Annotated in this window: 46 protein-coding genes and 2 pseudogenes (1 of these 48 running past the window's edge); 29 read left to right on the top strand and 19 right to left on the bottom strand. The window is 38.0% G+C overall.

Going from position 1 to position 57671, the window contains the following annotated elements:
• Nucleotides 1-166: 166 nt before the first annotated feature.
• Nucleotides 167-634, bottom strand: a complete 468-nt coding sequence (locus ND2E_RS08445) for a hypothetical protein (protein WP_033094376.1) — start codon at nt 632-634, stop codon at nt 167-169.
• A gap of 239 nt (nt 635-873) precedes the next feature.
• Here ND2E_RS08445 and ND2E_RS22190 point away from each other — a divergent pair.
• A pseudogene (locus ND2E_RS22190) lies at nt 874-1839 on the top strand (integron integrase).
• 94 nt (nt 1840-1933) lie between these two features.
• Here the strand turns inward: ND2E_RS22190 and ND2E_RS08440 are convergent.
• Entirely contained in the window at nt 1934-3787 is a 1854-nt protein-coding gene (locus ND2E_RS08440; protein WP_033094377.1) for a DUF885 domain-containing protein, read from the bottom strand.
• A gap of 179 nt (nt 3788-3966) precedes the next feature.
• Here ND2E_RS08440 and ND2E_RS08435 point away from each other — a divergent pair, with 179 nt between their 5' ends.
• Complete coding sequence (locus ND2E_RS08435) at nt 3967-4434, top strand: GNAT family N-acetyltransferase (protein ID WP_033094378.1); 468 nt, start codon at nt 3967-3969, stop codon at nt 4432-4434.
• A gap of 55 nt (nt 4435-4489) precedes the next feature.
• Here the strand turns inward: ND2E_RS08435 and ND2E_RS08430 are convergent, their stop codons facing one another.
• Nucleotides 4490-5965 (bottom strand): M28 family peptidase, encoded by a 1476-nt coding sequence (locus tag ND2E_RS08430; RefSeq protein ID WP_033094379.1) that lies wholly within the window; start codon nt 5963-5965, stop codon nt 4490-4492.
• Nucleotides 5966-5978: 13 nt separating this feature from the next.
• On the bottom strand, nt 5979-6566 hold the full coding sequence (locus tag ND2E_RS08425) for a YaeQ family protein (RefSeq protein WP_223303626.1): 588 nt from the start codon (nt 6564-6566) through the stop codon (nt 5979-5981).
• 175 nt (nt 6567-6741) lie between these two features.
• Here ND2E_RS08425 and ND2E_RS08420 point away from each other — a divergent pair, with 175 nt between their 5' ends.
• A complete protein-coding gene (locus ND2E_RS08420; protein WP_033094381.1) occupies nt 6742-7863 on the top strand; it encodes a pyridoxal-phosphate-dependent aminotransferase family protein in 1122 nt (373 codons plus the stop codon).
• Between the two features lie 185 nt (nt 7864-8048).
• Here the strand turns inward: ND2E_RS08420 and ND2E_RS08415 are convergent, their stop codons facing one another.
• Nucleotides 8049-8468 (bottom strand): VOC family protein, encoded by a 420-nt coding sequence (locus ND2E_RS08415; protein WP_033094382.1) that lies wholly within the window; start codon nt 8466-8468, stop codon nt 8049-8051.
• 341 nt (nt 8469-8809) lie between these two features.
• Between ND2E_RS08415 and ND2E_RS08410 the strand changes: the two genes are divergently transcribed.
• Nucleotides 8810-9241, top strand: a complete 432-nt coding sequence (locus ND2E_RS08410; RefSeq protein WP_033094383.1) for a hypothetical protein — start codon at nt 8810-8812, stop codon at nt 9239-9241.
• A 123-nt stretch (nt 9242-9364) separates the two neighbouring features.
• Here the strand turns inward: ND2E_RS08410 and nth are convergent, their stop codons facing one another.
• The 8 genes from nth to ND2E_RS08375 form a co-directional block, all read right to left on the bottom strand.
• Entirely contained in the window at nt 9365-10027 is a 663-nt protein-coding gene (gene nth, locus ND2E_RS08405; protein ID WP_033094384.1) for an endonuclease III, read from the bottom strand.
• A 140-nt stretch (nt 10028-10167) separates the two neighbouring features.
• On the bottom strand, nt 10168-10947 hold the full coding sequence (locus ND2E_RS08400; RefSeq protein WP_033094385.1) for an electron transport complex subunit E: 780 nt from the start codon (nt 10945-10947) through the stop codon (nt 10168-10170).
• Nucleotides 10937-11731: an electron transport complex subunit RsxG gene (gene rsxG, locus ND2E_RS0121615; protein ID WP_052056651.1), complete on the bottom strand. Its 795-nt coding sequence runs from the start codon at nt 11729-11731 to the stop codon at nt 10937-10939. Before rsxG ends, ND2E_RS08400 begins: the two co-directional genes overlap by 11 nt.
• Nucleotides 11731-12792 carry an electron transport complex subunit RsxD gene (gene rsxD / locus ND2E_RS08395; protein ID WP_033094386.1) on the bottom strand — a complete coding sequence of 354 codons (1062 nt, stop codon included), beginning with the start codon at nt 12790-12792 and terminating at the stop codon, nt 11731-11733. The genes rsxG and rsxD overlap by 1 nt, the downstream gene beginning before the upstream one ends.
• Before the next feature lie 70 nt (nt 12793-12862).
• Entirely contained in the window at nt 12863-15157 is a 2295-nt protein-coding gene (gene rsxC, locus ND2E_RS08390) for an electron transport complex subunit RsxC (protein WP_033094387.1), read from the bottom strand.
• 6 nt (nt 15158-15163) lie between these two features.
• Nucleotides 15164-15733 (bottom strand): electron transport complex subunit RsxB, encoded by a 570-nt coding sequence (rsxB, locus tag ND2E_RS08385; RefSeq protein WP_033094388.1) that lies wholly within the window; start codon nt 15731-15733, stop codon nt 15164-15166.
• A gap of 1 nt (nt 15734) precedes the next feature.
• On the bottom strand, nt 15735-16316 hold the full coding sequence (gene rsxA / locus ND2E_RS08380; protein WP_033094389.1) for an electron transport complex subunit RsxA: 582 nt from the start codon (nt 16314-16316) through the stop codon (nt 15735-15737).
• A gap of 201 nt (nt 16317-16517) precedes the next feature.
• Complete coding sequence (locus ND2E_RS08375) at nt 16518-18422, bottom strand: EAL domain-containing protein (protein WP_033094390.1); 1905 nt, start codon at nt 18420-18422, stop codon at nt 16518-16520.
• Nucleotides 18423-18986: 564 nt separating this feature from the next.
• Here ND2E_RS08375 and rimP point away from each other — a divergent pair.
• The 9 genes from rimP to ND2E_RS08330 all read left to right on the top strand — a co-directional run bounded on the left by rimP (nt 18987) and on the right by ND2E_RS08330 (nt 30885).
• Nucleotides 18987-19442 (top strand): ribosome maturation factor RimP, encoded by a 456-nt coding sequence (gene rimP / locus ND2E_RS08370; RefSeq protein WP_033094391.1) that lies wholly within the window; start codon nt 18987-18989, stop codon nt 19440-19442.
• Nucleotides 19443-19492: 50 nt separating this feature from the next.
• Nucleotides 19493-20986 carry a transcription termination factor NusA gene (nusA, locus tag ND2E_RS08365; protein ID WP_033094392.1) on the top strand — a complete coding sequence of 498 codons (1494 nt, stop codon included), beginning with the start codon at nt 19493-19495 and terminating at the stop codon, nt 20984-20986.
• 21 nt (nt 20987-21007) lie between these two features.
• Nucleotides 21008-23680: a translation initiation factor IF-2 gene (gene infB / locus ND2E_RS08360; protein WP_033094393.1), complete on the top strand. Its 2673-nt coding sequence runs from the start codon at nt 21008-21010 to the stop codon at nt 23678-23680.
• A 211-nt stretch (nt 23681-23891) separates the two neighbouring features.
• Nucleotides 23892-24320 (top strand): 30S ribosome-binding factor RbfA, encoded by a 429-nt coding sequence (gene rbfA / locus ND2E_RS08355; RefSeq protein ID WP_033094394.1) that lies wholly within the window; start codon nt 23892-23894, stop codon nt 24318-24320.
• Nucleotides 24321-24323: 3 nt separating this feature from the next.
• Nucleotides 24324-25271: a tRNA pseudouridine(55) synthase TruB gene (gene truB, locus ND2E_RS08350; RefSeq protein ID WP_033094395.1), complete on the top strand. Its 948-nt coding sequence runs from the start codon at nt 24324-24326 to the stop codon at nt 25269-25271.
• Between the two features lie 196 nt (nt 25272-25467).
• Nucleotides 25468-25737, top strand: coding sequence for a 30S ribosomal protein S15 (gene rpsO / locus ND2E_RS08345; RefSeq protein ID WP_033094396.1), 270 nt, complete (start codon nt 25468-25470; stop codon nt 25735-25737).
• A gap of 383 nt (nt 25738-26120) precedes the next feature.
• Entirely contained in the window at nt 26121-28238 is a 2118-nt protein-coding gene (pnp, locus tag ND2E_RS08340; protein WP_033094397.1) for a polyribonucleotide nucleotidyltransferase, read from the top strand.
• Nucleotides 28239-28353: 115 nt separating this feature from the next.
• Entirely contained in the window at nt 28354-29274 is a 921-nt protein-coding gene (gene nlpI / locus ND2E_RS08335) for a lipoprotein NlpI (RefSeq protein ID WP_081962055.1), read from the top strand.
• Between the two features lie 72 nt (nt 29275-29346).
• Complete coding sequence (locus ND2E_RS08330; RefSeq protein ID WP_223303627.1) at nt 29347-30885, top strand: tetratricopeptide repeat protein; 1539 nt, start codon at nt 29347-29349, stop codon at nt 30883-30885.
• A gap of 12 nt (nt 30886-30897) precedes the next feature.
• Here the strand turns inward: ND2E_RS08330 and ND2E_RS08325 are convergent, their stop codons facing one another.
• Entirely contained in the window at nt 30898-31266 is a 369-nt protein-coding gene (locus tag ND2E_RS08325; RefSeq protein WP_033094399.1) for a hypothetical protein, read from the bottom strand.
• Nucleotides 31267-31473: 207 nt separating this feature from the next.
• Here ND2E_RS08325 and ND2E_RS08320 point away from each other — a divergent pair, with 207 nt between their 5' ends.
• The gene (locus ND2E_RS08320; protein WP_033094400.1) at nt 31474-33183 is read left to right on the top strand and encodes a SufS family cysteine desulfurase; all 1710 of its coding nucleotides are present in this window, start codon (nt 31474-31476) and stop codon (nt 33181-33183) included.
• A 45-nt stretch (nt 33184-33228) separates the two neighbouring features.
• On the opposite strand, the gene tcdA is transcribed toward ND2E_RS08320, so the two are convergent.
• On the bottom strand, nt 33229-34047 hold the full coding sequence (gene tcdA, locus ND2E_RS08315) for a tRNA cyclic N6-threonylcarbamoyladenosine(37) synthase TcdA (RefSeq protein ID WP_033094401.1): 819 nt from the start codon (nt 34045-34047) through the stop codon (nt 33229-33231).
• Nucleotides 34048-34322: 275 nt separating this feature from the next.
• Nucleotides 34323-35609: a citrate synthase gene (locus ND2E_RS08310; protein ID WP_033094402.1), complete on the bottom strand. Its 1287-nt coding sequence runs from the start codon at nt 35607-35609 to the stop codon at nt 34323-34325.
• Nucleotides 35610-36239: 630 nt separating this feature from the next.
• Between ND2E_RS08310 and sdhC the strand changes: the two genes are divergently transcribed.
• From sdhC to ND2E_RS08255, 12 genes and pseudogenes are all read left to right on the top strand, one after another.
• Nucleotides 36240-36614, top strand: coding sequence for a succinate dehydrogenase, cytochrome b556 subunit (gene sdhC / locus ND2E_RS08305; protein WP_033094403.1), 375 nt, complete (start codon nt 36240-36242; stop codon nt 36612-36614).
• Nucleotides 36608-36955, top strand: coding sequence for a succinate dehydrogenase, hydrophobic membrane anchor protein (sdhD, locus tag ND2E_RS08300; RefSeq protein ID WP_011043035.1), 348 nt, complete (start codon nt 36608-36610; stop codon nt 36953-36955). Before sdhC ends, sdhD begins: the two co-directional genes overlap by 7 nt.
• A complete protein-coding gene (gene sdhA, locus ND2E_RS08295) occupies nt 36956-38722 on the top strand; it encodes a succinate dehydrogenase flavoprotein subunit (RefSeq protein ID WP_033094404.1) in 1767 nt (588 codons plus the stop codon).
• Between the two features lie 11 nt (nt 38723-38733).
• Nucleotides 38734-39441 (top strand): succinate dehydrogenase iron-sulfur subunit, encoded by a 708-nt coding sequence (locus ND2E_RS08290; RefSeq protein WP_033094405.1) that lies wholly within the window; start codon nt 38734-38736, stop codon nt 39439-39441.
• 328 nt (nt 39442-39769) lie between these two features.
• Nucleotides 39770-42574 carry a 2-oxoglutarate dehydrogenase E1 component gene (locus ND2E_RS08285; RefSeq protein ID WP_033094406.1) on the top strand — a complete coding sequence of 935 codons (2805 nt, stop codon included), beginning with the start codon at nt 39770-39772 and terminating at the stop codon, nt 42572-42574.
• Between the two features lie 58 nt (nt 42575-42632).
• Nucleotides 42633-44099 carry a 2-oxoglutarate dehydrogenase complex dihydrolipoyllysine-residue succinyltransferase gene (gene odhB, locus ND2E_RS08280; RefSeq protein WP_033094407.1) on the top strand — a complete coding sequence of 489 codons (1467 nt, stop codon included), beginning with the start codon at nt 42633-42635 and terminating at the stop codon, nt 44097-44099.
• A gap of 186 nt (nt 44100-44285) precedes the next feature.
• Nucleotides 44286-45452, top strand: a complete 1167-nt coding sequence (gene sucC, locus ND2E_RS08275; protein ID WP_033094408.1) for an ADP-forming succinate--CoA ligase subunit beta — start codon at nt 44286-44288, stop codon at nt 45450-45452.
• Complete coding sequence (sucD, locus tag ND2E_RS08270; RefSeq protein WP_033094409.1) at nt 45452-46324, top strand: succinate--CoA ligase subunit alpha; 873 nt, start codon at nt 45452-45454, stop codon at nt 46322-46324. The genes sucC and sucD overlap by 1 nt, the downstream gene beginning before the upstream one ends.
• Before the next feature lie 86 nt (nt 46325-46410).
• The gene (locus tag ND2E_RS08265) at nt 46411-48339 is read left to right on the top strand and encodes a hypothetical protein (protein ID WP_033094410.1); all 1929 of its coding nucleotides are present in this window, start codon (nt 46411-46413) and stop codon (nt 48337-48339) included.
• A 30-nt stretch (nt 48340-48369) separates the two neighbouring features.
• Nucleotides 48370-48456 (top strand): annotated as a pseudogene (locus ND2E_RS23340) (succinate--CoA ligase subunit alpha); the annotation flags it as partial.
• A gap of 132 nt (nt 48457-48588) precedes the next feature.
• A complete protein-coding gene (locus tag ND2E_RS08260) occupies nt 48589-49461 on the top strand; it encodes a hypothetical protein (RefSeq protein WP_033094411.1) in 873 nt (290 codons plus the stop codon).
• Nucleotides 49462-50412: 951 nt separating this feature from the next.
• Nucleotides 50413-51324: a CPBP family intramembrane glutamic endopeptidase gene (locus ND2E_RS08255; RefSeq protein ID WP_052056653.1), complete on the top strand. Its 912-nt coding sequence runs from the start codon at nt 50413-50415 to the stop codon at nt 51322-51324.
• Nucleotides 51325-51336: 12 nt separating this feature from the next.
• Here the strand turns inward: ND2E_RS08255 and ND2E_RS23115 are convergent, their stop codons facing one another.
• Entirely contained in the window at nt 51337-51504 is a 168-nt protein-coding gene (locus ND2E_RS23115) for a hypothetical protein (protein WP_190277837.1), read from the bottom strand.
• Nucleotides 51505-51662: 158 nt separating this feature from the next.
• Between ND2E_RS23115 and ND2E_RS08250 the strand changes: the two genes are divergently transcribed.
• A complete protein-coding gene (locus ND2E_RS08250) occupies nt 51663-52496 on the top strand; it encodes a substrate-binding periplasmic protein (protein ID WP_052056655.1) in 834 nt (277 codons plus the stop codon).
• An 85-nt stretch (nt 52497-52581) separates the two neighbouring features.
• Here ND2E_RS08250 and ND2E_RS22430 read toward each other — a convergent pair whose 3' ends face one another.
• On the bottom strand, nt 52582-53082 hold the full coding sequence (locus ND2E_RS22430) for a hypothetical protein (RefSeq protein ID WP_052056657.1): 501 nt from the start codon (nt 53080-53082) through the stop codon (nt 52582-52584).
• A gap of 426 nt (nt 53083-53508) precedes the next feature.
• On the opposite strand from ND2E_RS22430, the gene ND2E_RS08245 reads away from it, so the two are divergent.
• The gene (locus ND2E_RS08245) at nt 53509-55437 is read left to right on the top strand and encodes a hypothetical protein (protein ID WP_033094412.1); all 1929 of its coding nucleotides are present in this window, start codon (nt 53509-53511) and stop codon (nt 55435-55437) included.
• Nucleotides 55438-55525: 88 nt separating this feature from the next.
• Here the strand turns inward: ND2E_RS08245 and trxC are convergent, their stop codons facing one another.
• On the bottom strand, nt 55526-55960 hold the full coding sequence (gene trxC, locus ND2E_RS08240; protein WP_033094413.1) for a thioredoxin TrxC: 435 nt from the start codon (nt 55958-55960) through the stop codon (nt 55526-55528).
• Nucleotides 55961-56163: 203 nt separating this feature from the next.
• On the opposite strand from trxC, the gene ND2E_RS08235 reads away from it, so the two are divergent.
• Nucleotides 56164-57671: the 5' portion of a collagenase gene (locus tag ND2E_RS08235; RefSeq protein ID WP_033094414.1), read on the top strand. Its footprint extends 496 nt past the window's final position; only the first 1508 of its 2004 coding nucleotides appear in the window; it begins with the start codon at nt 56164-56166; the stop codon falls past the right edge of the window.

Here is a 57671-nt window from a genome sequence, read left to right on the forward strand (position 1 = left end):
TGACGCCGACAACAAAACTTAGTTGAACAGCATTGACTTTAAAGTCGTTTGAGTACTTCCAAGTTCGTCTTGGATTGTTGTACTTGGGCATAAGACACCTCATCTTTAGTTAGATTTTGGTGTCCGTTTTACCGAGGGAGGATCACAGTCCCGCTTGATTGCCTTGTTAGCTTGAAAACCCCATTGTATGCATACTTGCACACGTCATTACCTCTTTAGATAAGCACTGAACGATAACTGGTTTGATCTCAGAATATTCAGGTGTTTTAACGTTATTCTTACTTCTCATGCAACGACCGTAATAATAACCTTCTAGTAATTCTATATTTTCGTTGTCATTGGCCAACTCTTCGACATCCCTTACTACTGCCCAAGTTAAAAAACGGCCAGGATCAACCATTTTTTTTATAAACCCAGTTTTAACATCTCCATATGTCAGTTTAACGGCAGTCGCATGTTTGTAGCAGTATTTTCTAAACTCTGAATTATCAAAGAATTGACCTTTGGTAAGTCCTACGTATTCTATTTTTTGTGTTTTTTGTGTTTTTTGTGTTTTTTGTGTTTTTTGTGTTTTTTGTGTGGTAGCACAACCAATTAAAGATAAAAGTAAAACGCTTAAGATAATTGTTTTCACGAACACTCCTTGAAAGCTAACAGCTTATTATGAGGCAAAATTCCTTCTTTCTACAAGATGGGAAAATCGTCCATAATTATTATAATAAATTGAGATTACTTTATTGTTATCTATAGATCAATGAGTTAAAAATATTGAGCTAAGTGGTTGATGTGTGAAAGGAGGCAATTTGCTCGCTTTCTTGTAGAAAGGAGGAATTACGCTAAACTGTAATTATATACAGTTGTTTTGAGGGTTTTATGTCTTCACCTTTTCTAAAGCACATTACAGAACAAATGCGTTTAAAACGTTATGCAAAAAGAACGATAGAGAGCTATGTCTATTGGATAAAGGCCTTTATAAACTTTAATGAACAACGTCACCCAATAAAGTGTCATGATACTGAAGTAGAACGTTTTCTTTCTCACTTAACAAACCAACTTAATGTTGCACCTAAAACTCAGTGTGTGGCATTAAATGCCTTAGTCTTTTTGTAACGAGGGATTTTGTTAAAGCCATTAACACTTGAACTCAATTTTAATAAATCTAAACAAGTAGCCAAGTTGCCTGTTGTATTAACCCAAGCAGAAGTAACCACGCTATTATCGAAAGTATCAAATACTTATAGTTTGCCTTGTCAGTTAATGTACGGTTCTGGTTTACGTTTAATGGAAGTAGTCCGTTTAAGAGTGCAGGATATTGATTTTGACTTTCATGCTATTCAAGTCTGGCAAGGAAAAGGCGGTAAAAATAGGCGTGTTACCTTAGCAAAAGAATTGTGTGAATCATTAAAAGCTCAAATAGCGTTAGTGAAGTATTATTATCAACAAGATCAATGTAACGATAATTATAAAGGGGTGTGGTTACCTTATGCTTTAGCAAGAAAGCACCCCAATGCGAGTAAAGACATTCTATGGCATTATCTTTGCCCTTCTAGTCGATTAAGCATAGATCCTGAAACAGACTTTGTTTGTCGACATCATATAGATGAAACGACATTACGAAAGTCAGTGAAAAAGGCAGCATACCATGCTGGTATAGAAAAAAACGTGACGTGTCATACCTTACGACATTCATTTGCCACACACTTGCTACAACGCGGTGCTGATATTAGAACCGTGCAAGAGCAGTTGGGGCATTCTGATATTCGGACTACACAAATATATACCCATGTGATTGAACATGGCGCGAATGGTGTTAGGAGCCCACTATCAGATTTACTATAAAATAGGCGTATTGAAATTAAAAAATCCACACTTCAACTTGGTAATTGAAATGTGGATTGCTTATTTCTTTATTGGCGATTGACGCCTTTAGTCATTAGGCTTGCTTAGTTTTTATGTAATCATTGACTAAGTTAGCTAATACATTTAATGGCACAGGTCCATTTTTTAATACGACATCATGAAATTCACGAATATCGAATTTATCACCTAGTTGAACTTTGGCATGTTCACGTAATTCGATTATTTTGTTCATACCAATTTTGTAAGCTGTTGCTTGTGACGGCATAACGACGTGACGTTCTACCATTTTAACAGCATCAGATACCGCATTAGGTGTATTTTCAGTGTAGTACGCTATGCCTTGTTCACGTGTCCATTGTTTAGTATGAATTCCTGTATCAACCACTAAGCGGCAAGCACGCCATAATTCCATCGCTAAACGACCAAAATCTGAATAAGGGTCTTGGTATAAGCCAATTTCTTTAGGGATCATTTCACTGTAAAGGCCCCATCCTTCAGTATGAGCCGTATAACCGCCAAATTTACGGAACATTGGAATGCCTGTTAATTCTTGCTTGATCGCTAACTGCATATGATGACCCGGAATGCCTTCATGGTACGCTAATGCAGCCATCTGGTAAGTTGGCATAGCTTCCATGTCGTAAAGGTTAGCATAGTAAATTCCTGGGCGTGAGCCATCTGGAGCAGGGCGTTCATAAAAAGCTTTACCAGCAGATTTTTCTCTAAAGCCTTCAACGGCTTTAACTTTTAATGCTGCTTTGGGTTTGGTTAGAAATAAACTATCTAATCGATTTTCCATGTCATCAATTAGCGCTACCGCTTCTGATAGATAACGCTGTTTTCCATCGTCATTAGCTGGATAGTAAAACTGATTGTCGTTTCTCATAAAATCGAAAAATTCATTAAGGCTACCGTCAAAGCTAACTTGTTTCATGATGACACGCATTTCATTTTGTATACGTGAGACTTCACTTAGACCTAAGGTATGAATTTGTTCTGAGGTTAAATCTGTTGTGGTAGTACGTTTTAACGCGTTATTATAAAAGGCTTCACCATCAGGAAACTTCCAAGCGCCATCACGGGTATCTGCTTTTTTCTCAAGTGCAGTTAAGTAAGTGATCAATTGCTCGTAACCAGGTTTCAGGTTATCAATTAGCGCAACTTTCACGTCAGCGATTAAGGTATTCTTTTCATCTTCAGTAATAGTAAGTTTATTAATTTTTCGTGTGAAGTCAGCATAAATGGTGCTGTCAGGTGTGTTATCAAACGGGGCACCAACAAGAATGTTTTTCGAGTCTCGAATAACGTGAGGAAAAACAAATTTAGGGGCTATGATACCCTTGGCTTCGCGTAACTTAAGTTGTTCAACGAGTTGCTCTAGTAATTTTTGAGCACCGTGCACGCGAGCAATATAATCTTGTGCTTCTTTAACGTTACTAATGGAGTGTTGATTAATCAAGAACGCAGGTATTTGTGAGTGTGTGCCATACATTTGATTTACCGGGTATGTATGAAAACGCCATTTATAATCAGCGATTTGATTTTCTAAATTTTGAATAAATAAGTTAAGACTTATTTTAGTTTGTATATCAAGCTTGCTAGCGTCAATAGCTTGAACGCGCAAAAGATTCTCTTTAGCAATTGCTAATTCATTTGCGGCGTTTTCTTCTGAAAAGTCATACCATTTATCGTAATCTTTTTTAATACCTAAATAGGTTTGTCTGATCGGATCACGGTTAACACCTTCTTTAAATATGGTGTCAAATAGGGCGTTAGCTTGCTCTGATGCTGAAGTGTTTTCAACTCCAGTTATTTTAGTTGGAGCTGATGATTGTTCATTGCTTGAGGAAGAAACTTTTTCTTCTGAGCAAGCACTAAGTAAGGCGGTGGCGACAGCCATGACTAGTAGGGATTTTTTAAATGTCATTTAATTCTCATTTTATTTATATTGTATTCAATTTTGACAGTGTGCCTTAATGCCAGCTGCTAATTCAATGAAAGCTCGACAGATTGCTATAAAATTACGACCAATAGGTGTTTTGCGCACTGTAAAGCAGTAAACTTAAGACAAATGAGTAGCACAACTTGTACATGGAAAACCCATTAATGAAATTTACCGTTGGCTTTAGAAAAGTTAAACATGAAGATATAGATTTTTTGTTAGAATTACGAAGAAAAACAATGACCCAACATTTGCTATCAGCAGGTATTCGTATGAGCGACGAACAACATTTGGTACGCATAAAAGAACACTTTTATGAGAGTCATATTATTTTAGCCGACCGAAAACCTATTGGACTACTTAAAATGGGTGTATTGTCACTCAATAATACCGGTAAAAGTTTGCATATTAGACAGTTACAAATTATGCCTAAATATCAGGGGAAGGGTATTGGTAGTAAGGTACTTACGGTAGTGAAAAAACGTGCATTACAATTATGCTTACCGATCACATTAAATGTTTTGTTGAAAAATCCAGCTCGTGGTTTGTACTTGCGACATGGCTTTCAAGTAGAGAAGAAAAACCGCTTAGAATTTCAATTACGTTGTCCATTAGAAGTGATTGCCGCTTAACTTGTTAATGTAAGCTAAAAGCGGCAATCATTATCTTAAAATAGAATAACGTTATTTAGTAGATTAAGCCGCCACGTTTTACTTTATTCGGGTCGATACGTGATGGCGTAATAGAGCCATCAACCAATGGTGTTGTTGCTATTGCCAGCATTTTTATGACCTGTAGCATTGAAGGTAAGTTCAAGCTATGAATATCATCAGTGACTTGATGATAATGTTGGTCTTTATCAAGTTGTGTACTGCTAAAACTATGAGCCGGCACACCCAATCTAGCTAGAGTTGCATTGTCTGAACGATAGAATAAATTTTGCTTAGGGTAAGGATCTGCATACACCTTTAGATTTTGTGGCGCTAATGTTTGGTTTAGTTGCTCACCCAAGTTTGAACGATCCATTCCTGTCATCCAAACCGTACCTTCACCAAAAAGAGCCGGTTTTCCTATCATTTCTATGTTAATCATGGCTGTTATCGAGGCAGGCTCAACATGAGTCGAGAAATATTGTGAGCCAAAACCACCAATCTCTTCAGCGCTAAATGCGGCAAACATTAACGTTCTTTCGTTATTACCTTTTTTAGCAAAGTGATTTGCTATATTGATAATGGCAGAAACTCCAGAAGCATCGTCATCAGCACCATTAAAAATTTCATTATTTTGTTGGGCACTGTCGCTAGATGTCTCATCAATGCTCGGTTTCACGCCTAAGTGATCATAATGAGCGGAGTAAAGCACAATTTCGTTGGCTTTGCTTTTCCCTGGTAATACGCCTACCACGTTACTTAAGGTCGTAGTGCTGACGTTAGCAGAGCCAGTGACATTAAATTGTTTCACTTTGCTAATATCAGTTAACGCTATAACAATAACACCGCCTTGCTCTGTGGCGTTTTTATTCACGAGTTTAGTTAACCCTTGCGCAAAATAACTCTGATAACGTTTAAAGCTTTCTTCATGTTTTGGATGAAGTAAAACTAAATGCTGTCCACCTTGATGATTTAATTGGCGCAGTGATTTTCGCATATTGTCGCCTTCGCCAATCATAACTGTGTTGATTGGTTGATCTTTTACTGAAACAGTATTACTGCTCCAGTTGAATTCAGTTTCCGTGGTTGCCACTGATAATAAGTCGCTGGCAATTGTGCGGCCATTAATTTCAACCTTAAGGGTATCGGGCGTGATCCTTTGTACCAAATATTGTTGTTTAAAGTCTAACGCACTGGGCGCTGGAGAAAGGCCCACTTCGTTAAAACGCTTGGCAATAAAGTCAGCAGCTTTACGGATGTTAGGAGTAAAATTATGCCTTCCTTCAAGTTCATCACTGGCGAGGTAGGTAACATCTTGGGTAACTTGTTCTAATGTAATAGTTTCATCTAGGGTAACGGCTGGCGTTTCTTTAGCCGCTTCCCCAAACCCTAAATTAACTGTGTTACAACCAGTTAATGTTAAACTGGCAAGTGTCAGTAGTGTTAGCGATGCAGCTAAGGATGCTGACTTTATCTGCTTATTTGTCATTACGTTGGTTGTACTTTTTGTCATAAAGGGCAATCTCTTATTTGAGTTTTATTGTTTCAATCAATAGGGTTTCTTCGCCTGAAGTTAACCACAATTGACCATCTTGAATGCTGCATTGAAATTCCATATTACGGCTAAGAAGCTTTACTAATTCTTCGCAGGTACTTGGCTCAAATTGCTCTATGGTTAAACGCTCAAACTTGTTCATATTGAGTTCAACTTGTGACCACCAAGTATTTACACTACTGCCATAACAATAAAGCTTTACCGCTTTTGCTTGGTTGCAGGCTTTTTTCAGACGCTTTTCGTCTATTTGACCCAATTCAATCCATAGATTGATTTCATCACTGTAATTAATTTGCCATATAGCTGCTTCGTTTTCATCACTCACACCTTTACCAAACTGTAAATCTTCGTGAGCATTGAGGATAAAGGCCATAAGACGCACCATTAATCGTTGCGGTGTTTCTGAAGGGTGTTGAGCAAGGGTAAGTTGCAAACTGTCGTAATAATTACGATCCATATCTGCCAGTTCGATAGTCGCTTTATATATAGTTGCTTTAAGAGCCATGGGTACTTTGAGGTAATAAATAGTGGCGGTATCATAACAGTATGGTGTCAACATGCAAAAACTTGCCAGGATAAATTGATGTCACCAGTAGTTAACAGTGTAAAGCTCCAAGTATTTATCAAGTGAATAACTAGGATAATATTAATTGATTCTACTTATGATGAATTTTAAAGCATGATAAAGTCACAGAAATATTATATTTTTATCTTGTACTATTTAAGAGGCTCACATGACAATTCAATCTTTTTTTCCGCCACAGCGTACTCTGATGGGACCGGGTCCATCTGATGTTAGCCCACGTGTTTTATCTGCTTTAGCCAGACCTACTATAGGTCATCTTGATCCAAATTTTGTTGCTATGATGGATGAAGTAAAAGAATTATTACAATATGCACTGCAAACTAAAAACAAATTTACCATGGCTGTATCGGCGCCAGGCTCAGCAGGTATGGAAGCATGTTTTGTTAACTTAATTACCCCAGAAGATACCGTAGTTGTTTGTGTTAATGGTGTCTTTGGTATGCGTATGATTGAAAATGTAAACCGTATTGGTGCAAAGTTAGTGGTTGTTGAAGGGGAGTGGGGCAGAGCAGTAGATCCACAAGCATTAGAAGCATCACTTAAAGAAAACCCTCAAGCCAACTTTGTTGCGTTTGTGCATGCTGAAACATCAACAGGAGCATTATCTGATGCTAAAGCCTTGTGTGCCATTGCTAAGGAGCATGATTGTTTAACTATTGTTGATGCGGTAACGTCTTTAGGTGGTGTTGAACTGCGTGTTGATGAATGGCAAATTGATGCTGTGTATTCAGGCAGTCAAAAATGTCTATCGTGTGTACCCGGTTTATCGCCAGTAAGCTTTAGTGATAAAGCCGCTGAGGTTATTCAAAATCGTGGTATTGCCGTGCAAAGTTGGTTTCTTGACCAATCGCTTGTCATGGGATATTGGTCGGGTGAAGGAAAGCGCAGCTATCATCATACTGCTCCTGTTAATTCTTTATATGCACTACATGAATCGTTAGTGATGCTACAAAATGAAGGTCTGGAAAATAGCTGGGCTCGACATAAAACTATGCATGATAAGTTAAGCACCGGGTTAGCTAAGTTAGGATTAGAATTTATTGTTCCTGCCGATGAACGTTTACCTCAATTAAACGCTGTTTATATTCCACAGGGTATTGATGATGCTAAAGTAAGAGAATTCTTACTTAATGAATTTAACTTAGAGATTGGTGCAGGCTTAGGGGCTTTTGCTGGTAAGGCATGGCGTATAGGTCTAATGGGTTATGCTGCACGCAATGAAAATGTCACATTATGTTTAGCAGCACTTGAAGAAGCGTTAAAACAGTAGCGTTGTCAGTCGTATCGTGGAGTTTAAAATAAGCGATATGAGCCTTATGTAAATTGAGGCTCTTTTGGTAAAAAAAGCCCTGTACCGATGTTTATCAGTACAGGGCTTTTTGATTACTGGTTGTATATTGACTGTTGAGCCAAGTCTTAAAATCAGTGCATAAGTAATGCTTTGTTATCTAAAAATTACCAGCTACCACTATTTTCCATACTTAACCACGGCTCTTGAGGGGCTAACGAGCCATTTTTTTGTAATAACTCTATCGAGATACCATCAGGTGAGTTAACAAAGGCCATATGGCCACAGCGAGGTGGCCTGTTAATTGTAATACCGCCGTCTTGCAATTTTTGACAGGTTTGATAAATATCATCCACTTCAAAAGCTAAATGACCAAAACTTCGTCCCGTGCTGTACTCTTCAGTAGAGCCCCAATTATATGTCAGTTCTACTTCAGCGCTGCCAATTTCAGTTGCTAGATATACTAAAGTAAATTTTCCTGCAGGTACTTCAATTCTTCTGGTTTCGATTAAGCCAAGTTTATTAATATAAAAATCAAGCGACTGTTCTAAATCACGGACACGTACCATGGTATGTAAAAACTTCATAAGGCTCTCTTTCTTCTTCGATTATGGATAAGGGCTATAAAAATTAAATAACACTCTATTGTTGAAAATGGGTGATCATTTATCTATTTTTACTGAGTTTTTACAAAATAGATTAGTAAATTCAACAATGTCAGTGACACTCTTAGGTTTTAACAGACCTTAATCTTTTGAAGTGGGTACGTCAATACAGAGCTACTCGATAACATAGGGGGGAATTTATTTCATGAGCATTTTGCAGAAATGCTATATGTGTACAATAATTAGTCACTCAAGAAAGAAATTAAGTCTTGGGTAGTTTGTTTTCCTTGTTTTCTTTTGAAATTCAATAAGAGGAAATAAAAATGAAAAGTCTATTTTTAACCATGATTATTGTGATGATTAACTTTAACGTTTATGCAGAAGATAAACCTTATACTTTGGGTACCGTCTGGGAAGTGTCTTATATACAAGTTAATGACGGTAAACTTGAAGATTACTTGAAAAACCTAAATAGCGGCTATTACCCAATTTATGAAGAATTCAAGAAAAAAGGCTGGATAACATCATACAAAGCAATCAGTTTTAGTCGTAATAACCCCAATGATTGGAACTTAATGTTACTGACGGAGTATCCAAACTGGGCAACTTTTGATAGAAAAGAAGAAGAGTGGGAAGCTATTGTAGATAAAGTATTTAAAAATAAACAAGCTCAAGAAAGTAGTGATGAAGATAGAAAGAACATTCGCGTATTATGGGGTTCAAAAATAGGCAGAGAAATGATACCTGTTATCTAATTCTAAACACGAGTAAGGATGATTGATCTAACAGTATTTCGCGCCAATCTTGTTAAAGGGGTTGGCGCTTTCTGTTGAGTTAATCTGTGTTAGTCAATACAACAGTTGATATGGTGTAGGATGTTAGTCACTGACTTTATCTTTAAAGTCACATAAATCTTCAATGATACACGAGCCACATTTTGGCTTTTTAGCCGTGCAAACGTAACGTCCATGTAGGATGAACCAATGATGTAAGTTAAACATAAACTCTGTTTTTCTTGGCGTTAATTTTATTATATTGGCTTCAACCTGATCCACCGTTTTACCCGGAGCATATTTAGTTCTATTTGCGAGTCTGTATATATGGGTGTCCACAGCGAGAAAGTACTTGCCTTCATTATCTTTAAGCCAGCCGAAAGCGGTATTTAAAACAACATTAGCAGTCTTACGGCCAACACCGGGAAGTGCTTCAAGTGCGGCTCTATTTTCTGGCACTTCACCCCCATGCAAGTCCACCAACATTTGACATGTTTTAATTGTATTTTCTGCTTTGGTATTAAATAACCCAATAGTTTTGATATAGCTTTTTAAGCCCTCAAGACCGAGATCTAAAATGGCTTGTGGTGTATTTGCTACGGGGTAAAGTTTATCTGTGGCTTTATTAACACCAACATCCGTTGCTTGGGCAGAGAGTAGCACGGCAATAAGTAGTTCAAACGGGCTAGAAAAATTGAGCTCTGTAGTCGGCTCTGGATTCTCATCTCTAAGCCTAGTTAACATTTCTAACCGTGTTTCTTTATTCATGCCTTTACTCTTTTTCCACGCTTTGGGTATCATGTAAAGCGCTAATTTTATAGTGCTCTACAAGGGGTTGAATTAGCGATAATAATTATCGTCACTTCTTTATTTTTAGGTATTAAAATAAAGTAATCGTTACTGTTAAGTTAAGAGTCAAAGTTTACACGAACTCTTTCAATAACTTGTTCGGTATCAATAACTTCTTTAGACTTAATATAGCTATCGATAGCATTTTTAAGTGCAATTAAAATACCCATGGCGATGAAAGCACCGGGGGGTAAAATTGCTAATAAAAATTGACTATCGAGTTGCATCACTTCAATGCGAAGTACACTAGCCCAGTCGCCAAGTAATAAGTTTGCCCCATCAAAAAGCGTTCCTTGTCCAAGTATCTCTCTAATTACACCAAGTAAAATTAATATAATGGCAAAGCCAAGTCCCATCATGAGTCCATCAAAGGCTGATTGCTTGATAGGGTTTTTAGAGGCGTAAGCTTCAGCTCGTCCAATAATGGCGCAGTTAGTTACGATCAGCGGTAAGAAAATGCCTAATGATTGGTAAATACCGTAAGTAAAAGCATTCATTAACAATTGCACACAGGTAACAAAAGCAGCAATAATTAATACAAAGATTGGTATACGGATCTCTTTAGGCACCCAATGGCGAATTGCCGAGACGGTAACGTTAGAGCAAATAAGTACTAACATGGTGGCAAGGCCAAGACCTAAAGCATTGGTGACAGTGGATGTTACAGCGAGCAATGGACATAAACCAAGCAGTTGCACTAAACCTGGATTGTTTTTCCATAATCCCTGTACCGCTAATTCTTTATACTCAGCTTTAAGTGCGGCAGCATTTTCTTGTGCTTCTGTATCATCAGTAATATCTAGATCATCACTAGATTGTGGTGCTATTTCATTGCTCATTAGCAGCCCCGTTATTTGGTGTTGTGGTAGAGGAAATTGTAGCTTTCAACTCAGTGGCTGATAAGTGTTCCCCGCAAGCATTAGGGCGAGGTATTATACTGCCTCTATGCTGATTAAAATAATTGAGTGTACTCTTAACACCCTTTACCACTGCTCGTGGAGTAATAGTTGCCCCTGTAAATTGATCGAACATGCCATTATCTTTTCTAACAGCCCAGCGCCTATCGTCTTCTGAAAGTATTTGTTTACCGGTAAAGTTGGTGATCCAATCACTTTTTCTGATTTCTATTTTATCACCTAACCCCGGTGTTTCTTGATGTTTGAGCACTCTAACACCGCTGACTGAGCCGTCATTGTTGATTGCCATAATAAAATCAATATTACCATTATAGCCTTGTGGTGCTGTACTGGTGATAGCAACAGCAACAATTTCTCCCGCCTTTCGTGCAATATAAGCTGTTTTAACTTTATTAGAGCCCAGTTCTGGGGCACTCATCATAATACAATCGTTAGCGATGTCGTTATCATAGCGACTCGGTTCAATAATGCTGTGTAATGTTCTTAAAAGCTGTTGTTGCTCCTGAGCCTTTACCCTATCTTTAGTCAGTGCACTGACTAAACTAACAGCCAAGGTACAAGCAATAGCAAAGAGCGCGAGTATTTTGGTGTTTTGAGAGATCGCTATGGTGAGTGGCGACTTAGTTGCTTTTTCTGGGCCTGACTTGTTTAAACCAGAGCTTTCAGGGCTAGACTTATCTTGCGATGTATCAATGTTGTCTGACATCACTTATCTCCCTTGATGTGACCATAGGTACGTGGACGAGTATATTGATCTATTAACGGCGCAGACATATTACAAAGTAATACTGCAAAAGCGACGCCGTCAGGATAACCACCGGCTGTGCGTATTAAATAAACCAATAAACCAGCAAGTAAACCGACAATGATGCGGCCTTTGTTACTGGTTGCCCCGGTGACCGGATCGGTCAGAATAAAGAATGCACCCAGCATGGTTGCGCCAGAAAGCCAATGAAACATGGTTGAAGCACTGCTGTCTGGGCTGATGCTATAACCAATGAAAGAGCAGATAAATAAGCTTATTAAGAAGCTAACGGGTGTTTGCCAAGCAATTGCTTTTCGAGCAATGAGAAATATACCACCTAACAAAAATCCAGCGTTTACCCATTCCCAACCTAAGGCAAGGTTTTCACCAAAGACAGGATTTTTAATACTTTCTAATACCGTTAACCCTAAGCCCGTATTCGTTTTAAGCGTATCAAGTGGTGTTGCCATCGTGATACCGTCAATACTGGTGCGTACTTGTTCTACTGAATAACCTTCAACAGTAAATCCTGTTAAAATTGTAGTTAATGTATTGGTAAAATTAAGATCAACAGCCACTAAAGTGAGTGGTGGTTGCCAGAGTGTCATTTGCAAAGGAAAAGAGACCAATAACATGACGTATCCAGCCATGGCTGGGTTAAACGGATTATGGCCTAATCCGCCATATAACTGTTTAACGATGACAATCGCAAACATGGTACCAATAACAGTGACCCACCAAGGCGCTAATGCTGGTAGGCATATGCCTATCAACAAGGCGGTTAAGAATGCACTGCCATCAAATAATTCATGGGAAATTGGCTTTTTACGTAGCGACAGCACTGTAAATTCTGAAATAATCGCTGTTGTCATGGCTATGCCGATGTGAATTAAATTGCCCCAACCAAAAAAATACCACTGGGCTAAAACGCCTGGTAAGGTCGCGTATATCACCAAACGCATTAAATTAGGTGTTTTGGTGTGGTTATGGTTATGTGGTGAACTTGCTATCCAAAATGCCATTAATTATGTCGACTCATTGAGTTGTTGTAGTGATAGATTGTAATTGGAGCTTGTTTACTTTTATTCATGCCTATACACCATCTTGGTTATTTTCTTCAACAGCGTTAGTTTCTTTGAGCTTTTTTTTGGCTTTAGCTTTAGCGATAGCAGCAGCTATTTTAGCTTTTTTATCGGTCGCACCATCAGGTAAAACATCGCCGTTATTATCATTCTCACTCGCTTCAACTTTTTCTTCTGCTGCAGTTTTTGCATTAGCTTTTGATAACGCTTTACTTTTGGCCTTAGCAATTGCGGCTGCTACTTTTGCTTTTTTATCGTCTGCATTGACAGTATTTTGAATAGGAGCATCATCAGATTGCTTTTCTCCGTCTGAAATACTCGCAGTATTCTTGAGTTTCTTTGCTTTGGCTTTCGCAATCGCAGCCGCTATTTTTGCTTTTTTATCATCAGAGTTTACTGTTTTCTGAACAGATATTTCTTCAGTAATTTCTTCATTAGCAGAAGCCTTGTCAGTTGTCTCTGTTGATTTACTCAGCTTCTTCGCCTTAGCCCTTGCAACTGCGGCGGCTATTTTGGCTTTTTTATCCTCTGGAGACGTTTGCTGAGTCGACGTTGCTTCAACTTCTGCAACGCTATTTACCGTTTCACTGTTAGTTATAGGCTTATCTGAGCTGACTTCTTTTAGTTTTTTCTTTGCTTTAGCTCTGGCAATTGCCGCGGCAACTTGAGATTTTTGATCGTCAACGTTATCCGCAGACGAGTTACTTGGTGAGTCAGCTGTGCTTGTCTGCTCTTTTGAAGCTTTTTTAGCCTTCACACGAGCTAGCGCCGCGGCTACTGCAGATTTAGCGCCTTCAGCCTCAGGTGTTGCTTTATTCATGGCGGCTTTACGGGCTGCCGCTGCTTTTTTGTGTTTTTCTTGTCGAGCAATTTTTTCTTTTTCTAAGCGTAACTTACGTGCTTCAAAACGAATCTTCGCTTTTTCAGCTTTTAAATCTAGTTGCTGTTGCTGACGGATTTCTGCTTTAGCAATACGGTAATAGTGTACCAATGGGATTTGACTAGGGCAGACATAAGCGCAGGCACCACAATCGATACAATCACGTAAATTAAGTTTTTCTAATTGTGAGTAATCTTTTGCTTTAGCACTCCACTGCAGCTCTTGTGGGAGCAACTGGCTAGGGCATACATCGCTACATTGACCACATCGAATACATTCGACTTCTTTACTTTCTTTTTCAAAAGCACTCGGCATCTCTGTTTTACTGGGGACTAAAATACAGTTACTGGTTTTAACAATAGGAACGAGTTCACTAGAAACACTAAAGCCCATCATTGGACCGCCCATGATCACAGGCTGCTTTTCATTGTTAATATTTTCCACATCACATTGTTCAAGCAGAAAATTGACAGGCGTACCAAGTAATGCCCAAACATTTTGTGGCTTCTTTAATGCTTGTCCAGTGACAGTTACAACACGTCGAATAAGTGGGGTATCATGTCTAACCGCTTCATTGATAGCAAAACAAGTGGCAATATTTTGCATCACAATGCCGTCATGTATAGGTAGACGGCCTGATTTAACTTCTTGACCCGTTAAAATTTGAACGAGCTGCTTCTCACCACCCGTCGGGTATTTAGTTGGTACTACACAAACTTTGATTTTATCAATTGTTTTGGTAGCTTGTTGTAATGCTTGAATCGCTTTAGGTTTATTATCTTCAATTCCGATTAAAATAACGGTAGGAGTTAACAACCTATCAAGGATCTTTATGCCATCGACAATAGCATTACTTTGTTCCATCATTAACAAATCATCAGAAGTGATATAAGGCTCACATTCTGCGCCGTTTATGATCAGAAATTTAATGTCGGCTTTACTGTTTGCTTTGATATGAGTAGGGAAACCAGCACCACCCATTCCAGCAATGCCAGCATCAGCAATTTTCTCAATTATTTCATGATTCGAAAGTTGTGCTAAATCAGGACAAACCTCTCTTTTTCTCCATGTATCTTCACCGTCTACATCAAGGAACACACACAATTGACTTAAACCAGAAGGGTGGGCAATGACGGACATTTTTATCGCACTGATAACGCCACTGGTAGGCGCATGAATTGGCACCACCATTGGGTTTGTACTTAATGTTAGTGCTTGTCCTTTTAATACATGATCGCCAATGCTAACAAGTAAATCACCTTCTCGGCCAATATGTTGTTGCAACGGAATAATTAACTGTTTTGGTAAAGCAAGCTGTTTGATAGGCTTGTTTTTCGTTAGAAATTTTTGCTCAGGGGGATGAATACCGCCATGAAAATCCCAAAAGCGTCCGCGTGTGATGCGTTCTATTACTGATTCCACCATATTCTCCTAATCCAGTTGCTTTACTGGAATACTGGTTAAATCCCATTGCCAATTATGAATAGTATCTGGCAGTTCACGCATTTCGATACAATCTACCGGGCAGGGAGCAACACAAAGGTCACAACCTGTACACTCATCTATGATAATAGTATGCATTTGTTTTGCAGCACCGATAATCGCATCAACAGGGCAAGCCTGTATACATTTAGTACAACCGATGCAGTCTTCTTCAATGACAAAAGCAACTTTAGGGCGGTTACTTTTTGGCGTATCACCTGTGGCATGACTGTCATCAAGAGGCTGCACTTCTACGCCCATTAAATCAGCGATTTTCTTGATAGTATCTTCGCCGCCAGGAGCACACTTATTTATGGCTTCACCTTCGGATACTGCTTGTGCGTAGGGTTTACAGCCTGGGTAACCACATTGACCGCATTGAGTTTGAGGAAGTAGTGCATCGAGTTGGTCAACAATAGGATCTGCATCGACTTTAAAGCGAACAGATGCAAAACCAAGGAGAGCACCAAAAATGGCAGCAATACTGCCTAAAACAAGGATGGCAAGAAGGATGTTCATGTTAAATTTTCACCAGACCGGTAAAACCAAGGAAAGCTAATGACATTAAACCAGCAGTTATCATTGCTATTGCAGTACCTTTAAATGGGCCAGGTACATCAGCATTTGCTAATTTTTCACGCATAGCAGAAAACATAATAAGGACTAGGGAGAAACCTAATGCAGCACCAAAGCCATAGATAATTGATTCAAAAAAACCATGCTGTAATCTTAAGTTTAGCAAAGCAACACCCAATACCGCACAGTTGGTGGTGATTAACGGTAAGAAAATACCCAATAAACGATAAAGACTGGCACTGGTTTTATGGACAACCATTTCAGTAAATTGTACTACGACGGCAATCACTAAAATAAAGCTCATGGTCGTTAGATATTCTAGGTTGAGTGGTACAAGTAGATATGTCGTCACTAAATAACTTAGCAGAGACGCTAACGTCATTACGAATACAGTAGCGAATGACATACCTATAGCAGTTTCCGTACGTGAGGAAACCCCCATAAATGGGCATAGGCCAAGAAATTGTACTAAAACAAAGTTGTTTACGAGCACAGTGCCGACGAGTAGTAACAGATAATCAGTCATTTACTTTAAAGGTCATTAGGTTATTGATAATAATAATGCCGCTATTATCCGTGTTTTTAGTTTATTTAACAACACACCTTAAGTATGGGTATTATTCTTTTATTCATTTTCTTTGCTTTGAAATAACAAATGTTACTTCTGTAAAAAAGCCGAATGGTTATGATTCATTCGGCTTCATACTTTGTAAAGGGACTTGCTTGATTATAATTTAGCGGGTTTACCCACATAATAGCCCTGACAACCATCGATAAATAACTTTTCTAAGGTGTGCTTTTCTTCTTGGCTTTCGACGCTCTCAGCGAGTACGCTAATACCAAGTCTATGGGCTAAATCTACCATTAAACGTAAGAAATATTGGTTGTTTTTATCATCATCAATATCACGCGTATAAGAACTATCCATTTTGATATAATCTGGAGTTAAATCTCTGAAGAACTTAAAAGAGGTTAACCCAACACCAAATCGCTCAACGGTGACTCTGGAGCCAACCCTGTGTAGCATATCAACTAGACGCTTAGCGGTTTTAATGTTTTGCTGAAGACCTAATTCAGATATTTCAAAGACTAACCGAGAAGCGGCAGTAGGTTCGCGCAGTAATTTTCGTTCTAGCCAAATCATAAAATGCTGATTATTAATACTGCGTGGACTGATATTAATGCCATAGCTATTATCTAACATATTCTTACTGGTAATTTCTTTTATCGCAGTATCAATGATAAGTCGATCTACGTCAGTTATTTTGTCAAGTTTCTCGGCCATCGCAATAAAGGTAGAGGTAGGCAACATGTCGCTGTTAGCATTAAGAAAGCGGGCTAAAACTTCTCCATAGACACGATTATTACGACCAATGGGTTGGATTGGCTGTAATAATAAATTAATGCGGCCGTTGCTTAATACGTCATCAATTTCTTGTCGCCAGTTCTGATTACCAAAGTTTGCGGTAGCGTCAGTTAAAATATCAATATCTTTTTGTGAATACCATGAGTTTACTTTCTGTGTTTGGGCAACACTGACTCCAGTATCAGCAAGCGCTAATAATTCACCTAATGGTTTTGACTGGTCAAAATAAACTAAACCACTATAAGCGACAGAGTCCAATTCATTAACTTGCTGGTAGTCATTAAATTTAAGCATTAACTCATTAGCGTATTCTTCACCTGCCTTGAGTGTCGTATTAGGCAATACCGTGGCAAAGTCGGAGCTATTTAAGCGAAAGATTTTTCCTGTTGGTCTGGAAAATAACGCTTCTTTTATTATCTCAGCTACTTTTACGATGTAATTATCACCTGAGTTATAACCATGGACTTGATTAATCGTCTGTAACTCTGAACATCTCGTAATAATAAGAACACCAAAATTAACAGGGCTGTCGTTGATAATTTCATTTTCATAAAACTGGACAAACCGATTTCGATTTTCAATACCCGTCAAAGTGTCTACGTGCGCTTCTATTTCTAAATTTGCAGTGTTGTGAAATTGCTCGGTCATCATCGACTTGATTTCAGCAATACCTTCTTCTAAAGCGGGAATTTCTAACAATTGCTGATTATCTTGTTTTTTAGTAATAAAGTCTGAATTATTAATCTGAGCCAATTCATTACTAATTTGCTTGCTGATAATACTAAAGATAGTCAATTGTAATTTATAATTTAATCTTGCAGATATAAAAACAAATAAAATGGATAAAAGAATCACGCCTATGAATAGTTGTGTTAATAAATCAATGAGACTAATAAAGTTTAATTGATACTGAACTTGTAAATCAAGTTCAGTAATAGATACCGTTTTACGTTGTTCAATGAAAGAGTTGAGAGGGTGAATATAGTTATTCTGATAATCAAAAAGGATTAAAGAGTCACGTTTAATACTTAAGTTTTGGTAATCATTTTGTGCATTCAAAATTGTTGATAACTTTGTCACTAGTTCTTTTTCAGGTATATCATTGCCAATAAATTGTTGGCTTATTGTTTGAATCGTTTTTTGCTGAGCAAATGTTTGTTGATTTACATAATTGGAAAGCAAGAAAAATGCAATTGAGCCTAAAGCGATAATAAAAACTGAGGCAAAAAATATATTTTTGATAAATAACTTAGAAAACTTATACATAATAAAATTAAATGCTCCGTTAGAAATCTATCAAGGGGGATAGAAATACTGTATATATCAGTGCTATTTTTTAAGCTGGAATGGTGTGCCTATTTATAGCTACATTATAAGGGCAATACTAAGATATTGTAAAATAGATATTAATTTTAGCAAATATTTCTTGGTTATTATTAGCGCACCACACATTAAACTACTTTTCTAGGGGATAATTCGTAATGCCTCTTGCGCTTATAAGCGAGCCACTATATAATTTGCCGCAATAGAGCTTAATAAGATGCCACTGAGTAAACAAACATGTTTTATGTTGTTTATATTCTTATTAATATTATTAATAGTTTAGCTATTAGTATCCAGATTAAACATATTATTTGTTTAATTTAGGGGGAAAACAGTGAAATAAGCCCCTAATTTGGGGTTTTTTTGTTTTTTAAAGCGTATAAATTTCGCTAATAAGAGGCAAATACTGCAAGATTTCGCTGGGCTATATGCCCTTTTTTTATATCTAAAATTTATACTGTACTCTTTATGAATGCATCATAAGAGTAGGGTTACAGGAGAATACGCTTGGCTAAATTTGAGCAAAAACTAACTGACTTATTAAGACCAGCAGTTGAAGAAACTGGCAAAACTTTGCGAGGCATTGAATATATTAGTGCTGGCAATAATTCAGTTTTACGTTTGTTTATTGACCATGAAGATGGCATTAATGTTGATGATTGTGCGGAAGTGAGTCGTCAAGTTGGTGCTATTTTAGATGTAGAAGATCCCATTAGCAGTGAATACAACTTAGAAGTTTCATCACCGGGTGTTGATTGTCCTTTATTTGAATTAGCACATTTTCAAGAAGTCATTGGTGAAACTATAAATGTAAAACTTTCAATGCCTTTAAATGGTCGTCGAAAGTTTAAAGGGCCATTAGTTGCCATAGAAAACAATAACCTAATAGTAGAAGTTGATAGCATAGATTACGAACTTGCTATCGGCAACGTTGATAAAGCGAATCTTGTCGCAAAATTTTAAACCCTGAATATATTTAAAAAACAGATAACATAAATTAAAGGCTAAATAGCATGAGTAAGGAAATATTACTGGTTGTTGATGCGGTTTCTAATGAAAAAGCATTACCACGAGAAAGCATTTTTGAAGCAATGGAAACAGCTTTAGAAACTGCTACCAAGAAAAAATACGAAGGAGATATTCTTGTACGTGTCAGCATTGATCGTATCACAGGTGAGTTTGATACTTTCCGTCGTTGGTTAATCATCGAAGATGACGCAGAAATGGAAAACCCTTATGCTGAAATAGGGTTAGCTGCAGCACAGTTTGATTCACCTGAGTTAAATGTAGGCGATTATTCTGAAGATCAAATCGAGTCTGTAAAGTTTGACCGTGTAACAACGCAAACTGCTAAACAAGTTATTGTTCAAAAGATACGTGAAGCTGAACGTGCTTTAGTAACTGAAGCTTACCAAGAGCATTTAGGTGAGATTGTTACCGGTGTTGTCAAAAAAGCTAGCCGTGAGAGTGTCATTATTGATTTAGGTAATAATGCTGAAGCGGTTATTTACCGTGATGATATGTTACCACGCGAAACATTCCGTCCAGGTGATCGTGTTCGTGGCTTGTTATACGAAATAAAACCAGAAGCACGTGGTGCACAATTATTCGTCAGTCGTACCAAACCTGAAATGCTTGTTGAGCTTTTCCGTGTTGAAGTGCCTGAAATTGGCGAAGAAATGTTAGAAATCAAAGGGGCAGCTCGTGACCCTGGCTCTCGTGCTAAAATTGCCGTTAAAAGTAATGATAAACGTATTGATCCTGTTGGCGCTTGTGTTGGTATGCGTGGTTCACGTGTACAAGCCGTATCTGGCGAATTAGGTGGCGAACGTGTTGATATCGTTTTATATGATGATAACGTTGCGCAATATGTCATTAATGCTATGTCTCCAGCTGAAGTTGCTTCAATCATTGTTGATGAAGATAAAGGTACTATGGACATTGCTGTTGAAGAAGCTAATTTAGCAATGGCAATTGGTCGTAGTGGTCAAAACATTCGTTTAGCAAGCCAATTAACTGGCTGGGAACTCAATGTGATGACTGTTGCTGACATGAAAGAGAAGCATCAGGCAGAAAACGATAAAGTATTAAACTTGTTTATTGATAAGTTAGATCTTGATGAAGATTTCGCAACATTATTGGCTGAAGAAGGCTTTACTTCATTAGAAGAAATCGCTTATGTGCCAACCGCAGAAATGCTAGACATCGATGGTTTGGATGAAGAAATCATTGAAGCGCTTCGTGAACGAGCTAAAGAAGCTTTAACAACACAAGCACTAGCGAGCGAAGAAACTTTAGAAGGTTCAGAGCCAGCACAAGATTTACTTGACCTTGACGGTTTAGAGCGTCACTTAGCCTTCGTATTAGCAAGTCGAGGTGTTCGTACACTTGAAGACTTAGCTGAACAAGGTATCGATGAAATTAGTGATATTGAAGAATTAGATGAAACCAAAGCGGGTGAGCTAATCATGGCTGCGCGTAACATTTGTTGGTTTAACGAAGAATAATAACACCGGAGAATAATATAGATGGCAGATATAACCGTAGCAGAACTTGCCAAAGAAATCGGAACACCGGTGGATCGCTTAGTCACTCAATTAGCTGACTCAGGCGTGAATAAATCGGCTACCGATGCTATTTCGCAAGATGAAAAAGAAGCTTTATTAGGTCACCTTAAAAAACAACATGGTGATGAATCAGAAGCAAAACCGAACAAACTTACTTTGAACCGTAAAACTAAATCTACCCTGACCATGGGGCATGGTAGTAAAGCTAAATCGGTTAATGTTGAAGTTCGTAAAAAACGCACTTATGTTAAGCGTAGTGATGTAGAAGAAGAAAAATTAGCAGCAGAAGCAGCGAAAGCTGAAGCTGAAGCAGCACTTCTATTAGAGCAAGAAGCGAAAGCGAAAGCTGAAGCCGCTGCGAAAGAAGCTGAAATTGCTAAAGGCGTAGCTGCTGCTAAAGCAGAGTTAGAAGCAGAACGCAAAGCTGCAGCAAAAGCTGAAGCTGCTGCAAAAGCAAAACAAGCAGCAATAGAGAAAGCTAAAAATGTTGAAAAAGCACCTGAGAAAGTTGCTGAAACAGAAGAAGCTAAGAAACTGCGTTTAATTCAAGAAAAAGAAGCGGCAGCGAAAATTGAAGCTGAAGCTAAAGAAGCAAGCGATGCTGCTAAGAAACTAGCAGAAGAAAATGAAGCTCGCTGGAAAGCACAAGAAGCAGAACGTAAAGCCAAAGAAAAAGAAGTGGTTCATGTAACCTCTTCTAAATATGCGCAAGAAGCTGAAGATAAAGTTGATGCTGCAGATGAAAGTGCTGGTCGTCGTCGCAAGAAAAAAGCATCAGGTGACAGAAATGCACGTGGTGGCCGCAATGCTAAAGGGCGCAAACAAACGTTATCTGCACCACAAAGCTTGAAACATGGTTTTACTAAGCCTGTTGAAACAAAAGTACAAGATATCCGTATAGGCGAAACAATCTCTGTTGCTGAATTAGCTAATAAAATGGCTAAGAAAGGCGCTGAAGTTGTTAAAGCAATGTTTAAATTAGGTGCTATGGCAACTATCAACCAAGTGATTGACCAAGAAACAGCAGCACTTGTTGCTGAAGACATGGGCTTTGAAGTGATATTGGTTAAAGAGAATGCTTTAGAAGAAGCCGTACTTGCGGACCGTGGCGATACGGGTGAAGAGATTACTCGTGCACCAGTTGTTACTATTATGGGTCACGTTGACCATGGTAAAACATCTCTACTTGACCACATTCGTGAAGCAAAAGTAGCTGACGGTGAAGCGGGTGGTATTACTCAGCATATCGGTGCTTATCATGTAGAAACAGGTCATGGTATGATCACCTTCTTAGATACTCCGGGACATGCTGCCTTTACCTCTATGCGTTCTCGCGGCGCAAAAGCAACAGATATTGTAATCATCGTTGTTGCTGCTGATGATGGTGTTATGCCACAGACTATTGAAGCAATTCAGCATGCTCAAGCGTCAGATGCGCCTATTATCATCGCTGTAAATAAAATGGATAAAGAGTCTGCGGATCCAGATCGTGTTAAAAATGAATTATCGCAACACGGCGTTCTTTCAGAAGAATGGGGTGGTGACGTTCAATTTTGTCATGTTTCTGCTAAAACTGGTCTAGGTATTGACGATTTACTTGACTCTATATTACTACAATCAGAAGTATTAGAATTAACCGCTGTTGTTGATAAAATGGCAAGTGGTGTTGTTGTTGAATCCAAATTGGATAAAGGCCGAGGCCCAGTAGCAACAATTCTTGTACAAGAAGGTACTTTGAACCAGGGTGATATCGTACTTTGTGGTTTAGAGTATGGTCGTGTTCGAGCAATGCGTGATGAAAATGGCAAAACAATTCAAGCAGCTGGACCATCTATTCCTGTTGAAATTATCGGATTAAGTGGTGTGCCACAATCTGGTGATGAAGCGACTGTGGTAAAAGATGAGAAGAAAGCACGTGAAGTTGCTTTATTCCGTCAAGGTAAATTCCGTGATGTGAAACTTGCTCGCCAACAAAAAGCTAAACTTGAAAACATGTTTGCAAGTATGGCAGAAGGCGATATTTCAGAAGTAAATGTTGTTATTAAATCAGATGTTCAAGGTTCACTTGAAGCTATCAGCGACTCATTAGTTAAGTTATCAACTGATGAAGTTAAAGTGAAGATTATCGGCTCTGGTGTTGGTGCTATTACTGAAACTGATGCAACCTTAGCTGCTGCTTCAAATGCCATTATTGTTGGCTTTAACGTTCGTGCTGATGCTTCAGCGCGTAAAGTTATCGAATCAGAAAATATCGACTTACGTTACTACAGTGTTATCTACGCATTAATTGATGAAGTTAAACAAGCCATGAGTGGTATGTTAGCGCCAGAATTTAAGCAAGAAATCATTGGTCTAGCACAAGTTCGTGATGTATTTAAGTCTCCTAAAATTGGTGCTATCGCTGGTTGTATGGTTACTGAAGGTATCATTAAGCGTAGCGCACCAATTCGTGTATTACGTGATAACGTTGTTATTTACGAAGGTGAACTTGAGTCTTTACGTCGCTTTAAAGATGACGTGCAAGAAGTTCGTAACGGTATCGAGTGTGGTATCGGTGTTAAGAACTACAATGATGTACGTGTTGGCGACCAAATCGAAGTTTTCGAGACAGTTGAAGTTAAACGCTCGCTGTAACTTAAATTATTGAAAATTGATTCAACTACTGCGTTGGATGTACTCATTGACATGCGTCAACTCCGTGCATCCGCCTTTTATTTAAAACAATTAGCTTTAATTAAATGTCACAGTAGGTAGAATATATTTAAAAAGGGGCTTATGCCCCTTTTGTGTTGTTAATTGATAATTGAAAAGTGAAGCTAAGTTTTCACTTTCAAAGGAGTATACGATGGCTAGAGAATATGCCCGTACTGACCGAGTCGGTCAACAAATCCAAAAAGAAATCGCAGTTATTTTAATGCGTGAAATTAAAGATCCTCGGCTAAGCATGACAACTGTTTCTGCAGTTGAAGTGACTCGTGATTTAGCCTACGCCAAGATTTTCGTTACTTTTTTCAACGATAATCAAGATGAGATTGATGCCTCTTTAGAAGTATTAGCTGAAGCTGAAGGTTATATCCGTTCATTATTAGGAAAGCGTCTACGTGCGCGTATAATGCCGCATTTACGCTTTGTTTATGACAGTTCAATGAGCGAAGGTGTTCGCATGAGTGCTTTAGTTGATCAAGCTGTCGCTAGCGATAAAAACGGCGACAGCCAAGTTGATGATACTCAGGTTGACGACGAAAAAAGTATTGATAGCGAGCAAGGCGAATAAGTCATGGCAAAACGTAGAAAAGGTCGTCAGGTCAATGGTGTTTTGTTATTAGACAAGCCACATGGGTTATCATCAAACCATGCCTTACAAACCGTTAAACGCATTTATTTTGCCCAAAAAGCGGGTCATACAGGTGCGTTGGACCCATTGGCAACGGGTATGTTACCTATCTGTTTGGGTGAAGGTACTAAGTTTTCCCAATTTTTACTTGATACCGATAAAACCTATCAGGTAACTGCGAAACTGGGCATTCGGACTACAACCAGTGATGCAGGCGGAGAAGTGGTCAGTGAAAAACCGGTTGAGGTTTCAAGTGAACAATTAGCGACAGCTTTAGAAAGTTTTCGTGGAACAACTCAGCAAGTGCCTTCAATGTACTCTGCGCTAAAATATAAGGGGCAACCTTTATATAAGTATGCAAGAGAAGGCATTGAAGTTCCACGTGAATCACGCGACATCACTGTTTTTAATCTTGATTTGTTACGCTTTGAGCACGATGAAGTTGAATTAAATATTCATGTTTCTAAAGGGACTTATATTCGCACGATTGTTGATGATTTGGGTGAGCTATTAGGTTGTGGTGCTCATGTGGCTCACCTTAGGCGTTCAGCGGTTGGTAATTATCCTGTTGATAAAATGATGACCTTACCTGAGCTGGAAGCATTACTTGAACAAGCTAATGAAGACGGAATAACACCTTCAGACGTGCTTGACCCTTTGTTGTTACCAATGAGCAGTGCGGTAGATGGTATGCATTGTGTTTATGTTGATGACATGTCGGCTAATTTTTTGCGTCACGGAAACCCAGTACAAGCATACAATGCTCCTGAAGAAGGAAGTGTTCAAGTGTATATTGGTGAAGATGAAAACGATGCTGATGCTGAATTTATTGGTGTTGGTTTTATCAATGATGACGGTTTACTGGCACCAAAACGTATCGTTGTTATTTAAGACGGCAAAACTTTTAGCAGTGAATGGACAATTAACGCTGTCGATTGAACTAATCGCTTGCTTTTTAGTTAGTGACTGCTAGAATACGCGCTCTTTCGTCATCAAGGCTAAATTAGTGTTTGGCATGATGCGTATTTCAATTACTCTTAACTCGATTAATAACGAGGGTAGGGTTAACACACTAAGGATTTTTATAATGTCTTTAAATGCTACAGAAAAAGCTGCAATCGTTGCAGAATATGCTCAATCAGAAGGTGACACTGGTTCTCCAGAAGTTCAAGTTGCTTTGTTAACTACACAAATCAACCACTTACAAGGTCACTTCAAAGAGCACATCCATGATCACCATTCACGTCGTGGTTTATTACGCATGGTTGCACAACGTCGTAAATTACTTGATTACCTAAAAGGTAAAAACGTTGACCGTTACGGCGCGTTAATCGGTAAATTAGGTCTACGTCGTTAATAGCAACTGCTAACGATTAGAACTTAGACGACTAAAAGGAGCCAATTGGCTCCTTTTTTGTTTTCTGTTGTTTACACTTTTACCAATAGTATCTAAAAGTGTACATAAATTTGTGCTTTAAAGTAATAATTGCCCTTTGACGCTAGCATTCACCCGCTCAATTAGTATAATGACCGTGAAAATTTACACCTACCCGTTTCTAGCTCAATTAAATGTGGTAAGTCTAACTTTTTTAATACAAACCAATCCAAACTGTATAATTTTTTGTTCGACTCAGTAGGGTTAATTATTCATATATTTAACCTAAAAATACTCAGTGAATAAATAATTGTACAGATTGGTAAATAATATTATTAATGATGAAAATTAAGGAAATTAATTAGATGTTAAATCCAGTTACTAAAAAATTTCAATTCGGTAAACATACCGTAACGCTTGAGACGGGCGCAATCGCACGTCAAGCATCAGCTGCTGTGATGGCAAGCATGGACGATACTTGTGTTCTTGTTTCAGTTGTTGCTAAGAAAGAAGCAAAAGAAGGTCAAGACTTCTTCCCGCTAACAATTAACTACCAAGAGCGCGCATACGCTGCAGGTAAAATCCCAGGCAGTTTCTTTAAACGTGAAGGTCGTCCTTCTGAAGAAGAAACACTTATTGCACGTTTAATTGACCGTCCACTTCGTCCACTATTCCCAGAAGGTTTTACTAACGAAGTACAAGTTATTATCACTGTTGTTTCAGTTAACCCTGAAATTTCTCCTGATATCATTTCACTTATCGGTGCTTCTGCTGCATTATCTATTTCAGGTGCTCCATTTAATGGCCCTGTTGGCGCAGCACGTGTAGGTTATGTAGATGGTCAATATATCCTTAACCCGCTTCAATCTGAATTACCAACAAGTCAATTAGACTTAGTGGTTTCAGGTACTGATTCTGCTGTACTAATGGTTGAATCTGAAGCGGATGTTTTATCTGAAGAAGTCATGCTTGGTGCTGTAGTATATGGCCATGAGCAAATGCAAACTGCTGTTTCTGCAATTAATGAATTTAAAGCCGAAGTTAACAATCCTGTATGGGAATGGACTGCACCAGTTAAAAATGCTGATTTAGTTGCTAAAATTGCTGAGCTTAGTGAAGCACAAGTAAACGAAGCATACCAAATTACTGAAAAAGCGGTTCGTTATGAAAAAGTTGCTGAAATTCGTAACTCAGTAGTTGAAGCGTTATTAGCACAAGATGCTGATTTAAACGTTCAAGAAGCGAAAGATTTATTCCATGATCTAGAAAAAACAGTTGTACGTGGTCGTATTACTGAGGGTAACCCTCGTATCGATGGTCGTGATCCAGAATCAATTCGTGCTTTAGATGTGATGACTGGTGTATTACCAAGAACTCACGGCTCTTCAGTATTTACCCGTGGTGAAACTCAAGCGTTAGTTACTGCTACTTTAGGTACGCAACGTGATGCACAACGTCTTGATACCTTAATGGGTGATAAAACAGACCCATTCATGCTTCATTACAACTTCCCTCCATACTGTGTAGGTGAAACTGGTTTTGTTGGTTCACCGAAGCGTCGTGAAATTGGCCATGGTCGTTTAGCAAAACGCGGTATGTTAGCTGTTATGCCAACTATCGAAGAATTCCCGTATGCAGTACGTGTTGTGTCTGAAATTACTGAATCAAATGGTTCATCTTCAATGGCGTCAGTATGTGGTACTTCATTAGCACTTATGGATGCTGGTGTACCAATTAAAGCTTCTGTTGCTGGTATCGCGATGGGCCTAGTTAAAGAAGGCGAAAAATTCGTTGTTCTTTCTGACATTTTAGGTGATGAAGATCACTTAGGTGATATGGACTTTAAAGTTGCTGGTACTACTGGTGGTATTACTGCGCTTCAAATGGATATTAAGATTGAAGGCATTACCCAAGAAATCATGCAAATTGCTTTAAACCAAGCAAAAGCTGCACGTACTCATATCTTATCTGTAATGGATGAAGCAATTGGTGGTCACAGAACTGAAATTTCTGAATTTGCACCGCGCATTCATACAATGAAAGTAAGCCAAGACAAGATTCGTGATATCATCGGTAAAGGTGGCGCAACTATCCGTCAACTTACTGAAGAAACAGGTACGACGATTGAAATTGAAGATGATGGTACTGTTAAAATCGCAGCAACGTCTGGTGAACAAGCAGAAGATGCAATTAACCGTATTAAAGCATTAACGGCTGAAATTGAAGTGGGTACTCTTTACACTGGTAAAGTAGTACGAATCGTTGATTTCGGTGCATTTGTTAACGTGCTTCCGGGTAAAGATGGTTTAGTACATATTTCACAAATCTCTGAAGAGCGCGTGAATAACGTGAGTGAAGTATTAACTGAAGGCCAAGAAGTGAAGGTTAAGGTTCTTGAAGTTGACCGTCAAGGCCGTGTACGTTTAAGTATCAAAGAAGCGATGGAAAAACCAGCTGCTGAAGCAACACCAGCCGCTGAGTAATTGTTTTAGTAAAAAACTTTTACATTTCATTAAGTAAAAAGGAGCCATAGGGCTCCTTTTTTGTTTATAATGAAATGATTCCTGTTGTTAGTTATTTATTTTTAAGGCATTTTTAGTGCATTCATTTATCAAAACAAATATTCTCATTTTACTCTTAAGTAGTGTGTTGTTGACTCAGGGTTGTAGCTCAAGCCAGGTGAATAGTAACGGTAATGCTTCTTCATCCATAATGAATAATATTGTCATTGCTGAACCACTTGGGATTAACTATAAAAGTGAAATAGCCATTGCACGCTTAACAGAAGTGATAAATAGGGCGAAAATAACGGAAGATCAACGAGCACAGTTATTTTATGACCGCGGTGTTTTATATGACAGTGTCGGCTTAAGATCATTGGCAAGATTTGATTTTTCCCATGCGCTACAATTAAAACCTGACCTGATTGATGCTTACAACTTTTTGGGCATTCATTACACGCAATTGCAAGAGTTTGCTCAAGCTTACGAACAATTTGATTCAGCATTAGATTTAGCGCCTGAGCACGAGTATGCATACCTAAATAGAGGAATAGCGCTTTATTATGGCTCTAGACCAGAGCTTGCCAGCACCGATTTTAAAGCTTTCCACCAGAAACAACAAGATGATCCTTATCGCTTATTATGGTTATATTTAACCGAATATGAAGTTGATCCCCTCGCAGCAAAGTACTCTTTGAAACAACGAGCTGAATTAGTTGATGAACGTACATGGGCTAAACAAGTTATTTACCTCTACCTAGGAGAAATTTCACAAAATGAATTTGTTAAAGGTTTAACAAAGGATGTGAGATCAAATAAAGAGCTGACTGAACGTTTATGTGAGGCTTATTTTTATTTAGGTAAATATAATCAAACGTTAGGATATCGTGGTAGTGCCGCAAACTATTTCAAACTTGCATTAAGTACTAATGTTTATGAATTTGTTGAGCACAGGTACGCAAAACTTGAATTAGATCTAATGCGTACTAAAAAAGTTGCAAAAATACAGCTTAAATAATTCAATAAAAATGACTTAGCTATCAATATGCCTCTTAGTAATGTTTATTTTTTTGCATTTATAATGAGCTCGATGACCTCTTTATCATCGAGCTCATTTTTTTTGTCTGAGTATTTAACTGAGCAACTTAGCAATGATAATTATCGAAAGGGCCAATTAACTTTTGCACTTAAGCATAATCATATAAGCGCATTAACCATTGAAGAACGTAATTCTGTTGTAGGCAGCAGTCAATGGCTCACGCTTAATCGAGAATTAGCAAAAAGCCAAATTAATTCAGCGTTAAAACTGGGGCACTGGTATCAGTTAGCCGCAGAGTCTGAATCAAACAAAGTACTTACGGATAAGGCTGTTATGTGGTTTGAACAAGCTATTCGTTTGGGCTCACAAAAGGCGCATCTTTTACTTGCTCAATTATACTATGGACAGGATCAGGTTGTTAAAGCACGAGGAACATTAGCAAGTTTACCCAGTCAATTTTCCACTAATGATTTAACAGAATCTGTACTATTGTTACGTTTAAAAATACTTATAGAATTAGGTGATATTGAACTAGCTAAACTTTTATTAAAATCAAATCACTTTACCCATGATAATAATGAAGCTCAGCGCTTTTTAATGGATATAGAAAAATACTCTGTGATGAGCGATAAAACAACTAAAAACTCCTATATTGCAGACTCATCAAAATGCCTTACTAGCTTACAACTTTTTGCGACTAACTTAAGCCATTTAAAACATATTGATCAACTTATAAAACGTTTTACTGAGCAGCAAACACTAGCTAAATACATATGCCTGCCAACGCCAAAGTACATCAGTATTAAGCAACTTGATTGTAAAGCGAAAGCAGAGCAAGCTATCTCTTGTGATGAAAGTCGTTGGCAATCTATTACGAAAGGCGTTAACACCAGACATATTGGTTTAATGTTAAAAGAGGGGGGAGCAAACGTACATTTAGGTATTTTATATTTTGATTTTAATGATAGCGCAGATGTTTTTAGCCATGAAGTAAGCCACTTACTTGGTTTTGTTGATGAATACCCCTTAATTAAAGGCCATGATAAATGCCAAGGTGTACAGCAAGAAACTTTTTCACATAATATTGCCGTGTTAAATAGCTATTACCATGGAGAGCTTAAAGCGGTGAGGGCAAATATATTAGATAATATATCATGGGCCCAAAGTATTAAGGCTAGCACACCCATATTGCAAGAAATTGGAGCAAGGGTAGGTGATAAAAAACATTGGCGTTTAGGTACACCTAGTGAATATCAAGATGAAGTTGGTGTATACCTTTCTGAAAGCTGTCAGAACTCTGCGATGGGTGCTGATGTAACTTCTACAATTACAGAATTATCCTATTCATCATTTAAGCCATTATTTCGACACACCCAATTAAGGTATTTTGAGAATGAATTTCCAGAAGAATACCTCACTATATTAGAGCGAAGGCCGTCTGATTTCTTAATGCCAAGTTATCATTACAATATTGCTTTATCGTTATACCAACAAGGTAAATCGTCGACAGTAAAATATTGGATAGACAAGGCAGCAGAATGGGAAAGCGACACGGTAAGGAAATTAAAGATATTAAAAGGTAAGCTTTAAAATATGTCGAGTCTAGGGCAGTTTTTTTATAACGATTACATTGTTAGTTAAACGCACTCTATTAATAGCTGTATCGGCCTTAATTTTAGTATCGCTCTTTTGTATAAATTGTTCTCGCTTTTTACGGCTTACATCTAAATAAATCAACGAATTTGTTGGTTTAGCTTTAACTTCAGTTATTGGCCATTGTGTAAAATTTTCTATGCTGCTGATTTCTAGTGCGGCTCTTTTACATTTTAGCTTGAGGTTAGCTTTAGAATTTTCATTTACCGTTTGTGTATATATAGTCTTATCTAGTTCAATAGGTGATTTAGTTTTCTTTGAAGATAAAAACTTAATAAAGCTTTTATTGAGTTGAGATAGATAGTCAAAAAAACTCATATTGGAAACCCTTCTTAAAGGACACCTTATTAGTTATAGTTCAAATTCAACACATTACCTAGTACTCCTACGCTATATTGTCGCCTTAGCACTAAAGCTCAAAAGTTACCTTCAACTAAGTACTTAAATTACGGAGAGAAAATAAGTTATAATGAATATGTATTTCTTAACTATATTTTAAGCTGTTTTCACTTAACAGAGTCTTTTATGAATATTTTCACTCCTCATTTATTTCGTCAACAATTCCCATTGATAGAAAGTCATGGTAACTCCTTGATTGAAAAAGGTGCGTTAGTTCCATCTTTAGTTTATTTTGATAACGCCGCTACAACGCAAAAACCTCAACGAGTTATTGATTGTCAGCAACACTATTACCAAAATATCAATGCAAATGTGCACAGAGCTTCTCATCAGCTGAGTACTAAAGCAACATTTGCGTTTGAAAAAGCTCGTAGTCTGGTGCAAGGATTTATTGGGGCTAAAAGTGTGAAAGAGATCATCTGGACGAAAGGTGCGACTGAAAGTATTAATATTATTGTACAAAGCTTAGCGCGAAATACTTTATTGCCTGGAGATGAGATAGCCTTGTGTGTCAGTGAACATCACGCAAATATAGTTCCTTGGCAAATTGTAGCAGAGCAAACAGGCGCCGTGATAAAAGTCATACCGATAACAGATCATGGTTATCTCGATATAGAACAGATTGATAACATCATCGGAGAAAAAACAAAGTTTGTTGCTTGTGCTCATATATCTAATGTTTTGGGGCGTATAAATCCAATTGAGCAGGTGATAGCAAAAGCCAAGGCTGTTGGAGCCATTACTATTGTAGACGGCAGCCAGGCGGTAGCTCATTTAACGATAGATGTGCAATCACTGGATTGTGACTTTTATGTTTTCTCAGCTCATAAAATGTATGGTCCGACTGGTATTGGCGTACTCTATGGAAAGAGGGCTCTCCTTGAAAAGATGTCTCCTTATCAAGCGGGAGGTGAAATGATAAAAACAGTAAGTTTTACTCAAGGGACAACATTTAATTCATTGCCTTTTAAGTTTGAAGCAGGTACGCCCAATATTGCCAGTGTTATCGCTTTTGCTGAGAGTATTAGCTTTTTGTCACCTTATTTAGCAGATGCTAGTCATGCCTATAAATTTTTTGAACAAAAACTTGTACAGCATTGCTATCAAGCACTAGCTAATATTGAACAAGTTAATTTTATTGCGAAAGGAACCCCAGATATTGGCGTTATCGCTTTCACTTTAACAGGCCATCATAACCATGATATCGCAATGTCTCTTGATACAGAGGGGATTGCTATTAGATCCGGCCATCATTGTGCGATGCCGTTAATGACACATTTACACATCGATGGTTGTTTAAGGGTTTCTTTGTCGGCTTACAACACGATTGCCGAAATTGATTATTTCATTGCTTGCCTTAAGAAAATTTTACTTGAAGAGCCCTTTAGTCAATCAGATGAACAAGCGATGAAGGAAGAGTTATCAGGGCCATCATTAAAAGAGATGGAAGATATCATCACTATTTTTACAAAAACTAAAGGTTGGGATAGTCGGCATAGAGAAATAATGTTGTTAGGTAAAAAATTACCACGTTTAAATAAAACATTACGTAATGACAATACGCTGATAACGGGCTGTGAAAGCTTAGCTTGGCTAAAAAGTGAATGCAGTGCTCAAGGTATCTATTCGTTTACTGGAGATAGTGATGCGAAAATAATTCGTGGATTATTGGTCATTGTACTTGCTGCTTTAAATAATAAAACAGCAGAGCAAATACACCAATTTAATATTAATGATTACTTTGAAACGTTAGGTTTAATGCAACACTTAAGTCCTTCACGAGGTAACGGTGTGCTGGCTATTGTTGAAAAAATTAGGGTATTGGCACAGTTATAAATTAATAGTGTAGAGATCTGTTTACTAACATAGCTTTTTTCTAAATTATTTTTGATTTTTTAATAATAATTTATCGATGGCTCTACCCACGGCAAAAAACGCAAAAGTGGCTGTTACATGTGTGGTCGCACCAAACCCACTGTGGCAATCCAAACGGGTAGCTCCTTGCTCGCCGTTACTCTTATCAGGTTTAGCTAAACAGACTTCACCTTGCTTACCATCTACAGGATAGCGAAGTTGCTCTGTTGAATATACAGCATCGATTGAGAACTTACGTTTTCCAGCTGTTTTAAGGTCTGCGCGCGGAAAGTTAAATTCTCGTCGTAGTTGATTTTTTACTTTAGCAAGTAAAGGGTCTTGATAAGTTTTACTTAAGTCTGTGATTTCAATTTTACTAGGGTCAATTTGTCCACCAGCACCACCAATGGTGATAATTGGTAATTTACTGCCTCTACAATAAGCAATAAGACGTGTCTTGATGTTGACAGAGTCAATGGCATCAATGACATAATCCAAATCTTTGGTAATTAAACTAGAGAGATTCTCTTCCGTTACAAAGTCTTCAATGATGTTAACTTGGCACTCAGGATTGATTTGTTTGAGGCGATCAGCCATAACGTCAACTTTACTCATGCCAACAGTGTCTGTTAATGCATGGATCTGACGGTTAATATTTGTGGTGCATATGTCGTCTAAGTCTATTAACGTTATCGTTCCAATACCATTGCGGGCCAAAGCTTCAGCTACCCAAGAACCAACACCGCCAATGCCAATAACACAGAAATGTGCTTTTTTAAGAACAGTTGCGCCTTGTTCGCCATATAGACGACTGATGCCACCAAAACGTAGAGAATAGTCTGACATAATGAATTTTAAGAGTCTTATTGAATAAATGAGAAGGGAAGGTCGATATTATAACGTCTAGTTACTGGGAGTTAAATATAATTTTAAGGCAAATATTTAGCCAAAATAGATGTTAAAAGTTGTCGGGTATTGCTTAATTGGTATTTTTTATGTGAATGGTAAGTATTGGTGGGGGTTATGTTTTTTGGTCGGTTTTTCAGATTAAAATGCACAAAAAAGGCAGCGAAAGCTGCCTTTTGTAACTATTAAGTGATGCTTAAATAAGCATTAAATAATTATCTTTTGTTTAACGGTACGAATTCACGGTTGATTTCACCAGTATATTTTTGACGAGGACGACCAATTTTTTGCCCAGGTTGAGATAACATTTCATCCCAGTGAGCAATCCAACCTACCGTTCTCGACATTGCAAAAATCACGGTAAACATACTTGTTGGAATACCAATAGCTTTTAAGATGATACCTGAGTAGAAATCAACATTAGGATATAATTTCTTTTCAATGAAGTATGGGTCTTCAAGCGCTACTTTCTCAAGTGCCATAGCCACATCTAATAAAGGATCACTGATACCAAGTTCATTTAATACTTCATGACACGTTTCACGCATTACCGTTGCACGTGGATCGAAGTTTTTGTAAACACGGTGACCAAAGCCCATTAAACGGAATGGGTCATTTTTATCTTTTGCTTTAGCTACAAACTCATCAACATGTTCTAAGCTACCAATTTCTTCAAGCATAGTAAGACATGCTTCATTAGCACCGCCATGAGCAGGACCCCATAACGAAGCAACACCCGCTGCAATACATGCATATGGGTTAGCGCCTGAAGAGCCCGCTAAACGAACAGTAGATGTTGATGCATTTTGTTCATGATCAGCATGTAAGGTAAAGATTCTGTCCATAGCATTAGCTACGATAGGGCTTACCACATACTCTTCAGCAGGTACTGAGAACATCATATGAAGGAAGTTTTCAGCATACGAAAGTTCATTGCGAGGGTATACGAATGGTTGACCAACACTATACTTATAAGCCATTGCAGCGATGGTAGGCATCTTAGCAATCAATCTATGAGCACTACGTTTGCGTTGTGCAGCGTCAGTGATATCTAAATCACTGTGGTAAAAAGATGACATAGCACCAACAACACCACAAAGCATTGCCATTGGGTGTGCATCAGGTAAGAAACCATGGAAAAAATGAACTAACTTCTCATGCACCATAGTGTGTGTAGTGATGATTGACTTAAATTGTTCATATTCTGATTGAGTTGGCGCATCACCATTCAATAAGATATAACAAACTTCAAGGTAATCGGCTTGTTTAGCAAGGCTATCAATAGGGTAACCACGGTGTTGAAGAACACCTTTTCCGCCATCAATAAAGGTAATAGATGATTCACAAGACCCCGTAGCTAAAAAGCCTGGGTCATAGGTGAAATAGCCATGGCTACCTAAAGTTCTAATATCAATTACGTCAGTACCTGCAGTACCTTTTAAAACTGGAAACTCACCAATTTCTTTGCCATCAATACTCAGAGAGGCTTTTGAATCAGCCATAATGTTTTTTCCCCTATCAAATTATAATTTATGTACATTTACTGACATTCCACTTAGCTGTTTAATGAATATACTAAATAAGCTCAGTGAATAAATCGTCAGTTTTTGTGACTATTCTGGGTTTTTTAAACTGCCGACATTCTACCCTGAAATGAAATTAAAATGTAAGAGTAATTATACTAAAGTTTAATTCAGCTCAAATTGTTGAGTAAAAAACAATCATAGAGTTTTTTTATCTAAATGGTAAATTGAATTTATTAACTATCAGCTATATAATCTAGCCGTTCTGTAATTGCTTATTATTACTTCGTAATTTAAATAAGAAAAAAACAGTAAATTTCTTATTTAATTGAGAGATAACTTTTACTTTAAAAGTTAGTTTCTCATACCAAAGTCTCAATAGAATTCATTTGCTAAGTTCGGTATTATTATTCGACTTCGGTGAACTGAGGATGAGGAATAGCTAAGGAGCTATTTTTTAATAAAAGGCAGTTACCGTGCATTTCGGGAATTACTTTTGTTTATATTGATTTTAACGTTTCAATTAATATTATAAGTCAACTAAGTAAAGGTAGTTCATGAGTAACAATAATAAAAGTTGAAGGCTTTCGAGCTCTTTAGGCAACAATTGTGAAAAAACAACGTCCTGTAAACCTAGATTTAACTACAATAAAAATGCATCCCGCTGCTAATGCTTCTATTTTACACCGTATCTCTGGTGTGATTATGGTTTTTGCCATTGGTATTTTGTTGTTTACCCTTTCAACCTCTCTTTCTTCTGCTGAAGGATTTGCGCAAATTCAAGGTTACCTTGATAGCTTTTTCTTTACATTCATTATTTTTGGCTGTCTTTCTGCATTGACCTTCCATATTTTAGCGGGTGTTCGTCACTTGTTAATGGATCTAGGTCATTTTGAAGAACTAGCTTCAGGTAATGCCTCTGCCAAATTAATCATGGTTATTTGGTTAGCAGTATCAGCAGTTATAGGAGTTTGGTTATGGTAAACGTCGTCACATCAGCAGGCCGTAATGGCGTGCATGATTTTATTCTTTTAAGAGCTAGTGCAATTATCCTTGTACTATACACTTTACTTCTCGCAGGTTTCTTCGTAGTAACACCAAGCGTTACTTATGATGTATGGCAAGGTTTCTTTGCTTGTATGAGTGTTAAAGTAGCAACAGTAATGGCGTTATTAGCATTACTTGTCCACGCTAAAATTGGTGTATGGCAAGTTCTTTCTGATTACGTAAAACCTGCGTTTTTACGCGGTGCATTGCAATTTATCTTTTCTGTTACTTTATTAGCCTACTTAATGTTTGGCTCTTTAACCGTGTGGGGTGTATAAGTGAGCGTTCCAATTCGTGAATTTGACGCCATTGTTATTGGCGCAGGCGGTGCAGGTATGCGCGCTGCATTAGCAATTTCAGAATCAGGCAAATCTTGTGCCTTGATTTCTAAAGTATTTCCAACTCGTTCTCATACTGTATCTGCTCAAGGTGGTATTACCGTAGCTTTAGGTAATGCTCATGAAGATCATTGGGAACAACACATGTACGATACTGTTAAAGGCAGCGATTATATCGGTGACCAAGATGCTATCGAATATATGTGTAAAACAGGCCCTGAGTCTGTCATTGAATTAGAGAAAATGGGTTTACCTTTTTCTCGTACGGAAACAGGTAAAATTTACCAACGTCCATTTGGTGGTCAGTCTAAAAACTTTGGTGGCGAACAAGCCGCTCGTACTGCTGCCGCAGCTGACCGTACAGGTCATGCATTACTTCATTGTTTATATCAGCAAAACGTTAAAAACAAAACCAATGTCTATTCAGAATGGTATGCATTAGATTTGGTTAAAAATAGCGACGGTGCTGTTGTAGGTACAACGGCTATTTGTATTGAAACAGGCGAAGTTGTTTACTTTAAAGCGCGTGCAACAGTACTTGCTACGGGTGGCGCGGGTCGTATTTTCGCTTCTACAACCAATGCACACATCAATACGGGTGATGGTGTTGGTATGTCCCTTCGTGCTGGCATTCAAATGCAAGACATGGAAATGTGGCAATTCCACCCAACTGGTATAGCAGGTGCTGGTGTACTTGTGACAGAAGGTTGTCGTGGTGAAGGTGGTTACCTTCTTAATAAAGACGGCGAACGTTTCATGGAACGTTACGCACCAAATGCTAAAGATTTAGCGGGTCGTGATGTTGTTGCACGTTCAATGATGACAGAGATTCGTGAAGGTCGTGGTTGTGACGGTCCTTGGGGTCCTCATATTAAACTTAAGCTTGATCACTTAGGTCGTGAAACCTTATACAAACGTTTACCAGGTGTTTGTGATTTATCTAAAACATTTGCTCACGTTGATCCAGCTGAAGAGCCAATTCCAGTTATCCCTACCTGTCACTATCAAATGGGTGGTGTACCTTGTAACGTTAATGGTCAAGCATTAAGTGTTGCTGCAGATGGAACTGAAACTATCGTTGAAGGTTTATTCGCTGTTGGTGAAATCGCTTGTGTATCAGTACATGGTGCTAACCGCTTAGGTGGTAACTCATTACTTGATTTAGTGGTATTTGGCCGTGCGGCAGGTAACTTCTTAGGAACGTACTTAAACGATACTGAATTTGGTAAAGAAGCAACAGAATCAGATTTAGAAGCTGCACTTGCTCGTACTAACCGTTGGGAATCATCTACTACAGGTGAAGATCCGGTTCAAATTCGTAAAGACTTACAACAGTGTATGCAAATGAACTTCTCTGTATTCCGTGAAGGCGAAGCCATGGCGCAAGGCATGAAAGAGCTAACCGAAATACGTGAACGTCTTCAAAATGCTAAGTTAGACGACAAGTCATCTGAATTTAATACTCAACGTATTGAGTGTTTAGAATTAGACAACTTAATGGAAACAGCATTTTGTTCAGCTAAAGCTGCTAACTTCCGTACTGAATCTCGTGGTGCGCATGCACGTCAAGATTTCACAGAACGTGATGACGAAAACTGGTTATGTCACTCAATTTATTCTCCAGACACTGAAGAAATGACAAAACGTGATGTAAATATGAAACCCGTTCACCGTGAAGCTTTCCCACCGAAAGCTCGTGTATACTAAGGAGCATTGTAATGAAACAGTTATTTTCGATTTACCGTTATAACCCAGACGTTGATAATGCGCCTTACATGAAAGATTATGAGTTAGAAGTGCCTGATGGCTCTGACTTAATGGTGCTTGATGCGCTTATTCTTTTAAAAGAGCAAGATTCATCTTTATCTTTCCGTCGTTCTTGTCGTGAAGGTGTTTGTGGCTCAGATGGCTTAAACATGAATGGTAAAAATGGCTTAGCTTGTATTACGCCTTTATCAGAATTGAAAGCCGAAAAAATTATCTTACGTCCATTACCAGGTTTACCGGTAGTACGTGATTTAATCATTGATATGACTCAATTTTATCAGCAATATGAAAAAATTAAGCCATACCTAATCAATGATGCTCAGCCAGCAGCACGTGAAAACCTACAATCTATTGAAGAACGTGATAAATTAGACGGTCTTTATGAATGTATTTTATGTGCATGTTGTTCTACATCATGTCCATCTTTTTGGTGGAACCCTGATAAGTTTATCGGGCCAGCAGGATTATTACACGCATATCGTTTCTTAATCGATAGCCGTGATACTGCAACCGAAGAGCGTTTAGATGGTTTACAAGATGCATACAGCGTATTCCGTTGTCATGGTATCATGAACTGTGTTGATGTTTGTCCAAAAGGATTGAACCCAACAAAAGCAATTGGTCATATTAAATCAATGTTATTAAACCGCGCGGTTTAATAAAACTAAACCTAGCTGAGCAAACTTTATGTGCTGCTTTAGTCTAGGTTTATTTCATTGTTTTTTATGACAGAATAAGCAGGGTATTATTTTTAACAAGCACACTAATACGCATTTTTTAGTGTTTATTTAAGTGACTTGTAAACTGATACTCTGTATTTTTATATTAATTTTAAACATTGTAATAATTTTTATCAGCGATTTTTTGACCTGAGTGAGAAGTATTGATTTAAATCTTTAAATTGACACTTCAACAATATAGTTAACAAAACGCATAAAGACTTATTACGTAATTTTTTTTGCTACAGACAAGCAAAGGAACACGGCAATGCCAGAAGGTGTAATGAAGGCTTGGCTAGAGTCTTCCCACTTAAACGGTGGCAACATCGTTTATATAGAAGAATTGTACGAATCATACTTAGATAACTCCGCCTCTGTATCTGCAGAATGGCAAGATATCTTTAGTCAACTCCCGAAAGTCGAAGGTAGTGAGGTTGAATACCGCCACTCTGCCATCCGTGACGAATTTAAAGCATTAGCAAAACAAGCCAATAAACAAGTAGTTGTTTCTAGTGGCGGTGATGCTAAGCAAGTCAAAGTTTTACAACTTATCAACGCGTTTCGATTCCGCGGTCACCAAAATGCCAATTTAGACCCATTGGGCTTATGGCAGCGTGACAAAGTTCGTGACTTGCAACTTTCACATCACGATTTGTCTGAAAATGATTTCGATAAAGAATATAACGTTGGCTCTTTTGCCATCGGCCAAGACACCATGAAGTTAGGTGACTTATATAAGGCATTAAGAAACACGTACTGTGGTTCTATTGGTGCTGAATATATGCACATGACAGCAACCGATGAAAAACGTTGGTTACAACAACGTCTTGAATCTGTTCAGTCTAAAGCGGCACTTTCTGTTGATCAAAAAACCGAACTTCTTCAGGGCTTAATCGCTGCTGATGGTTTAGAGAAATACCTCGGAGCTAAATTCCCAGGCGCAAAACGTTTCTCACTAGAAGGCGGTGATTCACTTGTTCCTATGCTTAAAGAGTTAATTACTCGTGCTGGCGCTGCAGGTACTAAAGAAGTCGTTATGGGCATGGCTCATCGTGGCCGCTTAAATGTACTCGTCAACGTGATGGGTAAAAACCCGTCTAAATTGTTTGATGAATTTGCCGGTAAACATGATGAAGTACAGAGCTCAGGTGATGTGAAATATCATCAGGGTTATTCTTCTGATTTCGTCACGCCAGGTGGCACCGTTCATTTAGCACTTGCTTTTAACCCTTCACATCTTGAAATTGTTAATCCGGTTGTTATTGGTTCTGTTCGCGCTCGTTCAGATAGACGTGATTGTGACCAAGGTGACTTAGTACTACCTATTACCATTCATGGTGACTCTGCGATTGCGGGCCAAGGTGTTGTACAAGAAACATTCAATATGTCACAAGCGCGTGCCTTTAAAGTTGGCGGCACAGTACGTATTGTTGTGAACAACCAAGTTGGTTTTACTACGTCAAATTCAGAAGATACCCGTTCGGGTGAATACTGTACTGAAATTGCTAAGATGGTTCAGGCACCTATTATCCACGTAAATGGTGATGATCCTGAAGCGGTAATATTAGCAACTCAAGTTGCTCTTGATTTCCGAAATGAATTTAAACGTGATGTTGTTATCGATCTAGTTTGTTATCGACGTCACGGACATAATGAAGCTGATGAGCCTAGTGCAACACAGCCGCTTATGTATAAAATTGTTAAAAAGCATCCTACACCACGTCAATTATACGCCGATAAGTTAGCTGCAGAAGGTAGCTTAAATAAAGCCAAAATTGATGAGTTAACAGCCTACTACCGTAAGTTACTTGATGAAGGTCAATGTACGGTTGATCAATGGCGCCCAATGACTGAACATTCAGTTGATTGGACTCCCTATTTAGGTCATGACTGGGATGATGACTACGACAAAGAAATATCGCTTGAGAAATTAAAAGAATTAGCGATTAAATTGTCAAGTTACCCAGAAAACCACCCAGTGCATTCACGTGTTAAAAAGATATACGATGATCGCATGAAAATGGCTACTGGAGAGAAACTGCTTGATTGGGGTATGGCTGAAAACTTAGCTTATGCTTCGATTGTTGATCGTGGTGATCGTGTTCGTATTACCGGTCAAGATGCTGGCCGTGGTACTTTCTTCCATCGTCATGCTGTTTTACATAATCAAGAAGATGCCAGTACCTATTTACCACTGAAAAATATCAGAGAAGGCCAAGGTCCATTTGATGTTCATGATTCAGTATTATCTGAAGTGTCAGTATTAGCCTTTGAATATGGTTATACAACCGCTGAGCCGGCAGGTTTAACTATTTGGGAAGCACAATTTGGTGATTTCGCTAACTGTGCACAAGTGGTATTTGACCAATTTATTAGCTCTGGTGAGCAGAAGTGGGGCCGTTTATGTGGCTTAACTATGTTGCTACCTCACGGTTATGAAGGTCAAGGCCCTGAGCATTCATCAGCCCGGTTAGAGCGATTCTTGCAACTTTGTGCAGACCACAATATGCAAGTTTGTGTGCCGTCAACACCTGCACAAGTATTTAATATGCTGCGTCGTCAAGTTGTTCGTCCTATGCGTCGTCCTCTTGTTGTTATGTCGCCTAAATCATTGTTACGTCATCCATTAGCAGTCTCTTCATTAGAAGAAATGGCTACGGGTGAATTCCACAATGTCATTGGTGAAGTTGATAGTCTCGATGCTAAAGCGGTTGAGCGTGTTGTTCTATGTAGCGGTAAAGTGTATTACGAACTACTTGAGCAACGTCGTAAAAATGAACTAAATAATATTGCTATTGTTCGTATTGAACAGCTTTATCCTTTCCCTGAGCAAGAGCTACAAGCTGCATTAAAAGAATATCAGCATGTTAAGCAATTTGTTTGGTGTCAGGAAGAGCCACAAAACCAAGGTGCTTGGTATTGTTCTCAGCATAACTTTAGAGCAGCTATCCCTGAAAATAGTAATTTGACTTATGCCGGACGTAAAGCTTCTGCAGCACCAGCTGTTGGCTATATGTCAGTTCATGTTAAAGAACAGCAAGCGCTTGTTACTCAAGCATTAACAATAGATTAACTCTTTGGTGCGCTTACACAAAGAATAAGCGCAAAGAAAGTTTGAAAGGATTAAAAAAATGACAACCGAAATCAAAGTTCCGGTATTACCTGAATCAGTTGCTGATGCAACAGTAGCAACTTGGCATGTACAAGTTGGTGAAAAATTTACTCGTGACCAAGTCCTTGTAGACATTGAAACAGATAAAGTAGTATTAGAAGTTCCTGCAACTTCTGATGGTGTGATGACTGAAATCAGCCAAGCTGAAGGTGCTACCGTATTAGGCGATCAAGTTATTGGCGCGTTTTCTGCGGGTGATGAAGCTGCTCCTGCACCTGTTGCAGCGGCAAGTGCTTCAACATCAACAGCTGCGGCGAAAGTTATTGATATCGTAGTACCTGTTTTACCTGAATCAGTTGCTGATGCAACCGTTGCTTCATGGCATGTAGCTGAAGGTGATTCGGTATCTGTTGATCAAAACTTAGTTGATATCGAAACAGATAAAGTCGTGCTAGAAGTTGTTGCTCAAGATAATGGTGTAATCGGTAAAATCATCCATGTTGAAGGCGACACTGTATTAGGCGCTCAAAAAATAGGTGAACTTAATGCTGGTGCAACAGTATCAGCTACTGCAGCTCCTATTGAAGATGCTGTTAGTTCAGATGAACTTGCAAGCCCATCAGTACGTCGTTTAATGACTGAAAAAGGCTTAACAGCTGCTAACGTTGTTGGTACTGGTAAAGGCGGACGTATTTCAAAAGAAGACGTGGAAGCCGCAGCTAACAAACCTGTTGCCGCTCCAAAAGCTGCAGCACCGGTAGCAGCACCAGTGGAAGATTTAGGTGAGCGTTCACAAAAACGTGTACCTATGACGCGTTTACGTAAAACCATTGCAACACGTTTATTAGAAGCGAAAAACTCTACTGCCATGTTAACTACCTTTAATGAAGTTAACATGAAACCAATTATGGAATTGCGTAAGCAATATAAAGACTTATTTGAAAAAACACATGACACACGTCTTGGTTTTATGTCTTTTTACGTAAAAGCAGTAACTGAAGCATTAAAACGCTACCCAGCAGTAAACGCCTCTATTGATGGTGATGACATTGTTTATCATAACTTCTTTGACATCTCTATTGCTGTATCTACGCCTCGTGGTTTAGTTACTCCAGTATTACGAGATTCTGATCAACTAAGTATGGCTGGCATTGAAAATGGTATCCGTGACCTAGCGATTAAAGGTCGTGACGGTAAACTTTCGATGGCTGATATGACTGGTGGTAACTTTACTATCACTAACGGTGGTGTATTTGGGTCGTTATTATCAACGCCAATTCTTAACTTACCTCAAGCAGCTATTTTAGGTATGCATAAAATACAAGACCGCCCAATGGCCGTTGACGGTAAAGTTGAAATTTTACCTATGATGTATTTAGCATTATCTTATGATCATCGCCTAATTGATGGTAAAGAATCAGTTGGCTTCTTAGTAACAATTAAAGAATTGTTAGAAGATCCAACACGTCTTTTACTTGACGTATAAGTGTATATCTACCCGTACAAAAAAATATAGTTAGTAGACTATAGTATTAGCTCTTTTGGCTACCGTCACTAGAGCTTTTGTACTATAATCGAAAAACTTTCACAGGCTGTGACTTACTTTTAGCTTTTATAATAAGAGATAAGGGTAATAATCAGTCTTCATTTACAGATAAATGGATAAAACACCATGAATTTGCATGAATACCAAGCGAAACAATTATTCGCTGAATACGGTTTACCAGTTTCTGAAGGTTTCGCTTGCGATACACCTCAAGAAGCTGCCGAAGCAGCTGACAAAATCGGCGGCGATATGTGGGTTGTTAAAACTCAAGTACACGCAGGCGGACGTGGTAAAGCTGGCGGTGTTAAGCTAGTTAAATCAAAAGAAGAAATCAAAGATTTCGCTCAACATTGGTTAGGTAAGAACTTAGTTACTTATCAAACAGATGAAAATGGTCAGCCAGTTGCTAAAATTTTAGTAGAAAGCTGTACAGATATTGCTAACGAATTATACCTAGGTGCAGTAGTTGACCGTGGTACACGTAAAGTAGTATTCATGGCGTCTACTGAAGGCGGCGTTGACATTGAAAAGATTGCTGAAGAAACTCCTGAATTAATTCACAAAGCTGAAATTGATCCATTAGTTGGCGCGCAAGCTTATCAAGCACGTGAATTAGGCTTCAAGTTAGGTTTAAACCCAACACAAATGAAGCAATTTGTTAAGATCTTCATGGGTCTTGCACAAATGTTTACTGATTTTGATTTCGCATTATTAGAAATCAACCCGTTAGTTATTACAGATGAAGGTAATCTTCACTGTTTAGACGGAAAAATTGGTATCGATGGTAACGCTTTATACCGTCAGCCTAAAATCCGTACTTTCCACGATCCATCTCAAGAAGATGAACGTGAAGCTCATGCAGCGCAGTGGGAACTTAACTACGTAGCATTAGACGGTAATGTTGGTTGTATGGTTAACGGTGCTGGCCTTGCAATGGGTACTATGGATATCGTTAATTTACACGGCGGCAAGCCAGCTAACTTCCTAGATGTTGGTGGTGGTGCTACAAAAGAACGTGTTGCTGAAGCATTCAAAATCATCTTATCTGATGACAATGTTAGCGCAGTATTAGTTAACATCTTTGGTGGTATCGTTCGTTGTGACATGATCGCTGAAGGTATTATCGCTGCTGTTAAAGAAGTAGGCGTTAAAGTTCCAGTTGTTGTACGTTTAGAAGGTACTAACGCTGAAGCAGGCCGTGAAGTATTAGCAACCTCTGATGTTAACATCATTGCTGCTGAATCATTAACTGACGCAGCACTTAAAGTTGTTGCCGCTGCGGAGGGCAAATAATGTCTGTATTAATTAACAAAGATACTAAAGTAATTTGTCAAGGTTTCACTGGTGGTCAAGGTACTTTCCACTCAGAGCAAGCTATTGAATACGGTACACAAATGGTTGGTGGCGTAAGCCCAGGTAAAGGCGGTCAAACGCACCTTGGTTTACCAGTATTTAACACAGTACGTGACGCAGTTGAAGCAACTGGCGCTACAGCGACTGTTATCTACGTTCCAGCACCATTTTGTAAAGATGCTATTTTAGAAGCTATCGATGCTGGCATCGAACTTATCGTAACTATCACTGAAGGTATCCCAACTTTAGATATGGTTGACGTTAAAGTTAAGCTTGAGCAAACTGGCGTTCGCATGATTGGTCCTAACTGTCCAGGTGTTATCACTCCGGGCGAAACTAAAATTGGTATCATGCCAGGTCACATCCATTTACCAGGTAAAGTTGGTATTGTTTCACGTTCTGGTACATTAACGTACGAAGCCGTTAAACAAACTACTGATGCTGGTTTTGGCCAATCTACTTGTGTAGGTATTGGTGGTGACCCGATTCCAGGAACTAACTTCATCGACGTTTTAGAAATGTTCCAAAACGATCCACAAACTGAAGCAATCGTAATGATTGGTGAAATTGGTGGTACTGCTGAAGAAGAAGCTGCGGAATACATCAAAGCTAACGTTACTAAGCCTGTTGTTTCTTACATTGCTGGTGTTACTGCACCAGAAGGTAAGCGTATGGGTCACGCTGGCGCGATTATCGCTGGTGGTAAAGGTACTGCTGATGAGAAATTTGCAGCATTAGAAGCGGCTGGTGTTAAAACTGTTCGTTCTTTAGCTGAAATCGGTAATGCACTTAAAGAGAAAACAGGTTGGTAGGCTAGCGCTGACAGCTTGTAAATCTTAATAAAAAACCCGCTATCTTGCGGGTTTTATTTTTTATACGTTTAATTTTTGGAAGTAAAATGAAGGGAAGACTTTTTAGCTCATATTTAATGTTTTTATTGCTTAGTGCTTGTGGGGGAGGTTCAAGCGAAGAAACCCAAGTCATTACGGAACCAGCACCTAATCCGCCTACAAACGTTAACTTCACTGCCAGTCTAAGTGAAGTCGATTGGCAACAAGGTACATCATTTGACCAGTGTGTTGAGGTTAATAGTTCCTTAGAAAAGACAGACTATGAACTTTTATTTGGCCCAGCAGGGATGTCTATAAATAGCAAAGGATGTTTGAACTGGTCTGGTACGGTTGTTGATTTCGGGCAGAATTACACTATTAATTATTCTGTCTTGGTTACTCGAACAGGTGTAATGAAAACATTAACTTCCAATGTTAATGTGGAGTCTAAAAAAACATTTCTACAACATCCCATTTCATTTTTCCAACAAAAAGACTTTGGTTTACTGAGCCATGAAGGTTTTTTTAAGACTATTCGCACCTCTGAAAAAGCAGAGTATGCGTTAGTTAACCGCGAAGTTGATCAATATTCGATTGTCAGACTAACGGAAGAGTTAGATCTCGTTCTAGAAAAAATTTCTCCAAATTTATCAAAAAATCAGCATATTATCGATTGGGGTGACTTTGATAACGGTCAAGGTTTAGACTTATTGATAAAAGATAGTGAGCGAGGTTATTACCGATTACACACGCCAGATATTGTGTATTCGGGAAGTATTGATGAGCGCATGATAGCGTTGGTAGATATTGTAGGTGAAAAAGATAATGAAGTATTGATTGCAGAACGCACAACAAGAGATGTTGATCCCATTGATTTTAAATTTTATCAAGGAGATAACTTAGTTCATCAGTTGCAAACGGCTAGTACTCATTTAAATCGAGTGTGCGATGTTGATGGTGATGGTATAAAAGAAGTTAATGCAAATGGTAAAATTAGTTCTTCAACATTAAATATTTCAACGGATATTGTTTCATATTCGGACTTTATTTTTGATCGTAATTCAGACCTTTGCTCTAGTTTTATCAGTTTTCCAAATGATAGTTCGTTCCCTCTACAATATATAAAATGGTATGAAGTTAATGGCGGAGAACGCAATTTAGTTACGAATGAGTTAATTTCAAAAAGTTCTGAAAATGTAATTTTAAATGATGTTTTTATCGGTACCCTATCGTATGGAGAGAACCCTACATTAATTTACAATGACACAAAAAGTATTGTCAGCTTAATAGGTTATGTGGAAGGCTCTGATGTCAATGCTTACAGCAAGTATAGTTCTGCCGTAGCAATTAATTTTGATTTAACTAATGAACAAATTTCAACGCATGCATTAACATTCTCCATGAATCTTGGCATTAAGATATCTCAAGATGATCGAGTTATCGGTGTTGCGGATTTGGATAATGATGGCAGTGATGAGTTAATATATGAGCACTTTTTAACACCAACTGATACAGGTTATTTCAATTTTACGTCTCAAAGTAATAGTCTTGGAGCGAGAGTTTTAGTCGCAGCTAAGATTAATGATTTCAACATTATGCCAGTTTATATCTCCAAAATTCTTCCCTTTGGTAATGATAACTCTCTAAAATATCAAACGAATGTTCAATTTACTGAAAGAGGTGAATTAAAGATTCAACAGGAGAGTAGCCAAGTTGTTTTTGATAAAAGTCTTAACATAGTTTCTTCAACAATAAGTGCCGAAACATTTGCGCGAAACGAGTGTTTAGCTTGGGATAATGAATGTGTAACTGAAGTAAAGTTGGATCAGGAATCTAGATCGTTGTCTATTATCGATAAAGTAAGTCAGCAAGTCATTCTTGTTATTAATGACTTACCTATTCAATCAGAGTCAACATGGGCAAGCTATGTCGATGAAAAAGGCGCTAAGTCTTTTGTTTTGGCCAATTCTTATGAAATATATTTATTTTCTTTCTAGATAGTAGCTTATGGAGCAGATGATTAAAACTTTGCAGCATTAGAAGCGGCTGGTGTTAAAACTGTTCGTTCTTTAGCTGAAATCGTTAATGCACTTAAAGAGAAAACAGGTTGGTAATCAGCTTTTGATTGCAAACTGTTAATCTTAATAAAAACCCGCTATCTAGCGGGTTTTTTTATGGGCTTAACCTCTTGATATTGATTAAAAAGACCGCATATCAATATCATGTTCATTAATTAGTGAGATTATATGTCAAGTCAGCAAATGGAAATTCAATTGTCATCGGTTACTCATAAGACACCTGATGGTGTAGAAATGGGAGTCATGAGTGATGGTACACCATATCTGGGAGCGAGAGGGTTAGCGACTTTATGTGGTATAGCACCTAGTAATATCATTACACTAATTAAAGATTGGGATGAACTAAAGCACCGCAGCAGAGGGAAAAAAATAACGGAGCTAATAGAAGCACAAGAAGGGAGTTCAATTGGCCTCTATATCCCTATAAAAGTAAATGGAGTTAACTACCATGCTATTAATGACATTAATTGTATGGCAATTCTTGAATACTATGCGTTTGAATCAAAAACACCATCAGAAATAGCAAGAAATAATTTTAGAAGCTTAGCTCGGTTGAGTTTAAGAACGTTTATATATGAAAAAACAGGGTATGACCCTTCAACTTTAGTTCCAGACTCTTGGAGGATCTTCCACGAAAGGATGACACTTAATGAAGTTCCGTCAGGTTTTTTTAGTGTATTTGAAGAAATGGCTAGTCTTCTAGTTACAAGTATCAGAAAAGGAATGCCTTTTGATAATAAAACAATGCCAGATATCAGTGTTGGACAACATTGGGGACGAGATTGGAGTGATAAAGAATACAATAAAACATTTGGTGAGCGAATTAAGCATCGACATTTATTTCCTGATGATTTCCCCCAAAAAAATCCAGAAGCTTGGATTTACCCAGTAGAGGCCTTAGGGGAGTTTCGGAAATGGATGGATGGATCTTATCTAAGAGTTAAATTCCCTTCTTATTTGGCGAATAAAGCTAAAAAAGGAGCATTACCTAACTCTGAGGTAAAAGCATTAATTGAAGCAGTTCAGCCTGCTAGGTTATGACATTAAGGTATTGTCGCTGTGGCGATGACACCCAAAGGGGGCTTAACGCCGAACCCCCTTTGGAATCCCCCGACGCTGCTAATCAAGTGTAATCCTTCACTCAAAGCAATATTATCGACGTACCAGCGCTGAACGGGCATCCATGCCCTACATCGCTTTGTTCATCATCCCTGATGAACATACGTGAATATTGCCTTTCATTACGGCACTTGATTCAAGCAGACTTGGTGCGTGTTGATAGGTGGGGAGATTGTGTTATTACAGCTCCGCTCTTGGAACCCGTCATTCCCGAGTTGTCTTGTCGGGAATCTATTTCACTTAGATCTGGATCCTCGACTAGGACGCCACGAGGATGAGGGTTGCTAGTTGAGAAAATAGTCCCAAACACTCCAATTCCCATCTCAGCGTTGAAATAGTAATTTTGTAAAGCAGTTGATCGATGACAGCCATGGATGGCTGGAGCTGACGTTGCGCAGAGATGAGCATTCGTCAGTTATCGATAACTGCAAAAAGGACTATTTCAGCTCTAGCTGAGTAAGGCCTCCGTGGCGTTCCAAGGGAAGGCTGAGAGTGGAGGCAGTTTCCCTCTCTTCTTGGGTGTAGTCGTCACCACGACGCCAAGCAGAAAATCCAACTTTAATCCTTCATTAAAACACTAAAGTGATCGTTAGCAGGTATTGGCTGTAAATTCAAAATGGCTATTTATGTTTATCACTGAGTAGGGACTCCGCTGGGTTCCAAGGCTAAAGGTAAAAGTGGAGGCGGTTTCCTTTTCTGTATTGGCTGTTGTCGCCACCGCGATGCCAGAAGGGAAAACCTCCAATCACTGAGGACTTTAAAGTTGAGGCCTAGCAGTTAAGGTGCCCCAAATTAGTTTGTCTATGGTTTAAAATTTTAACCTCATCTAACATTATGTTAACTTGACCTAAAATTATCCTAATTAGCTATCCTATGTTGCCCACACAAGACCTTTTCCCATCGATAATCCCTTGGGTATTCTTAGCCATTACCTTGATTACTGCTTTTGTAAAACCTAAATTATGGCCATTTGGCTTAGTCTGTACTTTAGTTAGTGGAATGCTTTATAACGCGATAGATTGGGTTGGTCTTGGTGTTATTACGCTTTTATTGGCCATGTCTTATTATGCGAATAAGTTATCTAACATTCCCTCAAATAATCCCTCAAGCAATCCATCAAATAAGCTATGGAATCGGATAATTATAACGGTCATTACGGGTTTAGTTATTATGAGCTGTATTGCCTTAGCTGCGCACTTATTACCAGGTTTTAATAATTTACAGGTGTTAAGTAATGTGGAAAAAAGCATTAACAGTATGTCATTCACACTGTACCTAAACTTTGATAAACCGATGATTTTATTTGTTCTTTTGATTCTGTATCCAGCACTCTTAATAAGTCAAAAACCGCTCATTCTTTTTAAAGCGCACAATAGCTTTCGGTTAAGTGCTTTAGTTGTGTTTATTGTTATTTTAACTTTTAGCCTTGCCATTTTATTATCATTAATTAAATATGATCCCCAATTGCCACGCTGGTGGTGGTTGTTCGCGTTAAATAATTTGTTATTAACGTGCATTATTGAAGAAGTGTTTTTTAGAGGATTCATTCAGCAAAAAATAACCAGCCGAATAAATCCTTTAGCAGGGCTTATACTGACAAGCTTATTATTTGGTATTGCGCATTTTTCAGGTGGCTTTAATTATATGCTCGTAGCTACGTTGGCTGGGTTCTTGTATGGTGTGGTTTATTTAAATACGGGTAAAATTTGGTATGCGATTTTACTGCATTTTTGTTTTAATATGGTTCACTTAGCTTTATTTACTTATCCTTTACTTAAGGCTTAATTAAGGCTGTAACTAAGGTTTACTGCTTGAGGTGTTAGCTTCTTTAGTTATTGGTTTTTTCTTTTGCAGTTTTACCAGTGATTGATAACCTTTAGCGGTAACATTATGACCTGCTATGTAACAGTTGTAGCCAATGGTACAAAAGATACAGGGTAATAGTTTAAATGCTTTAGTTTTCATTTTAATTCCCTATTTATACTAAGGTCTTATTTACTAGACCATGCTGACTCAGTTATTATTCCCACCTCTGACCTTGTAAAAATGGTTGTTGAGATAATGAAAAGAAAAATTCATATTATTATATTAATTTAAGATGATTTAAATATGTTGGAGACTAAGTGAGATTATTGTTATGCATTTGTTTTTTGCTTCTCGGCAGTTATAACAATATATCGTTTGGCACATCAATAGAGCATGTTGTTCATTCGAGTATACAGCCCCAAACTATATCAGACATACAAGCAGCAATTAAATCTGAAGATAACCTGCCAGACCCTTTAGCTAATCACTACAACTTCGCTTCTATAGAACTATTAATCGAGCAGCAAGTAGGACACATTGTACTGACACAAATCTACAAAAATATTGGTATCGATATTACCATTAGTCCGCTACCAGGTAAGCGGGCCCAGCATGTAGCCAATTCTGGTATTAAAGATGGCGAGATCATGCGTATTTGGACTTACGGTAATGAAAATGCTAATACAATTAGAGTGCCTACACCGTACTATTATTTAGAGACGATGCCATTTGTTTTGAGAAAAGCTGATATTTCGATTTTAAACAAGAAGGACTTGGCTAAATATCGGTTAACTAAAATCCGTGGAGTGAAACATACTAATAATATAACTAAAGGGCTTACGAACATTTATGAAATGAGTTCAACTGAAGAAATGTTTAAATTATTGCTCAGTGGAAAAGTTGACGTAGTGCTAACAAATACTTCAGATGGAAATCTAGCCGTTGATAGGCTAGGGTTAAACAATGTTGTGAGCATGAAAAAGCCACTAAAACGGTTATCTTTATATCATTACATTCACAAAAGTAACAAAGGTTTGGTTCAGCTTGTTGATAAGGAAATCCTGCGGATGAAAAGCAATGGTGAGTTAGCCACGCTTATTATACAAGCTGAAAAGAGCGTAATTAATCTAAACAGTAAACCAATTATTTAATTAATCAATGGTGTTAACGCTTTGCAAAGAGTCAGATAGATACTTTATCTGTTATTTTCTGAAATATAATTAGATTATAAGTGCCTTACTTTGTTTGTTGAACCACTTTTGCTTTCTCTATGCTTTCTTCAATAAATTTATCTCGCTGTTGTGCTAATTCTTCCAAGGCCTTTTGTTTTTCTTCTGGGCTCATGTTTTCATTGTTAGCAATTTCTTCCATCTCGGCTTCTATTTCTTCAAGTTTTTCGTTATCAATGCCTAACCGTTGATTCAATATACTTTGCATCATTTCACCAAAGCGGTTATCAATAGCAGTATTTTCTTTGGTACCACTATTACTGACGGTATCAGTCGCTCTGCTTTGAGTTAACAGTGATCTTGCGGTTTCGGGCCTTACATAACTGGGCGCTATTTCAATTACCTCATGACCTTTCATCATAGCTAAGGCTTTATCAGATAATGTTAGGGTATCTTTTTCACCGGGTATGGGGCGAACGGGCAAGGAGCTATTATCACTATTTAGCGCTAAGGCATTACCAGACTTTGTTTGCGATACTTGTTGAATGTAATGGTTGTTGATCATCATAGTAAGGTTTTCCTAGCTTGGTAGGTAGAGAACTCATTTTTATGTTGATCATAAAGCACAGTATGTGCCACTTTTTGTTTTATTAGTTGATTTTTGAGTCATGAATAACCTCCGCATAAACCGGTACTTACACGTATACTGGTTAGAATTTTCACTTGTTGAAAATGACTACTGGCGATAGATTTTAGCCTAAATGACGTCTATTTTCCGATAAGTGGCAGGTTATTGCCTCTTTGAGGTAACTAAATGGCAATACTTATAAAAAAATCATAAAGTTATGGCACGTTCTGCTTGTGTTAATAACTTGTTATCGATAGAATCCCATCCGATTTCAGGTATCAATATTGATTGGTACTACCATGCAAAGGAATGCATAAAAACATTACGATTTTTACTTTCTTTGCTTAACACAATAAGGAAGTAAAGTTGAAATATATAAAACACGTCACTACATTGCTCACTGTAGTGCTTTTAAATGGCTGTTTTGAAGTTGAAGATAACAGTTCGGATGTTAAAGCGTTATTAGATCAAGCGGAAAATTCAGTTAGCATCAAAGGGGTTGTTGTTGATGCACTCGATTTAAAACCCATTGGAAATGCCTTAATTACGGTAAAAGTTGGCTCTACAGAGGTCGTATCTAATTTTGAAGTAACTGATGGAGACTTTGAGTTAACTGGCTTACCTCGTTCTTCAGATATAGATATCATCATCTCAAGTCCAGATAACAAATTTCTACCTAGAACATTTTTTACCCAAACTGCACAGGGAAGTAAAGATGGTATAGAAGATGTTGGTTCTTTTGCTGTTTCAGAGCCAGTCGATGTTGAGATTTCGGTTATTAATAATGAAACAGGCAATGCTTTATCGACATTAGAATTTATTGCTTATTCTCACTCAGGCGCCAATTCATCAGCATATAAATATCAACACGTTTCTTCATTTGATGTTGAAACTGGTGTATATACCATTACCTTGCCAAAATTTATTAATACTAGTATTAGTGCTAACTTAGATTTCGATAAAGATGGCGCAGCTGATTATGTACCTGAGCTGAGTAACTTTTTACATGGCCGAAATTTATATATTGGCTCTGCAAATACTAAAGAGTTTTCAAGAATACATGTGAATGAAGTTCCAGTGGCTTCAGATCTTGAAATTAGGCTTTCTTTGGTAGATGAAACAGCAGAGCCGTTGCTTGATGCTACGTTTTATATAGAAGATAGTGTAGTTGAAAGTACTTATGACGAATCAACTAGCCAATATGTGATTACTACACAGTTAAAAGATAGGGTAAGCCTCCAACTACCCGCATTCACAAGTAATGAAATTAAATATCAAAGTAGCTCTTTCACTATAAGCAAGTTAGCTGATGGTAATTTAAACATTATAAAAAATGGCAGTTCAAATAATTGTTGTTTCGCCATTCCGAATACGGCTGTGATTGATTTAGCGCTTGCACCACAGGTGATTATTGAAAGTGAAACACCACTTGAAGTGGTGCTTGCAGCTACAGAAGTTAATCCGCTAGACTCTAGTTTTAGTGTTTTTTATTCTCAAGCTGTAGCTGTAGAACTTGAAAATATTTCATTAACAAATAGCGAAGGTTTCACCGTACTGAAGGGAAATGCGGACTCAAGTGATCAAGTAGCTGCAGGTACAACACACATCACAGGTGGTTTATCATTCCCTGTTACTTTTGCATTAAGCTTAAACGATACACGTTTAACCGTAACGCCTGTAAGTCCTTTGACTGTATCTGATTCATATCGTTATGATATTCAGTCGGTGACAAATAAAGCGACGCTTGAACGCGCTGATATTTATAACGATCAATTAACCTTTGAGATAAACCCCAGTACTGATGAAGTGTTTTCAGCTGCTGACATTAAACTTGATAATGAAAATTACACCACCAATGGCAGTGTAATAACGGCAAGTAATTCTGCAGGTGTTAGTTCTTCTTCCAGTAACTGGAATGGCTCAGTGTATCTTTATTTTCCACTGAACATTAATGCATTGCAGAAATTAACGTTAAGAAAAACTTCAGTCAATAATGATGGTATTTCATCAATAAGTTCAAGTAACTATAATGTGGTGACTGATGGACAAATACATATGTCGGCTGTTGGGGTTGCTAAGTTGGCGGCCAATGAATCTGTACTATATAGTTCAATGAATCGTTCGGTGATTTTGAATTCCGCACAAGCAGAAACTCAGAAGGTTTATCGACTATATGCTGGGGAATATCTATCAGATAATACCTCCTCTGAAGCTAATAGTATTAGTTTCGAATATTCACTGGAAACTAAAGCTGGTGAAGTGGCAACAGGTAATATTACTATACCAGTACAGTAATTTATTATCAGATTGTCATAACTATTGCTATTTTAAAATAAAGCCGCATTTGCGGCTTTTTTTATTGTGAATTTATAATGAACAACAGCTAGTTCGTAGTCTTATGCAAACACTGAACTATCCACTGTTTCATTTGCATCTCATTTAACCCTCCTGAAATGCGGTCAACTTCTTTACCTTGTTTAAAAAAGACTATCGTAGGTAAACTACGAATATTCGCCTCGGCAGAAATTTGTTGAACTTGCTCAGTATTCACTTTAGCAAAAAGTATTGAAGGCGAAGATTGAGCTATTTTATTAAAGACGGGCGCCATACTCTGACATGGGCCACACCAACTGGCCCAAAAATCAACAATTACCGGTAATTCATTTCGCTCTATAAAGGGGTAAAAAGTCTTGCTCGTTAATTCTGCTGGTTTTGGCGAGTAGACACTTTGTAGGCATTTACCACATTTACCTTTGTTAAAGTCTTTGTCCTTAGGAATACGATTGGTGGTAAAACAATTTGTGCAAACAATATTCATAACATTCCAACAAAGTATTTTTATTTTAGAGTTGGCTAATATTACCTGATTCACTTTTAACTGTTAATAACTATCTTAATCTTGTTATATGCCTGTCACTAAAACAGTAAAAGCTATATTAGCACTTTGTTCATTTACTTAATGTTTTTTGGTATATTGTATGCAATAATTGATTTGTTCAATATAACAATAATGAAAACACTATGAATAAATTAACAATACTGCTTCTGACTTTCGCTATATCTTCTGGTATTACAGCGTGTAGTTATAATGATAAGGGTGATACAGCTAATATAACTAAGCCTAAAATAGCTTCCAGAATTAACCCACTAGCTGCTCAAGTATTAGCAACTGAGGTAGATCAGTTGTGGAGCCAAAAGTTTGATCATTACCAGCGGGGGTTGCTCAAAGCGGTTGCTGATGAGATATCAAGGGAAGCATTAAAAGGTGACTTAACTAATAACGCTCTAGAGAAGCTAAGCTTTTACCTTAGAATTTACAGTAGCTTCGGTAAAGATAAAGATTGGACCAAACAAACAGCCATATCTGTTAATACGGCATTAGTGAACTTACACAGCATGCCGGGTTTTTATGAGGTGAATCCTACAACAGCACGGTTACACGAAAACTACGCTGTTGCTTTATACCGATTATACTTTTTAACACCGTTACAACCCTATATTGAGGAGCAGGTTAAGCCGTTAAGTCAGTTAATTAGGCTTTATGCTTCGGCGGAATTACCTGGCAAAACTACAGGTCATACTGAAATAGACAAAGCGGCAGATTATGCCTTGTGGGAAGTATTACGTGCGGGCGCCATTCTACCTTACGAAGCACGAAGAGAAAATACAGCTACATTTATCAATGCTGTACAAGGCAAAGGAGAACTCCAACAGGCACTAATCGACTTTATTACAGCTAAAAATAATACTGTACTTGGCGACGATTGGCCGAAACAACACGCTCTTTGGGCATTAGCACAGTATTATAATTTATATGAAAAACAATATTGGAATGAATATTATGAGCGTTCGGTAGAGGATCAAAACCGTTTAGATGACGACAAGTTTACCCTTAAGGCTCAAGATGAGATGAAAGCACTCGATAACAGTGTTTGGGCGGCGCTAAAGAATAATAAAGCTGCGTCAGTTGTGCAAAATAAAACCCTGTTTAGTGTGCCTTATGTGGTTAATACTTTTCGAGGTAAGTCTGAATGTGAAGAAAGTACGCTGCTTGGTCGTTGTATTTTACCGCCGGTAGAACAAGCACTTCCTATTAACTATGAGTGCTCTAGTCGGATCTATATTTTGGCCCAATCGATGTCTGTAAAACAACTAAGTGATTCTTGTCAGCAGTTAATTGCACAGGAAAATAATTTTCATGAAATATTAGCAACCAATAATATACCCGTTGCCAATGATTTTAATGACAAATTACGGGTTGTGATTTTTGATAACCACGCGGAGTATAATAAATTTGGACAGCTAACTTTTGACATTAATACAGATAATGGTGGAATGTATATTGAGGGGACGACACAAGATCCTAACAATATTGCGACTTTTTATTCATTTGAACATTTTTGGTTACGGCCAGAGTTCGCAGTTTGGAATTTAAATCATGAGTTTGTTCACTATTTAGATGGTCGCTTTGTTAAATATGATACCTTTAATCACTTTCCTAGTCATATGGTGTGGTGGTCTGAAGGACT

The organism is Colwellia psychrerythraea (genome assembly GCF_000764225.1).
Taxonomy (GTDB): Bacteria; Pseudomonadota; Gammaproteobacteria; order Enterobacterales; family Alteromonadaceae; genus Colwellia; species Colwellia psychrerythraea_D.

Excerpts from the sequence above, each read along its gene's own strand:
- ND2E_RS08440 (WP_033094377.1), bottom strand. The coding sequence starts at position 3,787 with ATGACATTTAAAAAATCCCTACTAGTCATGGCTGTCGCCACCGCCTTA.
- ND2E_RS08435 (WP_033094378.1), top strand. The coding sequence starts at position 3,967 with ATGAAATTTACCGTTGGCTTTAGAAAAGTTAAACATGAAGATATAGAT.
- ND2E_RS08430 (WP_033094379.1), bottom strand. The coding sequence starts at position 5,965 with ATGACAAAAAGTACAACCAACGTAATGACAAATAAGCAGATAAAGTCA.
- ND2E_RS08425 (WP_223303626.1), bottom strand. The coding sequence starts at position 6,566 with ATGTTGACACCATACTGTTATGATACCGCCACTATTTATTACCTCAAA.
- ND2E_RS08420 (WP_033094381.1), top strand. The coding sequence starts at position 6,742 with ATGACAATTCAATCTTTTTTTCCGCCACAGCGTACTCTGATGGGACCG.
- ND2E_RS08415 (WP_033094382.1), bottom strand. The coding sequence starts at position 8,468 with ATGAAGTTTTTACATACCATGGTACGTGTCCGTGATTTAGAACAGTCG.
- ND2E_RS08410 (WP_033094383.1), top strand. The coding sequence starts at position 8,810 with ATGAAAAGTCTATTTTTAACCATGATTATTGTGATGATTAACTTTAAC.
- nth (WP_033094384.1), bottom strand. The coding sequence starts at position 10,027 with ATGAATAAAGAAACACGGTTAGAAATGTTAACTAGGCTTAGAGATGAG.
- ND2E_RS08400 (WP_033094385.1), bottom strand. The coding sequence starts at position 10,947 with ATGAGCAATGAAATAGCACCACAATCTAGTGATGATCTAGATATTACT.
- rsxG (WP_052056651.1), bottom strand. The coding sequence starts at position 11,731 with ATGTCAGACAACATTGATACATCGCAAGATAAGTCTAGCCCTGAAAGC.
- rsxD (WP_033094386.1), bottom strand. The coding sequence starts at position 12,792 with ATGGCATTTTGGATAGCAAGTTCACCACATAACCATAACCACACCAAA.
- rsxC (WP_033094387.1), bottom strand. The coding sequence starts at position 15,157 with ATGGTGGAATCAGTAATAGAACGCATCACACGCGGACGCTTTTGGGAT.
- rsxB (WP_033094388.1), bottom strand. The coding sequence starts at position 15,733 with ATGAACATCCTTCTTGCCATCCTTGTTTTAGGCAGTATTGCTGCCATT.
- rsxA (WP_033094389.1), bottom strand. The coding sequence starts at position 16,316 with ATGACTGATTATCTGTTACTACTCGTCGGCACTGTGCTCGTAAACAAC.
- ND2E_RS08375 (WP_033094390.1), bottom strand. The coding sequence starts at position 18,422 with ATGTATAAGTTTTCTAAGTTATTTATCAAAAATATATTTTTTGCCTCA.
- nusA (WP_033094392.1), top strand. The coding sequence starts at position 19,493 with ATGAGTAAGGAAATATTACTGGTTGTTGATGCGGTTTCTAATGAAAAA.
- infB (WP_033094393.1), top strand. The coding sequence starts at position 21,008 with ATGGCAGATATAACCGTAGCAGAACTTGCCAAAGAAATCGGAACACCG.
- rbfA (WP_033094394.1), top strand. The coding sequence starts at position 23,892 with ATGGCTAGAGAATATGCCCGTACTGACCGAGTCGGTCAACAAATCCAA.
- truB (WP_033094395.1), top strand. The coding sequence starts at position 24,324 with ATGGCAAAACGTAGAAAAGGTCGTCAGGTCAATGGTGTTTTGTTATTA.
- rpsO (WP_033094396.1), top strand. The coding sequence starts at position 25,468 with ATGTCTTTAAATGCTACAGAAAAAGCTGCAATCGTTGCAGAATATGCT.
- pnp (WP_033094397.1), top strand. The coding sequence starts at position 26,121 with ATGTTAAATCCAGTTACTAAAAAATTTCAATTCGGTAAACATACCGTA.
- ND2E_RS08330 (WP_223303627.1), top strand. The coding sequence starts at position 29,347 with ATGACCTCTTTATCATCGAGCTCATTTTTTTTGTCTGAGTATTTAACT.
- ND2E_RS08325 (WP_033094399.1), bottom strand. The coding sequence starts at position 31,266 with ATGAGTTTTTTTGACTATCTATCTCAACTCAATAAAAGCTTTATTAAG.
- ND2E_RS08320 (WP_033094400.1), top strand. The coding sequence starts at position 31,474 with ATGAATATTTTCACTCCTCATTTATTTCGTCAACAATTCCCATTGATA.
- tcdA (WP_033094401.1), bottom strand. The coding sequence starts at position 34,047 with ATGTCAGACTATTCTCTACGTTTTGGTGGCATCAGTCGTCTATATGGC.
- ND2E_RS08310 (WP_033094402.1), bottom strand. The coding sequence starts at position 35,609 with ATGGCTGATTCAAAAGCCTCTCTGAGTATTGATGGCAAAGAAATTGGT.
- sdhD (WP_011043035.1), top strand. The coding sequence starts at position 36,608 with ATGGTAAACGTCGTCACATCAGCAGGCCGTAATGGCGTGCATGATTTT.
- ND2E_RS08290 (WP_033094405.1), top strand. The coding sequence starts at position 38,734 with ATGAAACAGTTATTTTCGATTTACCGTTATAACCCAGACGTTGATAAT.
- ND2E_RS08285 (WP_033094406.1), top strand. The coding sequence starts at position 39,770 with ATGCCAGAAGGTGTAATGAAGGCTTGGCTAGAGTCTTCCCACTTAAAC.
- odhB (WP_033094407.1), top strand. The coding sequence starts at position 42,633 with ATGACAACCGAAATCAAAGTTCCGGTATTACCTGAATCAGTTGCTGAT.
- sucC (WP_033094408.1), top strand. The coding sequence starts at position 44,286 with ATGAATTTGCATGAATACCAAGCGAAACAATTATTCGCTGAATACGGT.
- sucD (WP_033094409.1), top strand. The coding sequence starts at position 45,452 with ATGTCTGTATTAATTAACAAAGATACTAAAGTAATTTGTCAAGGTTTC.
- ND2E_RS08265 (WP_033094410.1), top strand. The coding sequence starts at position 46,411 with ATGAAGGGAAGACTTTTTAGCTCATATTTAATGTTTTTATTGCTTAGT.
- ND2E_RS08260 (WP_033094411.1), top strand. The coding sequence starts at position 48,589 with ATGTCAAGTCAGCAAATGGAAATTCAATTGTCATCGGTTACTCATAAG.
- ND2E_RS08255 (WP_052056653.1), top strand. The coding sequence starts at position 50,413 with ATGTTGCCCACACAAGACCTTTTCCCATCGATAATCCCTTGGGTATTC.
- ND2E_RS23115 (WP_190277837.1), bottom strand. The coding sequence starts at position 51,504 with ATGAAAACTAAAGCATTTAAACTATTACCCTGTATCTTTTGTACCATT.
- ND2E_RS22430 (WP_052056657.1), bottom strand. The coding sequence starts at position 53,082 with ATGATGATCAACAACCATTACATTCAACAAGTATCGCAAACAAAGTCT.
- trxC (WP_033094413.1), bottom strand. The coding sequence starts at position 55,960 with ATGAATATTGTTTGCACAAATTGTTTTACCACCAATCGTATTCCTAAG.